At 70.9% G+C, this 55,189-nt stretch carries 55 protein-coding genes (1 of these 55 cut by a window edge); 25 read left to right on the top strand and 30 right to left on the bottom strand.

Annotated elements, in window-relative coordinates; all coding sequences use genetic code 11:
- Together V3T34_RS26255 and V3T34_RS26260 are read left to right on the top strand one after the other, a co-directional pair.
- Positions 1-362: transglutaminase-like cysteine peptidase (locus V3T34_RS26255; RefSeq protein ID WP_305078530.1), on the top strand; the 362-nt coding region annotated here is incomplete at its 5' end.
- Between the two features lie 147 nt (positions 363-509).
- Entirely contained in the window at positions 510-1,214 is a 705-nt protein-coding gene (locus V3T34_RS26260) for a transglutaminase-like cysteine peptidase (RefSeq protein WP_060850050.1), read from the top strand.
- A gap of 19 nt (positions 1,215-1,233) precedes the next feature.
- Here the strand turns inward: V3T34_RS26260 and V3T34_RS26265 are convergent, their stop codons facing one another.
- Both V3T34_RS26265 and V3T34_RS26270 read right to left on the bottom strand, forming a co-directional pair.
- Complete coding sequence (locus V3T34_RS26265) at positions 1,234-1,974, bottom strand: tetratricopeptide repeat protein (RefSeq protein WP_305078531.1); 741 nt, start codon at positions 1,972-1,974, stop codon at positions 1,234-1,236.
- Between the two features lie 80 nt (positions 1,975-2,054).
- Complete coding sequence (locus V3T34_RS26270) at positions 2,055-2,384, bottom strand: DUF6949 family protein (RefSeq protein ID WP_060850048.1); 330 nt, start codon at positions 2,382-2,384, stop codon at positions 2,055-2,057.
- A gap of 414 nt (positions 2,385-2,798) precedes the next feature.
- Between V3T34_RS26270 and V3T34_RS26275 the strand changes: the two genes are divergently transcribed.
- On the top strand, positions 2,799-3,383 hold the full coding sequence (locus V3T34_RS26275) for a hypothetical protein (RefSeq protein ID WP_305078532.1): 585 nt from the start codon (positions 2,799-2,801) through the stop codon (positions 3,381-3,383).
- A 29-nt stretch (positions 3,384-3,412) separates the two neighbouring features.
- Here the strand turns inward: V3T34_RS26275 and V3T34_RS26280 are convergent, their stop codons facing one another.
- From V3T34_RS26280 to V3T34_RS26320, 9 genes are all read right to left on the bottom strand, one after another.
- Positions 3,413-3,610, bottom strand: coding sequence for a DUF3126 family protein (locus V3T34_RS26280; protein WP_210344710.1), 198 nt, complete (start codon positions 3,608-3,610; stop codon positions 3,413-3,415).
- A 231-nt stretch (positions 3,611-3,841) separates the two neighbouring features.
- Positions 3,842-4,675 carry a serine O-acetyltransferase gene (gene cysE, locus V3T34_RS26285; protein WP_060850046.1) on the bottom strand — a complete coding sequence of 278 codons (834 nt, stop codon included), beginning with the start codon at positions 4,673-4,675 and terminating at the stop codon, positions 3,842-3,844.
- A 162-nt stretch (positions 4,676-4,837) separates the two neighbouring features.
- Positions 4,838-5,080, bottom strand: a complete 243-nt coding sequence (locus V3T34_RS26290) for a hypothetical protein (RefSeq protein WP_305078533.1) — start codon at positions 5,078-5,080, stop codon at positions 4,838-4,840.
- Between the two features lie 159 nt (positions 5,081-5,239).
- Positions 5,240-5,530 (bottom strand): formate dehydrogenase subunit delta, encoded by a 291-nt coding sequence (locus V3T34_RS26295; RefSeq protein ID WP_060850044.1) that lies wholly within the window; start codon positions 5,528-5,530, stop codon positions 5,240-5,242.
- A 10-nt stretch (positions 5,531-5,540) separates the two neighbouring features.
- Positions 5,541-6,362: a formate dehydrogenase accessory sulfurtransferase FdhD gene (gene fdhD, locus V3T34_RS26300; RefSeq protein WP_305078534.1), complete on the bottom strand. Its 822-nt coding sequence runs from the start codon at positions 6,360-6,362 to the stop codon at positions 5,541-5,543.
- Complete coding sequence (gene fdhF, locus V3T34_RS26305) at positions 6,349-9,210, bottom strand: formate dehydrogenase subunit alpha (RefSeq protein ID WP_305078535.1); 2,862 nt, start codon at positions 9,208-9,210, stop codon at positions 6,349-6,351. Before fdhF ends, fdhD begins: the two co-directional genes overlap by 14 nt.
- 11 nt (positions 9,211-9,221) lie before the next feature.
- Complete coding sequence (locus V3T34_RS26310) at positions 9,222-10,784, bottom strand: formate dehydrogenase beta subunit (RefSeq protein ID WP_091887708.1); 1,563 nt, start codon at positions 10,782-10,784, stop codon at positions 9,222-9,224.
- Positions 10,781-11,254: a formate dehydrogenase subunit gamma gene (locus V3T34_RS26315; protein WP_305078536.1), complete on the bottom strand. Its 474-nt coding sequence runs from the start codon at positions 11,252-11,254 to the stop codon at positions 10,781-10,783. Before V3T34_RS26315 ends, V3T34_RS26310 begins: the two co-directional genes overlap by 4 nt.
- 247 nt (positions 11,255-11,501) lie before the next feature.
- Entirely contained in the window at positions 11,502-12,410 is a 909-nt protein-coding gene (locus V3T34_RS26320; protein ID WP_060850039.1) for a LysR family transcriptional regulator, read from the bottom strand.
- 328 nt (positions 12,411-12,738) lie between these two features.
- Between V3T34_RS26320 and coxB the strand changes: the two genes are divergently transcribed.
- The 10 genes from coxB to V3T34_RS26370 all read left to right on the top strand — a co-directional run bounded on the left by coxB (position 12,739) and on the right by V3T34_RS26370 (position 23,691).
- Positions 12,739-13,611, top strand: coding sequence for a cytochrome c oxidase subunit II (gene coxB / locus V3T34_RS26325; RefSeq protein WP_236013047.1), 873 nt, complete (start codon positions 12,739-12,741; stop codon positions 13,609-13,611).
- A gap of 112 nt (positions 13,612-13,723) precedes the next feature.
- A complete protein-coding gene (gene ctaD, locus V3T34_RS26330; protein ID WP_305078537.1) occupies positions 13,724-15,358 on the top strand; it encodes a cytochrome c oxidase subunit I in 1,635 nt (544 codons plus the stop codon).
- Between the two features lie 121 nt (positions 15,359-15,479).
- A complete protein-coding gene (locus V3T34_RS26335; protein WP_305078538.1) occupies positions 15,480-16,430 on the top strand; it encodes a heme o synthase in 951 nt (316 codons plus the stop codon).
- A 28-nt stretch (positions 16,431-16,458) separates the two neighbouring features.
- The gene (locus V3T34_RS26340) at positions 16,459-16,614 is read left to right on the top strand and encodes a hypothetical protein (protein ID WP_048428088.1); all 156 of its coding nucleotides are present in this window, start codon (positions 16,459-16,461) and stop codon (positions 16,612-16,614) included.
- Positions 16,615-16,633: 19 nt separating this feature from the next.
- Positions 16,634-17,224, top strand: coding sequence for a cytochrome c oxidase assembly protein (locus V3T34_RS26345; RefSeq protein WP_091887714.1), 591 nt, complete (start codon positions 16,634-16,636; stop codon positions 17,222-17,224).
- A gap of 152 nt (positions 17,225-17,376) precedes the next feature.
- Positions 17,377-18,237 carry a cytochrome c oxidase subunit 3 gene (locus V3T34_RS26350; RefSeq protein WP_060850034.1) on the top strand — a complete coding sequence of 287 codons (861 nt, stop codon included), beginning with the start codon at positions 17,377-17,379 and terminating at the stop codon, positions 18,235-18,237.
- 114 nt (positions 18,238-18,351) lie between these two features.
- Positions 18,352-18,720, top strand: a complete 369-nt coding sequence (locus V3T34_RS26355; RefSeq protein WP_305078539.1) for a DUF983 domain-containing protein — start codon at positions 18,352-18,354, stop codon at positions 18,718-18,720.
- Positions 18,717-19,556 carry an SURF1 family protein gene (locus V3T34_RS26360; RefSeq protein WP_305078540.1) on the top strand — a complete coding sequence of 280 codons (840 nt, stop codon included), beginning with the start codon at positions 18,717-18,719 and terminating at the stop codon, positions 19,554-19,556. Before V3T34_RS26355 ends, V3T34_RS26360 begins: the two co-directional genes overlap by 4 nt.
- A gap of 93 nt (positions 19,557-19,649) precedes the next feature.
- Complete coding sequence (locus tag V3T34_RS26365) at positions 19,650-22,634, top strand: penicillin-binding protein 1A (protein ID WP_305078541.1); 2,985 nt, start codon at positions 19,650-19,652, stop codon at positions 22,632-22,634.
- 22 nt (positions 22,635-22,656) lie between these two features.
- A complete protein-coding gene (locus V3T34_RS26370) occupies positions 22,657-23,691 on the top strand; it encodes a hypothetical protein (protein ID WP_091749421.1) in 1,035 nt (344 codons plus the stop codon).
- 204 nt (positions 23,692-23,895) lie between these two features.
- Here V3T34_RS26370 and V3T34_RS26375 read toward each other — a convergent pair whose 3' ends face one another.
- The 5 genes from V3T34_RS26375 to V3T34_RS26395 all read right to left on the bottom strand — a co-directional run bounded on the left by V3T34_RS26375 (position 23,896) and on the right by V3T34_RS26395 (position 30,127).
- Positions 23,896-24,480 (bottom strand): L,D-transpeptidase, encoded by a 585-nt coding sequence (locus tag V3T34_RS26375; RefSeq protein WP_305078542.1) that lies wholly within the window; start codon positions 24,478-24,480, stop codon positions 23,896-23,898.
- A gap of 293 nt (positions 24,481-24,773) precedes the next feature.
- Positions 24,774-25,673 carry a metallophosphoesterase family protein gene (locus V3T34_RS26380; protein WP_305078543.1) on the bottom strand — a complete coding sequence of 300 codons (900 nt, stop codon included), beginning with the start codon at positions 25,671-25,673 and terminating at the stop codon, positions 24,774-24,776.
- Between the two features lie 158 nt (positions 25,674-25,831).
- Complete coding sequence (gene glcE, locus V3T34_RS26385; protein ID WP_331369320.1) at positions 25,832-27,010, bottom strand: glycolate oxidase subunit GlcE; 1,179 nt, start codon at positions 27,008-27,010, stop codon at positions 25,832-25,834.
- Between the two features lie 116 nt (positions 27,011-27,126).
- Positions 27,127-28,557, bottom strand: a complete 1,431-nt coding sequence (locus V3T34_RS26390) for a lipopolysaccharide biosynthesis protein (protein WP_305078545.1) — start codon at positions 28,555-28,557, stop codon at positions 27,127-27,129.
- A 325-nt stretch (positions 28,558-28,882) separates the two neighbouring features.
- Positions 28,883-30,127: a glycosyltransferase family 4 protein gene (locus V3T34_RS26395; protein WP_305078546.1), complete on the bottom strand. Its 1,245-nt coding sequence runs from the start codon at positions 30,125-30,127 to the stop codon at positions 28,883-28,885.
- A gap of 169 nt (positions 30,128-30,296) precedes the next feature.
- Between V3T34_RS26395 and V3T34_RS26400 the strand changes: the two genes are divergently transcribed.
- The gene (locus tag V3T34_RS26400; RefSeq protein WP_305078547.1) at positions 30,297-31,166 is read left to right on the top strand and encodes a DMT family transporter; all 870 of its coding nucleotides are present in this window, start codon (positions 30,297-30,299) and stop codon (positions 31,164-31,166) included.
- Between the two features lie 7 nt (positions 31,167-31,173).
- Here V3T34_RS26400 and V3T34_RS26405 read toward each other — a convergent pair whose 3' ends face one another.
- Complete coding sequence (locus tag V3T34_RS26405; RefSeq protein WP_305078548.1) at positions 31,174-32,172, bottom strand: magnesium transporter CorA family protein; 999 nt, start codon at positions 32,170-32,172, stop codon at positions 31,174-31,176.
- A 215-nt stretch (positions 32,173-32,387) separates the two neighbouring features.
- Here V3T34_RS26405 and groES point away from each other — a divergent pair, with 215 nt between their 5' ends.
- Together groES and groL are read left to right on the top strand one after the other, a co-directional pair.
- Positions 32,388-32,675: a co-chaperone GroES gene (gene groES, locus V3T34_RS26410; RefSeq protein WP_060850025.1), complete on the top strand. Its 288-nt coding sequence runs from the start codon at positions 32,388-32,390 to the stop codon at positions 32,673-32,675.
- 104 nt (positions 32,676-32,779) lie between these two features.
- Entirely contained in the window at positions 32,780-34,420 is a 1,641-nt protein-coding gene (gene groL / locus V3T34_RS26415; protein WP_305078549.1) for a chaperonin GroEL, read from the top strand.
- Positions 34,421-34,967: 547 nt separating this feature from the next.
- On the opposite strand, the gene V3T34_RS26420 is transcribed toward groL, so the two are convergent.
- The 3 genes from V3T34_RS26420 to hemH form a co-directional block, all read right to left on the bottom strand.
- The gene (locus V3T34_RS26420; RefSeq protein WP_305078550.1) at positions 34,968-35,747 is read right to left on the bottom strand and encodes an SDR family oxidoreductase; all 780 of its coding nucleotides are present in this window, start codon (positions 35,745-35,747) and stop codon (positions 34,968-34,970) included.
- Positions 35,748-36,036: 289 nt separating this feature from the next.
- Positions 36,037-36,582 carry a methylated-DNA--[protein]-cysteine S-methyltransferase gene (locus tag V3T34_RS26425; RefSeq protein WP_305078551.1) on the bottom strand — a complete coding sequence of 182 codons (546 nt, stop codon included), beginning with the start codon at positions 36,580-36,582 and terminating at the stop codon, positions 36,037-36,039.
- Positions 36,583-36,640: 58 nt separating this feature from the next.
- On the bottom strand, positions 36,641-37,741 hold the full coding sequence (gene hemH, locus V3T34_RS26430) for a ferrochelatase (protein ID WP_060850021.1): 1,101 nt from the start codon (positions 37,739-37,741) through the stop codon (positions 36,641-36,643).
- Positions 37,742-37,964: 223 nt separating this feature from the next.
- On the opposite strand from hemH, the gene V3T34_RS26435 reads away from it, so the two are divergent.
- The 4 genes from V3T34_RS26435 (at position 37,965) to V3T34_RS26450 (ending at position 41,351) form a co-directional block, all read left to right on the top strand.
- Positions 37,965-39,473 carry a bifunctional metallophosphatase/5'-nucleotidase gene (locus V3T34_RS26435; protein ID WP_305078552.1) on the top strand — a complete coding sequence of 503 codons (1,509 nt, stop codon included), beginning with the start codon at positions 37,965-37,967 and terminating at the stop codon, positions 39,471-39,473.
- Positions 39,474-39,486: 13 nt separating this feature from the next.
- Positions 39,487-40,191, top strand: coding sequence for a uracil-DNA glycosylase (gene ung / locus V3T34_RS26440; RefSeq protein ID WP_305078553.1), 705 nt, complete (start codon positions 39,487-39,489; stop codon positions 40,189-40,191).
- A gap of 223 nt (positions 40,192-40,414) precedes the next feature.
- Positions 40,415-40,873, top strand: coding sequence for a MaoC family dehydratase (locus tag V3T34_RS26445; RefSeq protein WP_305078554.1), 459 nt, complete (start codon positions 40,415-40,417; stop codon positions 40,871-40,873).
- Between the two features lie 52 nt (positions 40,874-40,925).
- Entirely contained in the window at positions 40,926-41,351 is a 426-nt protein-coding gene (locus V3T34_RS26450) for a DUF4345 domain-containing protein (RefSeq protein ID WP_305078555.1), read from the top strand.
- 16 nt (positions 41,352-41,367) lie between these two features.
- Here V3T34_RS26450 and cobT read toward each other — a convergent pair whose 3' ends face one another.
- Positions 41,368-42,399 (bottom strand): nicotinate-nucleotide--dimethylbenzimidazole phosphoribosyltransferase, encoded by a 1,032-nt coding sequence (cobT, locus tag V3T34_RS26455; protein WP_060850016.1) that lies wholly within the window; start codon positions 42,397-42,399, stop codon positions 41,368-41,370.
- A gap of 148 nt (positions 42,400-42,547) precedes the next feature.
- On the opposite strand from cobT, the gene V3T34_RS26460 reads away from it, so the two are divergent.
- Genes V3T34_RS26460 through V3T34_RS26470 form a run of 3 tightly spaced genes read left to right on the top strand, consistent with a single transcriptional unit; the run spans position 42,548 to position 44,337 of the window.
- Entirely contained in the window at positions 42,548-43,408 is an 861-nt protein-coding gene (locus V3T34_RS26460; protein WP_305078556.1) for an adenosylcobinamide-GDP ribazoletransferase, read from the top strand.
- Entirely contained in the window at positions 43,408-43,620 is a 213-nt protein-coding gene (locus V3T34_RS26465; RefSeq protein ID WP_305078557.1) for a DUF1289 domain-containing protein, read from the top strand. Before V3T34_RS26460 ends, V3T34_RS26465 begins: the two co-directional genes overlap by 1 nt.
- Positions 43,621-43,623: 3 nt before the next feature.
- Entirely contained in the window at positions 43,624-44,337 is a 714-nt protein-coding gene (locus V3T34_RS26470) for a retropepsin-like aspartic protease family protein (protein WP_305078558.1), read from the top strand.
- Positions 44,338-44,576: 239 nt separating this feature from the next.
- On the opposite strand, the gene V3T34_RS26475 is transcribed toward V3T34_RS26470, so the two are convergent.
- On the bottom strand, positions 44,577-45,179 hold the full coding sequence (locus V3T34_RS26475; protein WP_060850013.1) for a TetR/AcrR family transcriptional regulator: 603 nt from the start codon (positions 45,177-45,179) through the stop codon (positions 44,577-44,579).
- A gap of 88 nt (positions 45,180-45,267) precedes the next feature.
- On the opposite strand from V3T34_RS26475, the gene V3T34_RS26480 reads away from it, so the two are divergent.
- On the top strand, positions 45,268-46,518 hold the full coding sequence (locus V3T34_RS26480) for an efflux RND transporter periplasmic adaptor subunit (protein ID WP_305078565.1): 1,251 nt from the start codon (positions 45,268-45,270) through the stop codon (positions 46,516-46,518).
- Between the two features lie 170 nt (positions 46,519-46,688).
- A complete protein-coding gene (locus tag V3T34_RS26485; protein WP_060850012.1) occupies positions 46,689-49,883 on the top strand; it encodes an efflux RND transporter permease subunit in 3,195 nt (1,064 codons plus the stop codon).
- Positions 49,884-50,089: 206 nt separating this feature from the next.
- Here the strand turns inward: V3T34_RS26485 and V3T34_RS26490 are convergent, their stop codons facing one another.
- From V3T34_RS26490 to bchZ, 8 genes are all read right to left on the bottom strand, one after another.
- Positions 50,090-50,266, bottom strand: a complete 177-nt coding sequence (locus V3T34_RS26490; RefSeq protein ID WP_177202189.1) for a hypothetical protein — start codon at positions 50,264-50,266, stop codon at positions 50,090-50,092.
- A gap of 280 nt (positions 50,267-50,546) precedes the next feature.
- Positions 50,547-51,593 (bottom strand): photosynthetic reaction center cytochrome PufC, encoded by a 1,047-nt coding sequence (gene pufC / locus V3T34_RS26495; protein WP_060850011.1) that lies wholly within the window; start codon positions 51,591-51,593, stop codon positions 50,547-50,549.
- Positions 51,590-52,570: a photosynthetic reaction center subunit M gene (gene pufM, locus V3T34_RS26500; protein WP_060850010.1), complete on the bottom strand. Its 981-nt coding sequence runs from the start codon at positions 52,568-52,570 to the stop codon at positions 51,590-51,592. Before pufM ends, pufC begins: the two co-directional genes overlap by 4 nt.
- Positions 52,571-52,628: 58 nt before the next feature.
- Positions 52,629-53,453, bottom strand: coding sequence for a photosynthetic reaction center subunit L (gene pufL / locus V3T34_RS26505; protein ID WP_060850009.1), 825 nt, complete (start codon positions 53,451-53,453; stop codon positions 52,629-52,631).
- A gap of 106 nt (positions 53,454-53,559) precedes the next feature.
- Complete coding sequence (pufA, locus tag V3T34_RS26510; RefSeq protein WP_060850850.1) at positions 53,560-53,739, bottom strand: light-harvesting antenna LH1, alpha subunit; 180 nt, start codon at positions 53,737-53,739, stop codon at positions 53,560-53,562.
- A gap of 16 nt (positions 53,740-53,755) precedes the next feature.
- Positions 53,756-53,986: a light-harvesting antenna LH1, beta subunit gene (gene pufB, locus V3T34_RS26515; protein WP_060850008.1), complete on the bottom strand. Its 231-nt coding sequence runs from the start codon at positions 53,984-53,986 to the stop codon at positions 53,756-53,758.
- A gap of 165 nt (positions 53,987-54,151) precedes the next feature.
- Complete coding sequence (locus V3T34_RS26520; RefSeq protein WP_091887757.1) at positions 54,152-54,361, bottom strand: hypothetical protein; 210 nt, start codon at positions 54,359-54,361, stop codon at positions 54,152-54,154.
- A 103-nt stretch (positions 54,362-54,464) separates the two neighbouring features.
- A protein-coding gene (bchZ, locus tag V3T34_RS26525) for a chlorophyllide a reductase subunit Z (protein ID WP_305078559.1) crosses the window boundary here: on the bottom strand, positions 54,465-55,189 show its end. The gene runs 736 nt beyond the window's last position; only the last 725 of its 1,461 coding nucleotides appear in the window; its start codon lies off the right edge, out of view — the gene reads right to left on this strand; it ends in the stop codon at positions 54,465-54,467.

The following is a 55,189-nucleotide window of genomic DNA, read 5'->3' on the forward strand; positions in this document are numbered from 1 at the left end:
ACACCAGCTTGCGCGCCGTCACCGACCAGGAGCACTGGGGCGTGCCGGACCGCTGGGACCTCGCCGAGGACGGCTCGGGCGATTGCGAGGACTTCCAGCTCCTCAAGCGCAAGCTGCTGGCCCAGGCCGGCCTGCCCCGCCGGGCGATGCGGATGACCGTCGTCATCGACGAGAAGGGCGAGGGCCACGCCGTACTGATGCTGCGCACCGACCGCGGCGACTTCGTCCTCGACAACAAGACCAGTGCCGTGCTCCCCTGGCACAGGACCGGCTACACCTACATCAAGCGCGAATCCCAGGACGCCACCGCCTGGGTGTCCCTCGGCGGCGCCACCGCCCCGACCGTCACCGCGAACCGCTGAGCCGGCGAATCACCGAAAAATCTGCGTCTCGAATTGGAACCAAAGTGCGGCGAGACCGTTTACCAGGGTTTAAATTTTTCGGTTGAGCCCCGCCCGGCCCCGTGGCAGCTTGGATGCAAGAACCAAGCTCAACGAAGCGATGGGGCAATGCGGGCAGTGATGGACGGCCTGGGCCGGGCGAGCCACGTCGATTTTCGGATCGACCGCCAGGGCCTCCTGATGCGCGGCGCCCGTGCGGCGCAGCTGGGACTTCTCGGCGCTCTGCTGCTGGTCGGCGGTGCAACCACCCAGGGGCAGACGCAGACCCTCGCGGCCCTGCCGGATGCCAGCGCGGCGATCGAGCGCGGCGGTTCGGCCAAGCCCGTCAGTGCCTGGAACGACTTCTGCGCCCGCTATCCGGCGGAATGCGCCGTCGACCTCAAGGAGCCGACGACGCTGACGATGACACCGGCCCTGTGGCGCACGCTCACGGCCGTCAACCGCCGCGTCAACGGCCGCATCCGCCCGGTGATCGACCAGGACCATTGGGGCGTGGTCGACCGCTGGGACTTCCCCGACGACGGCATGGGCGATTGCGAGGATTATCAGCTTCTCAAGCGCCGCATGCTGGTCGAGCGCGGCCTCGCCCGCCGGGCCCTGCGCATGACCGTGGTCATCGACGAGATCGGCGAGGGCCACGCCGTCCTGATGGTCCGCACCGACCGGGGCGACTACATCCTCGACAACAAGACCAACGCGATCCTGCCCTGGCAGCGCACCGGCTACACCTACGTGAAGCGAGAGGGCCAGGACGGCCTCGCCTGGGTGGCGCTGAACGGGATCGCCTCTCCGATCACCACCGCGAACCGATAAGGCGTCCTGCTCCGCGCCGTCAGCTCCGACGCAGCACATCCTCGGCGACCCGGCCCCAGCCCGCCTGGATCTTGCGGATATGGGCGGGCGCGCGACGCAGGCGATCCAGGATCTCCTGCGCGGTGCGACGGCCTTCCTCGATGCGTCCCGTATCGGCCATCAGCGCCGCGAGCCGGGCCCGGGCCTCGTAGCTGTGACGGTGTTGCGAGATCGCCTCGAAGGCATCGAGCGCCTCGTCGGTCCGGCCGAGCGCCGCGAGCGCCCGGGCGTAGGCCATGTGCCCACGGGCGCTCGCGAGATCGGGCTCCCGCGCCTTCAGCGCCTCGAGCCCCGCCAGCGCCGCGTCGGGCCGACCGAGCTCCAGGTCGGCCTCGACGAGGCCGAGATGAAAGACAGGCTCGTCGCCGTTCGGGCGCCGGACGATCTCGTCGTACTGCTCCCAGGCCTCCTGCCACTTGCCGAGGACGGCGCATTCCTCGGCCAGGCGCGCCCGGTTAACGACGGTGTCGGCATCGATGAGCCGGTCACGCAGGACCCGGTAGGTCTTCTCCGGGTTCACGCGCTGCGCGATGGCGCGCTGCGTCCTCTGCCCGCGCGGTGAGCCGAGGAGTTCCGGCAGCACCTCGACGAGGAGATAGGCGACGCCGCCCAGAGGCGGCAGCATGATGATGATCCAGCCCCAGGGCGAGAACCGCCCGGTCTTGGCGGCGTGCACCGCAAGACCGACGGTGAAGCACAGGGCGAGGACGGCGATCGGCATCGTGCGCATCCCTGACGAGGTCTGCGGACGAATAAAGAGCGACCTTCCCTAGGGTCAATAGGTCGATCCCCGGCCGATCGTCAGGCGCCCGCGAACAAGTGGGCGAGGTCGAGCACGACCCGGCCCGAGACCAGGCTCCAGCCGCAGGCCAGCATCGTCGCCAGCATCACGAACGGGATCGGGCGCCCCTCGATCCGCCGGCCGCGCACGGTGTTGCGCAGGATGATGAACGGTGCCCCGAAGGCGATGAGCGGCAGCGAGGCCAACGCCACGAGCCCGCCCTTCGCCAGGAGCCCGAAGCTCGCCCGGCGCGCCGTCGCCCATTCGAAGGCGCTCGCCAGCAGGCCCGCGAAAGCGAGGCCGAGCACCAGCGTCTGGAGGTTCTCGAGGGCAGAGGGCGAAAGGTTCATTGATCGTTAAATCCCCGGCGGCGCATTCGTCCCACCCTGCGCCAGTCGCGATTTTTGGTTATGGTTAATATTCAGTTATCCACAGATCTCTTCGCCATGTGCCGCTGCGGGACTTGCTCCGACATCGCGCTCGTGATGCGCAAAAATCGGGGCTAGCCGGCCCCGGCGGTAAGGGGCCGTTAAGGACGCAAGCCGAACGTTCGCGGATGCCCCCTCTCGGGGGCAGGGACTCGAACGAATGCGGAGGCGGGCGCCATGCGGTCGGCACTGAGCGCCCCGGCGGGACTGGACCGGGCGGGACTTGATCGGACAAGACTTGACCAGGATATCGTGCGCCCGGGACGCTTGCGGGTATCCGGGCGCGGATCGCCTCGGGCCGCCCCGCCGCTCCTCGTCCCGCTCGACCGGCGGTTTATGCTGGGAGGCGCCCTCGGTCTCCTCGGCGCCCTCGCCCTTACGGGACTCGCGGCGACCTGGCTCGCCCGGCCGCCGAAGCCCGCCGGCCCGGTGGTCGTCGGCACGCTCGCGCCGCGGCCGGTCGTGCTGCCGGCGGCGTGGTTCGTGCGGCCCGCCGCCGGGACTGACGGCGGCCGCATCGACCTGGCGATTCCGTGGAGCGAGCTGACCGGCAGCGCCCTGCCCGGCCTGATGCGGGTCACGGCGACACGCGCGCCCGAGACCGAGTCCCCGCTGAGCCCGGCCCGGCGCTACGCCCGCTTTCTCACCGCCGAGGCGCAGCCCCTGCCCGAGGGCCTGATGCGCCGGCGCTTCCGCGCCGGAACGCCGTTCGAGGGCGAAGACCTATACCTCGCCGAGGGCGAGGGCGGCCGGTTCGCGGCCCGCTGCACCACCGGCCCGAGTCCCGAGCCGGAGGCTGCCTGCCTCAGCGAGGTGCGGATCGGCGCGCTGAGCCTGCGCCTGCGCTTCTCGCCCGAACGGCTGCCGGCCTGGAGCGCCGGCCTCGCCGGGCTTGAGCGGTTGTTCGGCTCCGAGCCCTGAGCAGCCGTCGGGGATTGCTCGTAGGACGACTACTCGTCGAGGTCGGTGTCGAGGATCGCCATCGAGAAGTTAAACGAGCGGTCCCCGTCCTCATCGTCCACCGACAGGACCCCGACGAATTCCTCGCCGATATAGACCTCGGCCGAATCCGTCTTCTTGGGACGGGCGACGAGACGGATGTTGTGGTTCGCAAAGGTCCGGCGAAGGTAGCCTTCGACCTTCGTCATCTCGGTCTTGTTCACGCTGGCCTCTTCAGCTGCTTGCAGTCGGCGTCCGCGCCCGGAGCGATCCGGCGCGGCTGCGTTCCGTCTCGATCGAGGATCCCGAGCCGCGGGCCGGGCTCGGGACACGACAACGCCCCCTCCCCGCCGGGCGTGCCGCGGGGCGGTCCGGGGGCGGTTGAGCCCCGCCTTGCCACGCCGGGGCCGGGCGGGCAAGGCGGCGCGGCGATGCCCCGGTCAGATCCCGTCCATCAGGTGGATGAACTGGTCCATCGCTCGGGCCGGATCGGAGCAGCCGGCCGAGCCGACGACGCGGGCGGGCACGCCCACCACGGTGGTGCAGGGCGGCACCGCCTGGAGCACCACCGATCCGGCGGCGACCCGGGCCCTGGCGCCGACCTCGATGTTGCCGAGGATCTTGGCGCCGGCGCCAATCATCACGCCCTGGCGGATCTTCGGGTGCCGGTCGCCGCCCTGCTTGCCGGTGCCGCCGAGCGTCACGTCGTGCAGCATCGAGACCTCGTCCTCGATCACCGCCGTCGAGCCGACGACGAGGCCGGTGGCGTGGTCGAGGAAGATGCCGCGGCCGATCCGCGCCGCCGGGTGGATGTCGGTCTGGAAGACCTCGGAGGACCGGCTCTGGAGGTAGAGCGCGAGGTCGCGCCGGCCGCGGGTCCAGAGCCAGTGGCTCAGGCGGTGGGCCTGGATGGCGTGGAAGCCCTTGAAGTACAGGACCGGCTCGATCGCCCGGCCGGCGGCCGGGTCGCGGTCGATCACCGCGCCGATATCGGCCCGGAACGCCTGGCCGATCGTCGGATCGTCCGCCACCGCCTCGCCGAAGCTCTGGGCGATCAGGTCGGCGGTGAGCGCAGGGTGGCCGAGCCGCGAGGCGACCCGGTGGGCCACCGCCGATTCGAGGGTGGCGTGATTGAGCACGCTGGCGAACAGGAACGAGGCGAGGCGCGGCTCGTCGCGCATCACCGTCTCGGCCTCCTGGCGCAGCCGCCGCCAGACCGGGTCGACGGTACCGGCGATCGGATCTGCGGCGGGGACGGCGGGGCTGGACGACAACGGACTTCTCCACGGCTGCCGGAGGGGGCGACGGTTTCCCGCGCGCGCCGCTCCGATGCGCGACGATCTTCTCCAAAGATAGCCTGGAGCGGCCGGATCGGTCCATCAACCCCCTGCGACGCAAGGCGCGCCCCGCGTCGCGCGACAGTCGGCCCTTGCGGATCAGTGCGTGGAATCGCCGTCGAGGAGGGCGGCGAGCCGTTCCGCGATCCGCGCCCGGGCGGCGGCCGGGACGGCACCAGGGGCCTCCGACTCGATCAGGGCCGCGATCGCGTCGCGGCTCGGACTGCTGCCGCGCGAGGCCTGCAGCAGGGCGTCGAGCGTCGCGAGGTCGCCCCGCCAGGGCGCATCGTCGGCGAGGGGAACGGCGCGCGCGCCGGCCCGGTCCGGGACCACATGGAGCATCGTCGGTCTCCCTCGTCGGCGGGCGGGACGCGTGTCGATGCGCCTGGCTGCCCGGATAGCCGCTCCGACGAAACTTCAGGATCCCGCCGCTTCGCGATGTGCTCCGGCGCACGGGGCGACCGCCGCGGCGTCCTCGTCCACGGGCGGTCGCGCCCCGCCTCAGCCCGCGTCGCTCGCCCCCAGGCCCTGCTCGTGCGGATCCGTCACCGCGTCCGGGATCGGGCTGCGAGCCTTCGGGGTGACCTCCAGGGCGGTCAGCGCCAGCGGATCGAGGCCGTGGTCGCCGTCCGCGCAATAGGTGACGAGCTGCTCGCGCATGCGCGGGGTCCAGAACGCCACGATGTGCTTGTGGATTCCCGCCACCGCCTCGTCCTCCGGGTAGGATCGGAAGAAGGCGGCGATCTGGTTCGCCATGCGGACGAGCTTTTCTGCGGGATCGGCGGCACTCATCGATGAACACTCACGCTTTCGTCAGGCGCTCGGGAGCGGTGAACAGGGTGACGGTGTCGTGGCGGGCGATCGCCGCCAGGGTGAGGCCGTGGAGCGCGGCGCGCTCGACGGCGAGCGAGGTCGGGGCCGAGATCGCCACCAGGATCGCGGCGCCGAAGCTCGCCGCCTTCTCGACCATCTCGAACGAGCAGCGGCTGGTGATGACGAGGAAGCCCACGGCCGGATCGGTGCCCGCCCGCAGGAGCGCCCCGATCAGCTTGTCGAGGGCGTTGTGCCGCCCGACATCCTCGCGCACCGCGAGGACGGCGCCGTCGCGGTCGGCCCATGCGGCGGCGTGGACCGCCCGGGTCTCGCGGCCGAGCACCTGGAGGTCGTCGAGGGCCTGGAGCGCCCGCTCGACCGCCGACAGAGAGACCGTGACGCCGTTCGCCGCGCGTCGCTCGGAGCGGGGAATGTCCTTGAGGTCGTCGATGCCGCAGACGCCGCAGCCGGTGCGGCCCGACAGCGCCCGCTTGCGGGCGAGATGCTCGCGCAGCCGCCCGGGGGCGAGGTCGACGACGAGGCGCAGGCCCCCCTCGCCTTCCTCGACCGCGGCGCCGCGGATCTCGTCGGCCTGCGCCACGATGCCCTCGGTGAGGCTGAAACCGTAGGCGAAGTCCTCGAGATCGGCCGGCGTCGTCATCATGACGGCGTAGGGCACATCGCCGTAGATCACGTTCACCGGCATCTCGACGGCGAGCGGGCGCTCCCCGTCCCGCTCCTCGCCGCGCCCGTAGGCGACGACGCGGGTCGGGACGGGTGCGCTCGTCGCGACGCCGCTACTCGGCGGCATCGAGGGTTTGGGCGATGCGGGTGAGGGAGATGTCTTCCTCATAGAACCGGGCCTGCCAATCGGAGGGCCGGTTCGTACGCCGCACCTGCACCGCCGTCACCTTGTATTCCGGGCAATTGGTGGCCCAGTCCGAATAATCGGTGGTGATGACGTTGGCGCCGGTCTTGGCATGGTGGAACGTGGTGTAGACCACGCCGGGCTGCATCCGCTCCGTGACCCGGGCCTTCAGCGCGATGTCGCCCGATCGGCTCTCGAGGCTGATGAGGTCGCCGTCGACGATGCCGCGGCTCTCCGCGTCGAAGGGGTGGATCTCCAGCACGTCCTCGGGGTGCCACAGCGAGTTCGCGGTGCGCCGGGTCTGCGCCCCGACATTGTACTGCGACAGGATGCGGCCGGTGGTGAGGATGAGCGGGAACTTGCGCGTCGTGCGCTCGTCGGAGGCCACGAACTCGGTGAGCATGAACCGGCCGAGGCCCCGCACGAAGCGGTCCACGTGCATCATCGGCGTGCCCTGCGGCGCCTTGTCGTTGCAGGGCCACTGGATCGAGCCGAGCTCTTCCAGCTTGGCGTAGGACACGCCGGCGAAGCTCGGGGTGAGCGACGCGATCTCGTCCATGATCTGCGAGGGATGCGTGTAGTCCATCCGGTAGCCGAGCGCGTTGGCGAGGAGCACCGTGCCCTCCCAGTCGCCGTAGCCGCCCATCGGCGCCATCACCTGGCGCACCCGGCTGATCCGCCGCTCCGCGTTGGTGAAGGTGCCGTCCTTCTCCAGGAACGAGGCGCCCGGCAGGAAGACGTGGGCGTATTTCGCCGTCTCGTTCAGGAACAGGTCCTGGACGACGATGCATTCCATCGCCCTGAGGCCGGCGGTGACGTGGTGCGTGTCGGGGTCGGACTGGGCGATGTCCTCGCCCTGGATGTAGAGGCCCTTGAACGTGCCGGCGACGGCCTCGTCCAGCATGTTGGTGATGCGCAGGCCCGGATTCGGCGACAGCTCGGCGCCCCACAGGGCCTCGAAGGTCTCGCGGGTGGCGTCGTCCGAGACGTGGCGGTAGCCGGTGAGCTCGTGGGGGAACGAGCCCATGTCGCAGGAGCCCTGGACGTTGTTCTGGCCCCGCAGCGGGTTCACGCCGGCGCCCGGCTTGCCGATGTTGCCGGTGGCCATGGCGAGGTTCGCCATGCCCATCACCATGGTCGAGCCCTGGCTGTGCTCGGTGACGCCGAGCCCGTAATAGATCGCCGCCGCGCCGCCCTTGGCGTAGAGCCGGGCGGCCGCCCGCACCTCGGCCGGGTCGCAGCCGGTCAGCTCCTGCACCGCTTCCGGCGCGTGGCGCTCGTCGGCGATGAAGCGAGCCCAGATCTCGAAGTCCTTGAGGTCGCAGCGCTCGCGGACATAGGCCTCGTCGATCAGCCCCTCGGTGACGACGACGTGGGCCAGCGCGTTGACGAGAGCGACGTTGGAGCCCGGCTTCACCGGCAGGTGATGGGTCGCCTTGATGTGGGGCGACTTGACGAGGTCGATCCGGCGCGGATCGGCGACGATGAGCTTGGCGCCCTGGCGCAGGCGCTTCTTCATCCGCGAGCCGAAGACCGGGTGGCCGTCGGTCGGGTTGGCGCCGATCACCAGGATCACGTCGGCATCCTCGACCGACTTGAAGTCCTGGGTGCCGGCCGAGGTGCCGAGCGTCGACATCAGGCCGTAGCCGGTCGGCGAGTGGCAGACCCGGGCACAGGTATCGACATTGTTGTTGCCGAACGCCGCACGCACCAGCTTCTGGACGAGGTAGGCCTCCTCGTTGGTGCAGCGCGACGAGGTGATGCCGCCGACCGAATCACGCCCGTACTGGGCCTGGATGCGCTTGAACGCGGAGGCCGCGTGCTGGATCGCTTCTTCCCAGGACACCTCGCGCCAGGGATCGGTGATACGCTCGCGCACCATCGGCTTGGTGATGCGGTCCTTGTGCGTGGCGTAGCCGTAGGCGAAGCGGCCCTTGACGCAGGAATGGCCCTCGTTGGCCTTGCCGTCCTTGTAGGGCACCATGCGCACGATACGGTCGCCCTGCATCTCGGCCTTGAACGAGCAGCCGACGCCGCAATAGGCGCAGGTCGTGACCTTCGCGTGCTCGGGCTGGCCCATCGCGATGACGGACTTCTCCTGCAGCGTCGCCGTCGGGCAGGCCTGCACGCAGGCGCCGCAGGACACGCATTCGGAGTTGAAGAAGTCGGTCGGCCCGGCCGCCACCCGCGAATCGAAGCCGCGCCCGGCGATGGTGAGCGCGAAGGTGCCCTGCACCTCCTCGCAGGCCCGGACGCAGCGGTTGCAGACGATGCACTTCGACGGATCGTAGGCGAAGTACGGGTTCGACTCGTCCTTCGGGAGATACAGCTCGGAATTCTTCGAGACGTGGTTGGCGCCGTCGTAGCCGTAGCGCACCTCGCGCAGGCCCACCGTGCCGGCCTGGGTCTGGAGCTCGCAATCGCCGTTGGCCGAGCAGGTCAGGCAGTCGAGCGGGTGGTCGGAGATGTAGAGCTCCATCACCCCCTTGCGCAGCCGCGCGAGCTTGTCGCTCTGGGTGTGCACCACCATGCCGCTCTCGGCGGGCGTCGTGCAGGAGGCCGGGGTGCCGCGCCGCCCGTCGATCTCGACGAGACAGAGGCGGCAGGAGCCGAAGGGCTCGAGCGAGTCGGTGGCGCAGAGCTTCGGGATCTGCGTCCCGGCATGCATCGCCGCCGCCATCACCGAGGTGCCGGCAGGCACCGTCACGCTCTGGCCGTCGATCGTCAGCGTCACCGACTGGTCGGAGACGCGGATCGGGGTGCCGTAGTCGATTTCCTTGATGAGGGCCATCGGACGCGTCCTCACTCGGCAGCCAGCGGCAGCTTGGCGCCGCGGCCGGAAAAATCTTCCGGGAAATGGGTGAGTGCGCTCATCACCGGGACGGGCGTGAGCCCGCCCATGGCGCAGAGCGAACCGTCGGTCATGACCTCGCAGAGGTCGGTGACGAGGGCGAGGTTTTCGCGGGGCGACTCGCCGGCGATCACCTTGTCGATCGTCTCCAGCCCACGCACCGCGCCGATCCGGCAGGGCGTGCACTTGCCGCACGACTCGGCGGCGCAGAACTCGAAGGCGAAGCGGGCCTGGCGCGCGAGGTCCACGGTGTCGTCGAACACCACGATGCCGCCATGGCCGAGAAGGCCCTTCTTCGCCGCGAAGGCCTCGTAGTCGAGCGGCGTGTCGAGGAGGCTTTCCGGGAAATAGGCCCCGAGCGGCCCGCCGACCTGCACGGCGCGCAGCGGCCGGCCGGACGCGGTCCCGCCGCCGAACTCCTCGATCACCTCGCGGAGCGTCAGCCCGAAGGCGGTCTCGATCAATCCGCCGCGCTTCACGTTGCCGGCGAGCTGGATCGGCAGGGTACCGAGCGAGCGGCCCATGCCGTAGGCGGCATAAGCGGGACCGCCATGCTCCAGGATCCACGGGACGGCGGCGAAGGACAGCACGTTGTTGACGAGCGTCGGCTGGCCGAACAGGCCCTTGAGCGCGGGGATCGGGGGCTTGGCCCGCACGAGCCCGCGCTTGCCCTCCAGGCTCTCGAGCAGCGAGGTCTCCTCGCCGCAGATATAGGCGCCGGCCCCGAGCCGCGCTTCGAGGTGGAAGGCGTGACCCGAGCCCATCACGTCGGCGCCGAGATAGCCGGCGCGCTCGGCCGCCGCGATGGCGGTCTCCAGCGCCGCGAAGGCGTGGGGATATTCCGATCGGCAGTAGATGTAGCCGCGGGTGGCGCCGACCGCGACGGCCGCGATCGTCATGCCCTCGATCAGCGTGAGCGGATCGCCCTCCATCAGCATCCGGTCGGCGAAGGTGCCGGAATCGCCCTCGTCGGCGTTGCAGACCACGTATTTCTGCGGCGCTTGCGCCAGCATCACCGTGTTCCACTTGATGCCGGTCGGGAAGCCGGCGCCGCCGCGGCCGCGCAGGCCCGAGGCCTTCACCGCCTCGACGGTGCCGGCCGGACCGGCCTTCAGTGCGGCTTCCAGGCCGCGATAGCCGCCATGGGCCCGGTAGGCCTCGACCGAGGCCGGATCGATCACGCCGCAGCGGCCGAAGGTCAGGCGCTGCTGGCGGGCGAAATAGGGCTGGTCCTCCGGCCGGCCGATGCGCAGGCGATGGGCCCCGCCCTGCACCAGGCCGGCATCGAGCAGGGATTCGACGTCGCCGGGCCGCACCGGGCCGTAGGCGATGCGCCCCTCCGGCGTCTCGACCTCGAGCATCGGCTCGAGCCACAGCATGCCGCGCGAGCCGGTGCGGACCAGCGTCACGTCGAGGCCGCGGGCCTGCGCCGAGCGCTGGAGCGCCCCGGCGACGCGGTCGGCGCCGAGCGCGAGGCTGGCGGCGTCCTTGGGCAGATAGAGGGTGATGCTCATGCCGCCCGCTCCGTCAGGACGCCCGCCAGGGCGTCGAGGTCGAGCCGGCCGACCGGCTCGCCGTCGACCAGCGCCGCCGGTCCGCAGGCGCAGAGCCCGAGGCAGAAGACCGGCTCGACCGTCACCTGCCCGTCCCGGGTAGTGCCGTGCCACGCGACGTCGTAGCGGCGCAGGATGTCGTCATGCAGGGCGTCGGCCCCCATCGCCTGGCAGGCCTCGGCCCGGCACAGCTTGACGGTGTGGCGGCCGGCCGGCGCGCTGCGGAAGTCGTGGTAGAAGGTGATGCAGCCGTGGACCTCGGCCCGCGACAGGTTCAGCGCCTCGGCGATCAGCGGGACCGCCGCGCCGTCGACGTAGCCGAACGTCTCCTGGAGCGCGTGCAGGATCGGCAGGGTCGCGCCCTCGCGGTGGGCGTGTTCGGCGATGATCCCGGTCGCCCGGTCGGCGTCCCAGGGTTCGTATCCCGGCATGGTTTCCAGCCCAGATCGTTGTCGTTCTAATCTCCAACCTGACCACCGGTGGTGGCGGAATCAATCGCGCGGTTCGGTGATGCGACAACGAATTTTTGTCGAAACCGCGCGCGGCGACGCATTTTCATTGAGCGAACGCGCGGCCAGGGGGCGCAGCCAAGGATCGGTGCCGCGACACTCAAGCCACTGACAGACAGGGCCTTTTTTCGGGAGTTGGCGACATCGTATGGGACGCCCGCCGAAGACCTTACAGGGCGGCCACCTCGGCGGCCAGCTCCGGGGCGATCGCCCGCGCCTCGGCGAGGAACGCGGCGATCAGCGGGGTCATCGGATCGCGCTCGGGCACGACGAGGCCGATCGTGTGGCTCACGTCGGGATCGGTGATCGGCACGGCGCGGACCCGCTCGGTGAGCCGGAAGGTCTCGGCCAGCGCCGCCGGCATGATGCTCGCCCACTTGGCGGTGCGCACGTGGGTGACGAGCACGATCATCGAGTTCGACTCGAGCAGCGGCGCGGGCTCGGCGCCGGCGGCGCGCAGGTGGCGGTCGATGATGCGGCGGTTCTGCATCGCCGGGGTGAGCAGGCAGAGCGGGATGCGCCCGACCTCGGCCCAGGTCACGCTGGCGCGCCCGCCATAGATCCCGTCGGCCGCGGTGAGCAGCCGGTAATGCTCGCGGTAGAGCGGCAGCGCCGTCACCCGCCCCAGCGGCTCGTCCTCGATGTAGGTGAGGCCGGCATCGAGCTCTAGGTTGGCGATCTGCCGGACGATCTCGTGCGAGGTCGAGGACTGCACCGAGAAGCGCACCGCCGGGTGGCGGGCGCGGAACGGGGTGGTCAGGGCCGCGACCATCGGGGTCGCGGTCGGCACGGCCGCCATCCTGAGCGTGCCCGAGAGGCCGCGGCGGAGCGCGGCCACCTCCTGGCGCATGGCGCGGGCATCGCCGACGATGCGCCGCGCCCAGTCGAGCACCCGCTCGCCCTCCGGCGTGAAGCCCTGGAACCGCGAGCCGCGTTGCACGAGAAGCACACCCAGGCGCTCCTCGAGCTGCTTGACCCCCGCCGACAGGGTCTGCTGCGACACCCCGCAGGCCTGGGCGGCGCGGCCGAAATGCTGCTCGCGCGCGAGCGCCAGGATGAACTCGAGACGATCGATCATCGAAGAATCGCAATTCGGTCGGGCGTGCCGGCAGGGTACGGGAGCGGGTCCGGACGGGCGCGGCGGGATCGCGCACGCTTTTGCGGAATCATTCGAGCATCACGACGAATGTCCAGTGCCGACACGCGAATTCCCGGCGCCGATGCGACGCCAACGCCGTTGCGCTTGCGGCGGCATTGTGGTGAGAGACGGCAACCGGGTCTCGGCCGGTTTCCGGCCGCAGGGCAGCGGGCCGGCATCGCGCGGCCGAAGCGAGGACGGCGCTCCGCCCCGCGGGCAGCCGTTGCCGGCAGACAGCCTGTTGGGGAGCATCGAGGGCACCATGGGGATGGCGAGGGCGCAGATACGGCCGGCGACGGTCCGGAGCTTCGGGGGACGCGCCGCGGCGCTGGCGGCGACCGGGCTCCTCGGGTCCGCGGCGGCCGCCGAGGCGGCCGGGACCGGCCAGCCGGTGCCGTGGCAGATGGACCTGCAGCGGCCGGTGACCGAGGTGGCGACGGAAATCTACAATTTCCACCACCTCCTGAACTGGATCATGCTCGCCGTCGTCCTGTTCGTGCTCGCGCTGCTGATCGCGGTGGTGGTCAAGTTCAACGAGAAGAAGAACCCGACCCCGTCGCGCACCACCCACAACACGATGCTCGAGGTCGCCTGGACGATCGTCCCGGTGCTGATCCTGGTGGCGATCGCGATCCCGTCGTTCCGGGTGCTGCGCACGCAGCTCTCCGACCCGAAGGCCGACCTGATGGTCAAGGTCATCGGCCACGCCTGGTACTGGTCCTACGAGTACCCGGAGGATGTCGGCGGCTTCAAGTTCGACGCCAACCTGCTGGAGGGCGACGACCAGGTGAAGTCCGGCCAGCCCAAGCTGCTCGCGACCGACAACGAGATGGTCGTGCCGGTGAACAAGATCGTGAAGATCCAGGTCACCGCCGCCGACGTGATGCATTCCTGGGCGATGCCGTCCTTCGGCTTCAAGATCGACGCCGTCCCGGGCCGCCTCAACCAGTTCTGGTTCAAGGCCGACCGCGAGGGCACCTATCACGGCCAGTGCTCCGAGCTGTGCGGCCAGCGCCACGCCTACATGCCGATCACCGTGAAGGTGGTGAGCGACCAGGCCTTCCAGGCCTGGACCGCCGAGGCCAAGACCAAGTTCGCCCGCACCGACGGCGGCGCCAAGTTCGCGGACGCCAACCGCTAGGCGCCGCGGGCGCGCGGCCGACGCGCGCCGACCTCATGACGCGGGGCGCCGCCGGCGGCGCGCCCCGCACCTTCCGACAGACCGACCGAGACATACCTCGAAGAGGCTGACCATGGCTCAAGCCGTCACGGCAGGGCACGACCACGCCCACGACCACGACCATACCCCACCGTTCTTCCAGCGCTGGTTCAACTCGACCAACCACAAGGACATCGGCACGCTCTACCTGCTGTTCGCCTTCTCGGCGGGCATCGTCGGCGCGTTCCTGTCCTTCGGCATCCGGATGGAGATGGAGGCCCCCGGGCTCCAGTACTTCTCCAACCCGCAGACCTACAACGTGTTCGTGACCGGACACGGCCTCATCATGGTGTTCTTCATGGTGATGCCGGCGCTGATCGGCGGCTTCGGCAACTGGTTCGTGCCGCTGATGATCGGGGCGCCCGACATGGCGTTCCCGCGCATGAACAACATCTCGTTCTGGCTGACGGTCGCGGGCTTCATGAGCCTCGTCTGCTCGCTGTTCGTCGAGGGCGCGCCCGGCGCCGTCGGCGCCGGCACCGGCTGGACCGTCTACCCGCCGCTGTCCTCCGCCGGCCATCCCGGCCCGGCCGTCGACTTCGCGATCTTCGCCCTGCACCTGTCGGGTGCCGGCTCGATCCTCGGCGCCATCAACTTCATCACCACCATCCTGAACATGCGCGCGCCGGGCATGACCCTGCACAAGATGCCGCTGTTCGCCTGGTCGATGCTGGTGACCGCGTTCCTGCTGCTGCTGTCGCTCCCGGTTCTCGCCGGCGCGATCACCATGCTGCTGACCGACCGCAACTTCGGCACGACCTTCTTCGACCCGGCCGGCGGCGGCGACCCGATCCTGTACCAGCACCTGTTCTGGTTCTTCGGTCACCCCGAAGTCTACATCATGATCCTGCCGGCCTTCGGCATCGTCTCGCACATCATCTCGACCTTCTCCCGCAAGCCGGTCTTCGGCTACCTGGCGATGGCCTACGCGATGGTGGCGATCGGCGTCGTCGGCTTCGTGGTGTGGGCCCACCACATGTACACCGTGGGCCTCACCCTCCAGACCCAGTCCTACTTCGTGTTCGCCACCATGGTGATCGCGGTCCCCACCGGCGTGAAGATCTTCTCCTGGATCGCCACGATGTGGGGTGGCTCGATCCGCTTCACCGCCGCCATGCACTGGGCCGTCGGCTTCGTGTTCCTGTTCACCGTCGGCGGCGTCACCGGCGTGATCCTGGCCAACGCCGCCGTCGACCGCTACCTGCACGACACCTACTACGTCGTCGCGCACTTCCACTACGTGCTGTCGCTCGGCGCGGTGTTCATCATCTTCGCCGGCGTCTACTACTGGTTCCCGAAGATGACCGGCCGCATCATCCCCGAGTGGGCCGGCAAGCTGCACTTCTGGCTCGCCTTCATCGGCGCCAACGTGCTGTTCTTCCCGATGCACTTCCTCGGCCTCGCTGGCATGCCGCGTCGCTATGCCGACTACCCGGAGGCCTTCGCGGGCTGGCATTGGGTGGCGACCATGGGCGGCCACATCTTCGCGCTCGGCATGGTGGTGTTCGTCATCGGTGTGGTGCTCGCCTTCCGCTCCAAGGAGCGGGCTGCGGACAACCCGTGGGGCGAGGGTGCCACCACCCTCGAGTGGACCCTGACCTCGCCCCCGCCCTTCCACCAGTACGAGACCCTGCCGGTGATCGTGGACGAGCCGTCCCACGCCCACTGACGATCGAGAGGGGGCCGCCCGCGCGCGGCCCCCGCTCCTTCCCCGAGCGCCCCCTCGGGCGCTCCGGCGAGGAGCGCGACACCTTCAGCAACCCCTTCACACGATGGCCGCGACACCCAGCATGACCACCCTGTCGAACAGCGCGATCTCCGACCGTCCCTTCGTCGAGGCGAACAGCTCCGGCGGCGAGGTCGCGGACTACTTCGCGCTCCTGAAGCCCCGGGTGATGGCGCTGGTGATCTTCACCGCCCTCGTCGGCATGACGGTGTCGCCCTCGCACGTGAACCCGGTGATCGGGGCGATCTCGCTCCTGATGATCGCTGTCGGGGCCGGCGCCTCGGGCTGTCTCAACATGTGGTGGGACGCCGACATCGACGCGGTGATGACCCGCACCCGCACCCGCCCGATCCCGGCCGGCCGGATCCAGCCCGGCGAGGCCCTGTCCTTCGGGCTGACCCTGTCGGTCGGCTCGGTGCTGGTGCTGGGGCTCGCGGCCAACTGGCTGTCGGCGGGGCTGCTTGCCTTCACCATCGTGTTCTACGCCGTCATCTACTCGATGTGGCTGAAGCGCTCGACCGCGCAGAACATCGTGATCGGGGGCGCGGCCGGTGCCCTGCCGCCGATGATCGGCCAGGCCGTCGTCACCGGCTCGATCGGGATCGAGGGCACAGTCCTGTTCCTGATCATCTTCATCTGGACCCCGCCGCATTTCTGGGCGCTGGCGCTGGTCAAGGCCGGCGAGTACGCCCGCGCCGGCATCCCGATGATGCCGAACACCGCCGGCCCCGATTCGACCCGCCGCCAGATCCTCGCCTACTCGGTGCTGCTGGCGCCGCTCGGGCTCGCCCCGGTCTTCCTCGGCTTCGGCGGCCTGCTCTACGGTCTCGTCGGCCTCGTCGGCGGGCTGGCCATGATCGGCCTCAGCGTGCAGGTGCTGCACCGGCGCGAGGGCGAGGCGGCCAACAAGGCGGCGATGAGCCTGTTCGGCTTCTCGATCCTCTACCTGTTCCTGCTCTTCTCCGCCCTCCTGGCGGAGCAGGGCCTCGGGCTGTTCCGGCCGGTCCTCGGCTGAAGCGCCCTCCCCTCAGGTCGACCCGGTGATGAGCACGGTGCCCCAGCAACTGACCCCCGAAGAGATCCAGCGCCGGCGCAAGCGCTCCGTCGCCATCGCGATGGTGCTCGCCGCCCTGGTGCTGATCTTCTACGTGCTGACGATCGCCAAGCTCGGCCCCCAGGTCCTCAACCGGCCGCTGTGACGCGAGGAGGCGACCCGTCATGACCGATCCGCGCACCCGCCAGCGGCAGTCCCGCGCCACGGCCCTCGCCTGCCTGGGCATCGTGGCCGGCATGACGGCGCTCGCCTTCGCGTTCGTGCCGCTCTACGACCTGTTCTGCAAGGCGACCGGCTTCGACGGCACGCCCCGCACCGGCGCCTCGCGCACCGGGCCGGTGAGCGAGGACCGGATGGTGGTCCACTTCGACACCAACGTCGCGCCCGGCCTGTCCTGGCGCTTCCAGTCCGAGACCCCGCGGGTCGAGGCCCAGCTCGGCGCCACCCAGACGGTGTTCTTCCGCGTCACCAACACCGGCACCGTGCCGAGCACCGGCATCGCGACCTTCAACCTGCAGCCGGCGCTGACCGGCAGCTACTTCGTCAAGGTGCAGTGCTTCTGCTTCAACGAGCAGACGCTGAAGCCCGGCGAGACCATGGACTTCCCGGTGGTGTTCTACGTCGAGCCCGGCATCAAGGCCGATTCGAACACCCGCGACCTCACCGAGATGACCCTGTCCTACACCTACTTCGCGTCGAAGAACGGGCAGCCGCAGGCCGCGCTCGCGACGCCGGCGGGGATCAAGGCCAATTGACGAGGTGACAACCGCGCCGGGGCGGCTTTAAAGCGTGACCATGCGAGGCCGGCGGCGGAACGCCGGCAGCCGGTCCGCCCCGCGCGAGAACGAGATCCACGGCCGGCGCGGGGCGCGACCGGTCCGAGACGATAGGCAGGAGACCCGACACGATGGCCGAGGCGCACGGGAAGCACCACGACTACCACCTCGTCAATCCGAGCCCGTGGCCGCTCGTCGGCTCGATGAGCGGCTTCGTGATGACGTCGGGCGCCGTCTTGTGGATGAAGAGCCTGACCATCGCGAACCTCGCGGTCGGGCCCTACGTCTTCTTCGCCGGCCTGATCGGCATCCTCTACACCATGCTCAGCTGGTGGCGGGACGTCGCCCACGAGGCCAATACCGGCGATCACACCCGCGTGGTGCAGCTCTCGCACCGCTACGGCATGATCATGTTCATCGCCTCCGAGGTGATGTTCTTCGTCGCCTGGTTCTGGGCCTATTTCGAGGCCGCGCTCTACACTTCCGACCCGATCCAGGCCTCGCGCGTCGAGTTCACCGGGGGCCTGTGGCCGCCGAAGGGCGTCGAGGCGTTCGATCCCTGGCACCTGCCGCTGCTCAACACCCTGATCCTGCTCACCTCGGGCACCACGATCACCTGGGCGCACCATGCCCTGCTGAACAACGACCGCAAGGGCATGAAGTACGGCCTCTGGCTGACCATCGCGCTCGGCGTGCTGTTCTCCTTCGTCCAGGCCTACGAGTACGGCCACGCCCATTTCGGCTTCTCGGGCAGCATCTACTCGGCCACCTTCTTCATGGCGACCGGCTTCCACGGCGCCCACGTCATCATCGGCACGATCTTCCTCGCGGTCTGCCTGTATCGCCTCTACCTCGGCCAGTTCACCGCCAAGCAGCACCTCGGCTTCGAGTTCGCCGCCTGGTACTGGCACTTCGTCGACGTGGTGTGGCTGTTCCTGTTCGCCGCCATCTACGTCTGGGGCTCGGGCGTCGGTCACGCCGCCGCGCATTGATCTGGGACGCATCCGCGTCGGGAACATGAGAGGGCGGCGCAAGCCGCCCTTTTTCTTATGGCGGGCAGGGCCCAGATCGGGTCCGACGCGCCGACCGCCTCGAGGAGCAGGGCCATGGAATCCAACCGCACCGTCGATTCACCGGCGACCGTGGGCCTGCGCGGCCGCTGCCCGCGCTGCGGCGAGGGGCACCTGTTCAAGGGCTACCTGAGCTTCCGCCCGTCCTGCGAGGTCTGCGGCCTCGATTACCGCTTCATCGATTCCGCCGACGGGCCGGCCTTCTTCGTCATGTCGATCGTCGGCATCGTGGTGGTGGCGCTCGCCATGTGGGTCGAGTTCGCCTACGAGCCGCCGATGTGGGTCCACGCCGCGCTCTGGGCGCCGCTCTCGATCATCCTCAGCCTGGTCCTGGTCCGCCCGCTCAAGGGCATGATGGCGGCGCTGCAATACTCCAACAAGGCCGCGGAGGGGCGCTTCCGGTGACGGCACCCGCCCCCGGGCCCGGCGCGGCGGAGCGGCGCACGGCCCTGCGCGACCTCGTGGCGCCGGCGCTCGCGAGCCTCGTCTGCCTCGGCATCCTGGTCGGGCTCGGGGTGTGGCAGCTCGAGCGCAAGGCCTGGAAGGAGGCCCTGATCGACCGGATCGTCGCCCGCTCGCGGATCGACCCGCCCGCCCCCCTGCCGGCCTTCGACGCCTTCGATCCGGCCCGGGACGAGTTCGAGCGGGTGCGCGCCGCCGGCCGCTTCCTCCACGACAAGGAGACGCTGGTCCACGGCCTGGCCCCCGGCGACACGCCGGGACGCGCGCTCCAGGGCTACTACGTGATCACGCCCCTGCGCCTCGACGACGGCCGCACGGTGCTCATCAACCGCGGCTTCGTCCCGACCGAGCTCAAGGAGGTCGCGCGCCGCGCCGCCGGGCAGGTCGGGGGCGAGACCACCGTCACCGGCATGCTGCGCCAGAGCGAGGCGCGGGCGATGTTCGTGCCCGCCCCCAACCCGCAGACCGGCGAGTGGTTCAACCGCGACGTGCCGGGCATCGCCGCCGCCAAGGGGCTCGCCACGACGGGCCCGTCGGGCGTCGCCCCCTACCTGATCGAGGCCGACCAGACGCCCAATCCCGGCGGCTGGCCGAAAGGCGGGCAGCTGCGGGTCGACCTGCCGAACAACCATCTGCAATACGCCTTCACCTGGTTCGGCCTCGCGCTCTGCCTCGTCGGCGTCTTCACCGCCTTCGCCCTGCGGCGGCTGCGCGGCGAGGCGAGCGAGGAGACCGGGGAGAACCCCGCTTCCGCGGCCGCGACCCCGCCCCGTCCTTAAAACAGCCGCGTTGTCGATGTCCGGCTGGGTCAAGTCCGGTTCAGGCCGCCGGGCGCTTCCTGCCCCCGGCCCTCCCCGGCTCTCTGGTCATCGATGAACGCGATCCTCATCAAGCTGTTCGCCACGGCCCTGACGCTGAGCCAGGTCACCACCCGGCCGGACGCGATCCGCACGCAGTTCGATCCGGCCAAGGACGGGCCGGAGGTGGTGCGGTTCCTGCGCGATGGCTGCGCCCACATGCGCAAGGCCTTCGACATCGAGGACATCAACCTCGACGACCTGATCTCGACCGCGATGGAGGACCCGAAGGCGGTCGCCGGCGAGTCGAAGCTCCTGCACGGCCTCGACATCGGCGAGCTCAACACGAGCTACAAGCAGTTCTGCAAGGGCGAGAATCCGGCGAACTCGCCCTTCGTGGCGCGGGACGTGATCGAGTTCTACAACAAGGCGGTCACCGACCTGCCGGACGCCAATTCCCTCAAGACCCTCCGGCTGCCCGGCGCCACCACGATCCTCGACGAGCGCGGCAAGCGCTTCTCCGAGACGTTCGAGCCGAACGGCCGGCGCATCGCGGTGCCGATCGGCGAGGTCCCGCCGCTGGTCCAGAAGGCGTTCATCGCGGCCGAGGACAAGCGCTTCCTCACCCATCACGGTATCGACGAGCGCGGGGTGATCCGCGCCTTCATCGGCAACCTCGCCTCGCCGGGCCGGCCCCAGGGCGGCTCGACCATCACCCAGCAAGTGGTGAAGAACCTCTCGGTCGGCGACGACGTCACCTACGAGCGCAAGATCCGCGAGATGATCGTCGCGGCCCGGGCCGAGCGGGTGATGACGAAGCCCGAGATCCTCGGCCTCTACCTCAATGGGATCTATCTCGGCCGCGGCGCCTACGGCGTCGAGATGGCTTCCCGCAGCTATTTCGGCAAGTCGGTCAAGGATTTGAACGTCGCCGAGGCGGCGCTCCTCGGCGGCATGCCGAAGGGTCCGAACTTCTACAACCCGGACCGCTACCCCGAGCGGGCCCGCGAGCGCCGCGCCTACGTCCTCACCCGGATGAAGGAGGAGGGCGCGATCACGGAAGCGGAGATGAACGCGGCTCTCGCCGCACCCCTCGGCCTCGCGCCCTTGGAGCGCCTGCGCCAGGATGCCGGCTTCCACTTCGTCGACCATCTGACCCGCGAGGCGCGCACGCTGGCCGGCCTCGATTCGCTGACCGCCGGTGCCTACACGGTGCGGTCCACCCTCAATGCCGGCCTCCAGGAGGCGACCGAGGGCATCCTGCAGGAGAGCCTGTCGCGCTACGAGGCCTCCACGGGCCGCGCCCGCTACGAGGGGCCGGAGGCCAACCTCGCCGACGCGGTGCGCCGCATCGAGGCCGCCGCGCCCGCCCCCGAGCCGGCCCCCGCCCCCGCGCCCGAGCCGGCGCCGAAGGGCAAGAAGCAGGCGAAGGCGGCAAAGCCCGCCGGCCCGAAGCCGGCCTGGCAGCGGGCGCTCGAGACCGCGCGCCTGCCGCTCTACGACGTGCACTGGCCGGCGGCCGTGGTGCTCTCCACCGGCGGCCAGGGCGGCGTCCGCGTCGGCCTCGCCGACGGGCGCGTCGCGAGCCTGAACCCGGGTGCCGCCCGCGGCCGGCTCTCTCCCTACGACGTGGTGCGGGTCAAGCTCTCCGAGGGCAAGGGCGCTCCCCGCGCCGACCTGCGCATCCGCCCGCAGGTCCAGGGCGCGGTGCTGGTCATGGAGAACCGCACCGGGCGCATCCTCGCCATGGCGGGCGGCTTTTCCTACCCGTTGAGCCAGCTCAACCGGGTGACCCAGAGCGTGCGCCAGCCCGGCTCGACGCTGAAGCCCGTCACCTACCTCGCCGCGCTGAACGCCGGCCTGCAGCCCAACACCCTGGTGATGGATGCCCGCGTGACCCTGCCGCCGATCGGCGGGGTCGGCGATTCGTGGTCGCCGAAGAACTACGAAGGCGGCGGCTCCGGCCCCACCACCCTGCGGCGCGGCCTCGAACACTCGAAGAACCTCGTCACCGCCCAGCTCCTCAAGGGCGGCATCGCCGAGAAGGCGCCGGCGAGCCTGCAGAAGGTCTGCGACATCGCGCTCGACGCCCAGCTCTACGCCGAGTGCGAGCGCTACTACCCGTTCGTGCTCGGCGCCCAGCCGGTGCGGATGATCGATCTGGCGGCCTTCTACGCGGCGATCGCCAACGAGGGCCAGCGCCCCTCGCCCTACGGGCTCGAGAGCGTGACGCAGGGCGAGAAGGTGCTCTACCAGCACGCCGACCGGCCGCTCGCCCGCATCGGCGCGGCCGACCGGGTGGCGTTCTACCAGCTGAAGAGCCTGCTCCAGGGCGTGACCCAGCGCGGCACCGCGGCGGCGCTCGCCCGGTTCTCGCCCTTCGTCGCCGGCAAGACCGGCACCTCGGAGGACGAGAACGACGCCTGGTTCTCCGGCTTCACCAACGAGATCACCATCGTGGCCTGGGTCGGCTACGACAACGCCGACGGCAGGCGCCGCACGCTCGGCCGCGGCCAGACCGGCGGCCATCTCGGGGTACCGATCTTCGCCCAGGTGCTCCAGGCCGCCTGGGCCAACGGGGTCGCCAAGACCCCGCTCTCGGGCCCGAGCCCGGAGGCCAAGCCCCTGATCGCCGATGCGGCGATCGACCTGCGCTCGGGCAACCGGGTGTCGGGGGGCGGCTTCATCGAGCATTTCCGCCTCTCGGTCGACGGGCGCCTCGCCGATACCCGCTTCCGTCTGGTGCCGCAGGAGCAGATCTACGCGATGCGGCCGGACAGCGACCAGGACGGCGACGCGTTGGAGGGCGGGCCGCCGGGCGAGAACCCGGGCCGCGCCCCCGACGAGGCGCCGGATTCCGACCGGTTCGACCCGTTCGGCAGCCTGTTCGGCCGGCCCGAGCCGCGCCCCTATGCCCGCCGGGCCCAGCCGATCCAGCCGCCCGACCCGGTCTGGCCCGGCGCCCGCAGCCGCTCGCCCTTTGGCGACGACGACGAGTACGTCCGCCGGCCGCGCCGGCGCGATCCCGACTACCCGTTCGGCGACGACCCGACCTACTGACCCTCAGGACAGGACTTTTCCCGTGCGTGACAGCCTCACGGCGCGCCTGCGCCCCGTTCCGCTCGTGCTCGCCGCCGCGCTCGCGGCCTCCCCGGCCCTCGCCGAGTACCGCACCAAGGACGTGCCGGCGGTGACGGGCCTCGATCCGGCGACGATCGCCCCGAACACGATCGCGTTCACCGATCACCGCGACAACCCGGCGAGCCCGGAGAGCGGCCTCGTGCCGTTCACCGAGTGGGGCAAGCGCAGCCCGGCCCAGAAGGCCCTGCTCTCCCCCCACCCGGCCTACGCCGAGCCGGATTACGTCCAGACCGTGAACGGGGTGGCCAAGCCCCGCCACGAGGCGCTGAAGGTCTACGTGGCGGAGGCCCGGTTCGTCGTGCCGCGCCCGGCCGACCGGATCGACCTCAAGCGCTTCGCCACGATCCCGTTCGTGTCGCGGATGGACCCGGCGATCAAGCACAAGCCCCTCAGCCCCGCGGACGCCACCCCGACCAAGGACCCGGCCGCCGCCTTCGCCCGCCGGCCGGACCGGCCGTGGTGCGAGGCGCCCGACACGACCTGCATCGAGTCCCGCTACGACCTCGAGGGCAAGCTGCCGCTCGGCGTGAAGCTCGCCAACAAGCTCGAGGACGGGGGCAAGAAGATCGCCGAGTTCGTCTCGTTCCAGAGCGAGCTGCGGGTGCTGCCGCCCGACGAGGCGGCCAAGCTCGTCCAGCTCACCAGGATCGAGGCGCCGGTGGCCGGCGCGATGGAGCAGAACATCTTCTGGGTCAACCAGATCCTGCGCTTCGGCAAGTTCCTGGCGGTGATGCAGCCGGTGGCGGGTGATCCGAACAAGACGGCGGTGACCGCCTACATGACGCTCGGCATCAAGGCCGACGTGCTCGACCGCAAGAAGGAGTACGAGCGCGTGCCGGTGCTGCGCAACCTGCTGCCCGCCCAGGTGCTGATGGGCAATTCTTCGTTCAACACCGGCACCTCGATCAGCGCCGGCCTGCCGACCTACGCCCGCAACCGGATCGCGGCCTTCGCCGACGCGCTGGCGAAGGAGTGATCGGGCCCGTCGATCCGTGCTGCGTAGCGGTCCGGATCGACGGCGGGTGACGGCGCCTGTCGGATCGGCGCTACCGTCGACGTCCGGACCTTGGAGGTCGACGGGCTGCCCGCTACCGGCGGCGGGAGCAGTGCCGCGAAGCGGCTCGAATGGCCGGCACGAACGTCGGCAAAGCCGCCTCGCTTTCACGAGATCCGGAGAGCCCTACGGCAGCACCACCACCTTCGTCCCCACCTTCACGCGATCGTACAGGTCGATCACGTCCCGGTTGGTCATCCGGATGCAGCCCGAGGACACCGCCGCCCCGATCGTCTCCGGCTCGTTCGAGCCGTGGATGCGGTAGAGCGAGGAGCCGAGATACAGCGCCCGGGCCCCGAGCGGGTTGTTGTTGCCGCCGGCCATGTAGCGCGGTAGGTCGGGCCGGCGCTTGATCATCTGCTCGGGCGGGCGCCAGGCCGGCCATTCCTTCTTCATCGTCACAGTCTTGGTGCCGGACCAGGAAAACCCCTCGCGGCCGACGCCGACCCCGTACTGCACCGCCTCCTGGTTCGGCAGGATGTAGTAGAGCCGGCGCTGGCTGGTCGAGATCACCACCGTGCCGGGCTTGTAGGGGCTGTTCCAGCCGATGGTCTGGCGCGGTACGCCCTGCTGGCGAAAGACCGTCAGGAAGTCGGCGATCGGCCCGCGGTCGAGCAGGCTGATGGCGTGGGCCGGTGCGGCCAGGGTCAGAAGCGTGGCCGCCGTCAGGAGCGGTGTCAGCAGGCGCCGCGGCGCGGTCAGACGGGTCATCGTCCCCTCCCGTTCGGTTAACGTCGAACGGGTTGGCCGCCGGGCTGTGGCGAAAACAGGGCGGAAACAATCACCCCCAATCCATGGTGCATTCGCGCCACAGGCCGGATTGCGCGGCTCCGCCCCGTCCGCAGCCTGCCGAACGGGCACGAAACCGATCGGCTGGCGCCGGGGTCCCTCCTGATTGAGGGTCCGTTGCAGGGTCTCGCGGAGTGCCGCGTCGAGATGGCCTTTGAGGCTTCGGCTGCGGTCCCGCGAGTTCTCACCCCGCGAGGGTCATCCCGCCGGGAGGGTCACCCCTTGAGGGTCAGGGTGCCGAGATCGCCCAGCCCTCCCTCCGGCAGGAGGCCGCGCAGGGTCGCGGTGAGGGAGAAGCCGGTGGCGGTGCGCTCGATCTCGTAGAGGTGGTAGCCGGCGCAGTGCTTGAGCGCGCCGCCCCGGGCCGAGGCCGAGGGCGCGCCGATCACCGGCACGCGCCGCCCCCCCGGGGACATGACGAAGGCGACCGAACCGACATGGTTGTGGCCGTGCAGCACGAGGTCGGCGCCGACCCGGCCGATCATCGCCTCGAAGGCGTGGGCGTCGGTGAGGTTGCGCCCCGCCTTGGCGCCGCCGACATGCGGCGGATGGTGGATCATCACCACCCGGCACGGCCGCTCGGGCTCGGCGGCGAGTTCCCGGAGAATCGTTTCGGCGGCCCGGATCTGCTCGGAACCGAGGCGCCCGCTCGCGACGAAGGGCGCGGTCGGGATCGCCGAGGAGAGCCCGACGAGGGCCAGCGGCCCACGCCGGCGCAGGTAGGGAAACACCTTCTCGCCGCCGGCATCGTCCCGGGTCCAGGGGCCGACCGCGTCGAGGAGGCCCTTGAGCGAGCCGCGCACATAGGCGTCGTGGTTGCCGGGCACGAAGCTCACGAAACCGGGCTCGCCGAGCGCCTCCATGAAGGTGCGGGCGGTCTCCCATTCGCTCGGCAGGCCGATGTTGCACAGGTCGCCGGTGCAGGCGATGTGGTCGGGCGCGCTCGCGCGCAGATCGGCCACCAGGGCGGCCAGGATCTCCATGTCGTGGGTTAGCTTGCGGCCGCGGCTCCAGTTCACCCAGCCGGTGGCGCGCTTGCTCATCAGCTGGCGCAGCCGCGGGCGCGGCAGCGGGCCGACATGGGGGTCGGTGAGGTGGGCGAGGCGAAAGGTCATCGAAGGCAGCAACGCATGAGCGAGGATCAGGTCCGCTTCACGGATGTCGCGGCGGCTTTCCCGTAGCAGCGGACCGGGCCGTCACACACCCCCTTCGGTCTCATGGCCCGGCCGGATGGGACGCTCCAGGCGACCGAACCTCCTCGCGAGCGCGGTGATCAGATCCCGGCGTACATCCGTCCCGGGTTGAACAGGCCGGCGGGATCGTGGGCGGCCTTGAGGCCGGCGGTGATCCGCATCAGGGGTTCGGAGAGGGGCTCGAAGACCGGCACCGCGGCGCGCACCGCATCGGGCGCCCGCACCAGCGTGGCGTGGCCACCTTCGGCGAGGGCCGCCCGGACGACCTCCGCCCCGGCATCGCCGGTCGCCGGGGTGGCGAGCCAGATCAGGCCGCCGCCCCAATCGTAGAACCAGCGCGACGGGCGCGCCGCGGCGATGGCCGCCGCGACGGCGGGGCCGCGCCCCGGTGCGGTCGAGAGGCGCCACACCGCCTCGTCGCCGCCGGCGAAAGGCAGGACGTCGCGCACCGCGCGCCACTGCGCGGCGGCCTCCTCCCCCTCCCGCGTCGCCGGGGGGGTAAAGCCGCGCATCAGGCGGGTGAGCTGGCCGAGGCGGTAATCGACGGAGGCGGAGAAGCCCTCGATGCGCAGGAGCGTGCGGGCCGCGCCGTCGATCCCCTCCGGCAGGTGCGCCGCGCCGGTGATCTCGAACGGCGAGCCGAGCGCCACGCTCATCGCCTCGACGGCGCGGGCATCGTCGAGGCCGGCAAGCACCAGGGTCGCGGTGCGCTCGGGCACGGGCAGCACCTTGAAGGTGACCTCGGTGAGGAAGCCGAGCGTCCCCCAGGAGCCGGCCATCAGCTTCACGAGATCGAGGCCGGTGACGTTCTTCATCACCCGGCCGCCGGACTTGACCGCCTCGCCGCGCCCGTTGACGAAGCGCACGCCGATCAGGCTGTCGCGGGCCGCCCCCCCGGCGATGCGTCGCGGGCCCGAGACGTTGCCGGCGGCGACCGCGCCGATCGTCGGCTCGCCGGTCGAACCGAGCAGCGGGCGGTGGTCCATCGGCTCGAAGGGCAGCATCTGGCCGCCCTCGGCGAGCCGCGCCTCGACCTCGGCGAGCGGCGTGCCGGCCCGGGCCGCGATCACGAGCTCGGCCGGCTCGTACAGGGTGATGCCGGTCAGCCCCGCCGCCGAAAGCGTCGCCTCGTCCTGCGCAGGCCGGCCGATCCCCGCCCGGGTGCCGCCGCCGACGAGCCGCAGCCGCTCGCGCCGCGTCGCCGCCTCGCCGATCAGGGTCGCGGCCTCGGCCTCGCTGCGGGGCTGGTAGGTGCTCATCGCGGGGCTCGCTCGGGCTGGCCAGGGTCGCGCCGGAGCGCGAGGATCGGGGCGCGGATCATTGCGGGCAACCGGAGCCGGTTGCAAGCGGGGGTGGGGGCGATGAGTTGGCCCCCTTACGCCGCCGGCACCCCTCGCCCGATACGGGCGAGCACCGCGCTGCGCAGGCCCGCGATGTCGAAGCGCCAGACCAGGGCGCCGTAGACGAGGCCGCCGACGCCGAGGCAGGCCGGCAGGGCGAGCCAGGGCGCGAGGCCGCGCAGGGGCAGGAGCGCGGCCGTCATCGCCGCGGTGGCGAGGACGACGGCAAGCGGATCGCGCCAGGGCATCCGCAGGCGGCCGGGGCCGGTCAGCGCGCGCAAGCCGAGGAACAGCAGGGCGGCGACGAAGCCGAGGGATTGCGCGGCCGCGATGCCGTCCGGGCCGAAGGGACCGGCGAGCGCCAGGGCCGCGACGAGATTCACCAGCGCCCCGAGGCCGCCGGCGGCGACCAGCGGCAGGGTCCGGCGGCGGATCTGGAAGATCGGGTTGAGGGCGAAGTTCATCAGCGCCAGGGCGACGAGGCCAGGCAGCAGGAGGAGCGTGTAGCCCACGAAATGGCCGCGATACGCCTCCGGCACGGCGATCGCCTCGAGCGCCGGGGCCACGGCCCAGAAGCCCGCAGCGCTCGGCAGGATCAGCGCCAGCACGACGGCGCCGTTGCGGGCGACCTGCTCCTCGCCGGCCTCGTGGCCGCGGGTCTCGGCGGCGAGAACCGCGATCTGGAACAGCAGGAGATCGAGGGCGGCCCCGAGCGTGCTGAAGATCCGCCCGCCGATATCGGCCGCGAGCGAGAAGTAGCCGGCCTCGGCGAATCCCGCCGCGGCGGCGACCGCCGAGCGGTTGGCGAAGGGCATCAGCTGGTAGACGACGTTGGCGGCGACCACCGGCAGGCCGTAGGCCATGAACAGGCGAAGGGATTCGCGGCGGCGGGCGGCCTCGTGCGCGGTCGGCGGGTCGCCGAGCGCCCGGTGGACGGCGAGGGCGGCGAGGAACTGGCTCAGGCCCCCGGCGAGCATCACCGCGGCGGCGTCCCGCGTCGCCCAGGCGGTACCGACCATCATCACGAGGGCGAGGCCGTTCTTGACCAGGACGAGACGCAGGTAGAGGCCGCCGACGAAGCGGGCGCGGGCCAGCGCCGCCTGGTAGTCGAACAGCCCGATGCCGATCGCGGCCCCGGCCGCGGCCGCCGCCAGCAGGGCGGGCTCGCCGAAGGCCGGCCGGCCGGCCAACGCCAGGAGCGCCGCGCCCGCGAGCCCGATCGCGGTGGCCGCGTAGGCCCGGTCGAGCATGGCGCGGATCCACGGCTCGGCCGCCCGCACCCGCTCCGAGTAGAACCGGGTCGCCGAGAGGCGCAGCCACTCGAACAGCAGGATGTTGAGCACCACCGCGCCCGCCGTGCCGAGGGCGAAGCGGCCGAAATCCGCCGGCCCCAGGATCTGCGCGATGAGCAGGCCGAGGGCCAGGTTCAGGACCGCATTGACCACGAAGGCCGCGATGACCGCCATTGCAGTGAGTGCTCGTTCGAGAGGTCGGATTGCGGCGTGGATCCGCTGAATTCGACGAGAAAACGGTCCCAGTGTGGAGCGCGGGTTTTCTCCTCTCCCCGCGGGCGGGGAGAGGGCCGCGTCACCGTTCAGGTGACGCGGCGAGCCCGTAGGGCGAGGGTGAGGGGGTGTTTCCGGACGGGCCTCACTCGTCGAGCCCCCCTCACCCTCGCTCCGGCCTTCGCCTTCGCTTGCCGTGCCTCTTGAACAGAGACACGGCCCTCTCCCCGCCCGCGGGGAGAGGAGACATCCCGCGCCCTTCATCGATTGTCATGCCGCGGAAGCCCTACCCCACCGCCCGCGTCCTCGGCCGCTCCCGAGCCTCGTCTCCCGTCACGTCGCGGTAGACCCGCTCCAGCCCGTCGAGGTGGCGCTCCAGCGTCAGCGGATCGGCCCAGAACAGGTCGTAGGCGGCGCGCCCCATCCGGAGCGCGGTGGCGTCGTTGGCGAGGTGGCCCATGGCCTCGGCGAGCGAGCGGGGATCGTTGGAGCGGAACCACAGCCCGCTCTCGCCGTGGCGCACCGCCTCGCGGCCGGCGCAGACGTCGCTGACGATCACCGGGGTGCCGAGGGCGAGGGATTCGAGCACCGTGAGGGGCTGGCCCTCGTACCAGACCGACGGGAAGACGAGGGCGCGGGCGCCGCGCAGCACCGCCTTCACCTGGTCGGGGCTCTGCCAGCCGAGGAAGGACGCCTCGGGGTAGCGCGCCTCGAGCTCGGCCCGGGCCGGGCCGTCGCCGGCAAAGACCGCCCGCGCCCCGGCGAGCCGCGCCGCCTCGGCGAAGATCCCCGGCCCCTTCTCGGGCGAGAGGCGGCCGACGAACACGAAGTCGCCGGGCGGGCCGGCGCGGTGCCCGAGGGGCGCGACGTCGACCGGGTTCGGCACGTCGAAGTAGCGCGTCGTCGCGGGCAGATAGGGCGCCAGCACCTCGCGCTGCAGCCGGCTGATGGTGACCATGGCGTCGATGCCCTCGACGAGGCCGGTGCGGCGCATCAGGGCGTGGCGGGCGACGCGCAGGAGCTTGCGCGGATAGGTGCGCGAATCGCAGTTGTGGGTGAGGCAGGCCGGCCCATTCGGCACCCGGTGGCAGGTCGCGGCGACCGGATAGTCGTAGAAGCCGCCGTTCGGGCAGGCGAGGTAGTATTCGTGCGCGGTGTAGACCACAGGCGCGGCGCTCGCCCGCAGCACCGGCCCGATCGAGGGCGAGAGGGCCTTGGCCCAGGCATGGACGTGCACCACCGTGTCGCACGGGTCGGATTCGGCGACGAGGTCGCGCAGCTGTGCCGCGGCAGGGGCATTCCACAGCCACTGCACCCCGAAGGCGGCGAGAGAGCGGGCCTTGGTCACGTCGGTCTGGCCGAGCAGCACCGTCCGCACCCCGGCCTCGGCGAGGCGCGGATCGGCCGGGCCGACGGCGGCGAACAGCACGACCTCGTGGCCGCGGCGGGCGAGCCCGATCGCGCTCTCCAGCGAGACCTTGGCCTGGCCGCCATTGATGTAGGCGTGGTCGGCGACGAGGACGATTCTCACCGCCGCCCCCGCTCGGTCTGGCCGGGACCCTCATGCAGCATCGGTCGGGCTTCCTTGGAGGCGACGCGGATCGGAATCGAGGATGGGTCGGACCCCTTAGGAAACGCCTAAGCGCCCGGCGGCCGCGGGCCTTGCGCTGCGGGTCCCATCGGGCCATCCGGCTTAGACCATGCGTCCCAGCTCCTCCCCCGCCTCCGCGATCCTGCTCGCCGCCCTCGGCATCGGGCTCCTCTCCCTGATGGACGCCACCATCAAGGGCCTGTCCGACCGCTACGGCGTCACCGAGATCGCGTTCGCCCGCTACCTCGTCGGCACCGTCGTGATGGCGGGCGTGCTCGGTGCCCTGCGTCCCGGCTGGCCCTCGGCCGAGACCTGGCGCACCAACGGGCTGCGAGCCGTGCTGGTGGTCGCGACGGCGCTCTGCTTCTTCCACGGCCTCTCGGTGCTGCCGCTGGCCGAGGCGCTGGCGCTCTCGTTCCTGAGCCCGATCTTCATCGCGCTGTTCGCCGCGCTCCTCCTGCGCGAGCGGGTGCGGCCGCCGGTCTGGGCCGGGCTCGTCGTCGGCTTCCTCGGGGTCGGGATCGTGGTGGCGGGGCAGGTCGGGGCGGAAGGCGCGCAACGCGGCGCCGGCTCGGCCTGGGGCATCGCCGCGATCCTCGCCTCGGCGCTGACCTACGCGCTCTCGATGGTGCTGCTGCGCGCCCGCGCCCGGCACGACCCGGTGGTGACCATCGTGGCGATCCAGAATGCCGGGCCCGCCGCGATGCTGGCCGCGCCCGCCGCCTGGACTTGGACGCCGGTCGCCGCCCCGGACTGGGCGCTTCTCGTCCTCGTCGGCCTGCTCGGCGTCGCCGGCCACCTGGTGCTCAGCCGCGCCTACGCGCAGGCCGAGGCCTCGCGGCTCGCCGCGATGGAATACACCGCGCTACTGTGGGCGATCGGCCTCGGCTACTTCGCCTTCGGGGAGGTGCCGGGCGTGGCGACGCTCGCCGGCGCCGGGCTGATCCTCGCGGGCTCGGCGCTCGCGGCCAAGCGGTGAGCGGGCGTCAGAACCAGCCCTTCAGCTTGAAGTAGACCGCGGGCACCAAGGCGCTCGCGACGATCACCGCGAGCCCGAACGGGTAGCCGAAGGTCCAGTCGAGCTCCGGCATGTGCTTGAAGTTCATGCCGTACACGGACGCCATCAGGGTCGGCGGGATGCCGATCACCGAGACCACGGTAAGCACCCGGAAGGTGTTATTCTGCTCCATGTTGATGAGGCCGAGGGTGGCGTCGAGCAGGAACTGCACCGTCTCGGAGAGACGCGTCTCGAACTCGTCCAGCGAGGCGACGTCGAGGCGCAGGCTCTCGAACCGGGCCTTCTCCTCGGCCTTGAGCCAGGTCTCGGCCTCGCCGGCGATGTAGGGCAGGATGCGGCCGAGCCCGAGCAGCGAGGCGCGCAGCTTCGCGAGCGCCTTGCCGCGCCGGCCGATGGCGCGCAGCAGGCGCCGCAGGGCGAGGTCGCGTCGCTTCGGGGCCGCTCCCTCGCGCCGGCCATGGCCGTTGGCGCTGGTGTCGAAGGTGAAGATCCGGGTCGAGAGCGAATCGAGCTCGTCGCTCATCGTCTCGAGGCTGTCGGCCATCCGGTCGATCAGCTCCTCGACGAGCGCCAGGAACGTCTCGACGCTGGAGGCCGGCCCGTCGCGCTCGGCCTGGCGCGCCTTCACGGTATCGAAGGCGGCGAGCGGCTGGAACCGCACGGTGAGCAGCCGCTCGGGCGTCAGCACGAAGCCGAGGGGGCGCAGGCTCAGGTCGTCGTCCCGGAACGACACCATCGGGGTGCTGAGATAGAAGGCGTCCCGGCGCCGGTTGAGGCGGCGAGAGTTCTGCACCTCGCTGAGTGCGGAGCGGGACGGGACCGTGAGCCCGGTCACCGTCTCGGCCAGGGCGGTCTCGGCCTCGCTCGGATCCTCGAGGTCGAGCCAGGTGCCGTGGGGCGGCAGGGGCCGCGCCGCGCAGGCCTGGCCCTCGGCGACGACGCCCTCCGGGCCGTGCAGCGTGATCATGACCGGATGGGCTCCTGATGGGCGGATTCGGCTGTCCCGAGCCGCCCGATTGTGCCGTGCGTGCCACAGGCCAGCGCCTTGACTCGTCCGCGCGGCCCGATTATCTCCACGCCAGCCTTAGCACTCACCTGATGGGAGTGCTAATGCCCCGGTTGGGAGGCGGCTTCGGCGCCAGCACCAACCGCAATGCGTTCTGCGAAGCAAGAGGGCAGCACATGCAATTCCGTCCGCTGCACGACCGTGTCGTCGTCCGTCGCATCGAGAGCGAGGAGAAGACCAAGGGCGGCATCATCATCCCGGACTCCGCCAAGGAGAAGCCGCAAGAGGGCGAGATCGTCGCCGTCGGCCCCGGCGCCCGCGACGAGTCCGGCAAGCTGAACCCGCTCGACGTCAAGGCCGGCGACCGCGTCCTGTTCGGCAAGTGGTCGGGCACCGAGGTCAAGATCGACGGCAAGGACCTCCTCATCATGAAGGAGTCCGACATCATGGGCGTGCTGGCGTAAGCCCACTCCCCTGAGATGCCCTGAAGCCTGACGGCGGCGCCCCGCACGGGAAGCCGACGCCGGAGGGTTTTTCCCGAAACACCGATCGACAGTGAGGAATCACCATGGCAGCGAAAGACGTTCGTTTCGCCTCCGACGCCCGCGAGAAGATGCTGCGCGGCGTCGACATCCTGGCGGATGCCGTGAAGGTCACGCTCGGCCCCAAGGGCCGCAACGTCGTGATCGAGAAGAGCTTCGGCGCTCCCCGGATCACCAAGGACGGCGTGACCGTCGCCAAGGAGATCGAGCTCGCCGACAAGTTCGAGAACATGGGCGCCCAGATGGTGCGCGAAGTGGCCTCGAAGACCAACGACATCGCGGGTGACGGCACCACCACCGCGACCGTGCTGGCCCAGGCGATCGTCCGCGAGGGCGCCAAGTACGTCGCCGCCGGCATGAACCCGATGGACCTGAAGCGCGGCATCGACCTCGCCACCCAGGCCGCCGTGAAGGACATCCAGAGCCGCGCCAAGAAGGTGTCGGCCTCGGAGGAGATCGCCCAGGTCGGCACGATCTCGGCCAACGGCGACAAGGACATCGGCGAGATGATCGCCCATGCCATGCAGAAGGTCGGCAACGAGGGCGTCATCACGGTCGAGGAGGCGAAGACCGCCGAGACCGAGCTCGACGTCGTCGAGGGCATGCAGTTCGACCGCGGCTACCTCTCCCCGTACTTCATCACGAATGCGGAGAAGATGATCGCCGAGCTCGAGGATCCCTACATCCTCATCCACGAGAAGAAGCTGTCGTCGCTCCAGGCGATGCTGCCGGTGCTCGAGGCCGTCGTCCAGACCGGCAAGCCGCTGCTGATCGTCGCCGAGGACATCGAGGGCGAGGCGCTCGCCACCCTCGTCGTCAACAAGCTGCGCGGCGGCCTGAAGGTCGCGGCCGTGAAGGCGCCGGGCTTCGGTGACCGTCGCAAGGCCATGCTCGAGGACATCGCGATCCTGACCCAGGGTCAGATGATCGCCGAGGACCTCGGCATCAAGCTCGAGAACGTGACCCTCCCGATGCTCGGCCGCGCCAAGCGCGTCCGCATCGAGAAGGAGAACACCACGATCATCGACGGCGCCGGCGAGAAGTCGGACATCGAGGCCCGCGTCCAGCAGATCAAGGCGCAGATCGAGGAGACCACCTCGGACTACGACCGCGAGAAGCTCCAGGAGCGTCTGGCCAAGCTCGCGGGCGGCGTCGCGGTGATCCGTGTCGGCGGCGCGACCGAGGTCGAGGTCAAGGAGAAGAAGGACCGCGTCGACGACGCCCTCCACGCCACCCGCGCGGCGGTCGAGGAAGGCATCGTTCCCGGCGGCGGCACCGCGCTCCTGCGCGCCAAGAAGGCCGTGGCCGCTCTGACGAGCGACAACGCCGACGTCCAGGCCGGCATCAAGATCGTGCTGAAGGCCCTTGAGGCCCCGATCCGCCAGATCGCCGGCAACGCCGGTGTCGAGGGCTCGATCGTGGTCGGAAAGATCACCGACAAGGCCGACTCTGAGACCTACGGCTTCAACGCCCAGACCGAAGAGTACGTCGACATGATCCAGGCCGGCATCGTCGACCCGGCCAAGGTCGTGCGCACCGCCCTGCAGGACGCCGCTTCGGTGGCCGGCCTGCTGGTGACGACCGAGGCGATGGTCGCCGACGCCCCCAAGAAGGAGAGCGCTGCTCCGGCGATGCCGGGCGGCGGCATGGGCGGCATGGACTTCTAAGTCCAAGCCGACCAGTCTTCGAAAGACGGGAGGGGGTCGCCGCAAGGCGGCCCCTTTTCCGTTGGGGCGGCCTCCGTCGCGTCCGGACTTGCGTGCTCGGTGCCTCAGCACCGGAATCGCGGCTGTCAGAGGGGCGATGAGCGAGTGGCGACTGTGGGCCCTCTGCTCGCCACCCTCTGCAGGCTTGCAGATTCACACTTCTCCTCTGAATGCCAACTCATTGGCAGTTAGCGCGCCTCCCCTCCCCCTTGTGGGGAGGGGCCAGGGGTGGGGGCGGTGCAGGAGGCACCGCCGAGATCTCTCCGGCACCACCCCCACCTCCGGCTCCCCCCACAAGCTTGAGCGATCTCGGGCAAGCCTGAGATCGCCCGGGGAGGAGAGGCGCGCTACCTTTGAGGGGAAAGCGCTCAAACCGAGATGTATGAACTTGCTAGCCCACGAGGCGGAGGGGAGGTGCGCGCCCTGCAACGAGTGCGGTCAGCCAGATCGAGATGTGGAGATGCAATGGCCTCTCTGCCGAGGAGGACGGCGAGCGGAGCGGATGAGATCACCCCGGGCTCGCCGCCGATCCCGCCAGCAACCCGCCGTCCAGGTTGATCTCCGCCCCCGTCATGTAAGCGGCTTCGTCCGAGGCCAGCATCGCCGCCACCGCCGCGACCTCCTCCGGGGTGCCGAAGCGCTTGAGCGGGGTGTCGGCGACGAGGGCGGCCATCCGCGCCTCGCGGTCGGGGCCCTCTCCCAGCATCGGCTCCCAGATCGGGGTCAGGATCGCGGCCGGGTGGAGGGAGTTGCAGCGGATCGCCCAGCCCTGCTGGGCGCAGTAGAGCGCCACCGTCTTGGTGTGGTTGCGGATCGCGGCCTTGGACGAGGCGTAGGCGGCCGCCGCCGGGATGCCGACGAGGCCTGAGCGCGACGAGACGTTGATGATCGAGCCTCGCCCCCGCGCCTTCATCGCCCGGATCGCGTAGCGGCAGCCGAGGAAGGTGCCGTCGAGGTTGACGGGATGGACCGCCTGCCAGTCGTCCAGGCTCGCATGCTCGGGATCGTGGGCCACCGGGCTGGTCTCGAAGCCGGTGATGCCGGCATTGTTGACGACCACGTCGGCGACCGGGATGGCCTCGGCCAGGTGCAGCCAATCCTCCTCCCGGGCGACGTCCAGGCGGATGAACCGTGCGCCGATCTCGGCGGCGGTCGCGGTACCGCTCGCCTCCTCGATGTCGGTGACGACGACCTCGCCGCCCTCCTGCCGGAAGCGGGCCGCGATGGCGCGCCCGATGCCGCGGGCGCCGCCGGTCACGAGGCAGATCTTTCCGGTCAGTCGCTGCATGGTAACCTCGAGGGGCCGCTTGTGACCAATCTGCTGATCCAAAACCCTTCCCATTCTCGACCTCATCCTGAGGTGTCAGTCCATCGATGATGGACTGACCTCGAAGGAGGGCTCCAGATATCGCCGCGATCCCTGGAGCCCTCCTTCGAGGCTGCTGCAAGCAGCAGCACCTCAGGATGAGGTCGTGGGTGGGACGTATAGGATGCACACAATTCGCATCCTGTCCGAGTTGATCGCAGTTCAGGGAGACCGTAAACTTATCGTACGGCAAGTCGAGAACGAAACCACCTCACCCCAGATCCAGCCTCCCCTGCCGCCCGCCGAGCGTCACGCCCTCGTGGGCGAGCAGCCACTGCTTGCGGTGCAGCCCGCCGCCATAGCCCGTGAGCGTCGCGTTCGCGCCGATCACCCGGTGGCACGGTACCACGAGACCGACCGGGTTGGCGCCGTTGGCGAGCCCGACCGCCCGCACCGCCTTGTCGCGGCCGAGCTGCTGCGCGAGGGCGCCGTAGCTCATCGTGGTGCCGACCGGGATCGTTCGAAGCGCGGCCCAGACCTCGCGCTGGAAGGCGGTGCCGTTGTGGTGGACCGTCATCCCGTCGATGGCGCCGAGATCGCCGGCGAAATAGGCTGCGAGCGGATCGTGGATGGCCGGCGGCAAGGCGGCGTCCCGCAGGGCGAAGGTGGTGCCGTAATTCAGCCGCAGCAGGCGGCGCATCCGCGCCTCGTGGTCCGACCAGTCGAGGGCGCGCAGATGCGAGGCCTCGTCGAAGACCAGCAGCATCGTGCCGATCGGGGTCGGCAGGGTGCCGAGGAGGAAGGGGGCGACGGACATGCCCGAGCTTAGCCCCGGTGCGGAGCCGCCGCGACGGACGCGGCGGCTCGTCCACCGCTCAGTCGAGCCAGCCCTTCAGCTCGCGGGCGACGACGTGCTCGATCACCCGCATGCCCTCCGCTCCGTCGTTGAGGCAGGGCAGGTAGGCGAAGTGGGTACCGCCGCCATCCTCGAAATAGTGCCGGTTCTCGCCGTCGAGCTCTTCGAGCGTCTCGAGGCAGTCGGCGGTGAAGCCGGGCGCCACGATGGCGAGGCGCTTCACGCCCTGCGCCGCCAGCTCCTTCACGGTCTCGTCGGTGTAGGGCTTCAGCCATTCCTCGTTGCCGAAGCGCGACTGGAAAGTCGTCCGCATCCGCTCCGGCGAGTAGCCGAGCGCCTCGCGGATCAGCCGGCCGGTCTTCACGCACTGGCAATGATAGGGATCGCCCTTCATCAGGTACGATTTCGGCACGCCGTGGAACGAGGTCAGGATGACCTCGGGCTCGAAGTCGAGGGCGGCGAGGTCGCGGCGGATCGCGCTCGCCACGGCGTCGATGTAGACCGGGTCGTCGTGGTAGGGCGGCGAGACCCGCACGGTCGGCTGCCAGCGCATCTTCATCAGCGCGCGAAAGGCCTGGTCGCAGGCCGTGGCCGAGGTCGCGGCGGCGTATTGCGGGTAGAGCGGCACCAGGAGGATGCGGTCGCAGCCCTGGTCGAGGAGTGCCTGGATGCGCTGGTCGACCTCGGGCTTGCCGTAGCGCATCGCCCAGTCGACCACGACCTTATCGCCCATCGCCGCCTGCAGCTTCTCGGCCTGGCCGCGGGTGATGGTCTTGAGCGGGCCCTCGTCGCGCTCGTTGTTCCAGACCGAGGCGTAGTCGCGCCCCTTCGGGCCCGGGCGCTTGGTCAGGATGACGAGGTTGAGGAGCGGCCACCAGACCGCGCGCGGCACCTCGATGACGCGGCGGTCGGACAGGAACTCCTTGAGGTAGCGGCGCATCGGCCAGTAGCTGGTGCCCTCGGGCGTGCCGAGATTCATCAGGAGCACGCCGATCCGGCCCCAGCGCACCGCCGGATGGCCGGCGGGCAGCGCTCCGGCCTGGCCGGCGGAACCCGCACCGGCCGGGCCGACGGGAGTGGCGCCGCGGGCGAGCGTGGCGTTCGGGGTCACCTCGTTCATGATCGTCCGGTCTGTGCTGCGGCCCGGCAGGATGGCGCGTCCGGGCTCGTCTGTCTGCGCGTCGGGTGGCGATTACATAGCGCAAAGGCCGCGCGAACCAACGTCTCGCGACGCTGCACCGGGCCGGATCGGCGCGGGAAAACCCGGCGTTGCGCCGCTGCGGGACATCCAACCGTCGGAATGCCCGTGCGACACTGCCGGTCCCCCGCTGCCGGAGCCCCGCATGACCTCGCCCAGCCGCCGCCAGACCCTCGCCCTCGGACTCGGGGCCGGCCTCGCCGGGCTGGCCGGCGCGACCCCGGCCGCCGCGCGGGCCCCCGACACCGACTTCACCCTGGTCCTCGTCAACGACATCTACCGGATGGGAGCGGTGGACGGACGCGGCGGCTTTCCGAAGCTCGCCGCGGTGGTGAAGGCCGAGCGCGCGCGGGGCCGGCCGGTCCTGGTCTGCCATGCCGGCGACACGCTCTCGCCCTCGCTCCTGTCGGGCATCGACCAGGGGCGGCACATCATCACGCTCACCAACCTGATCCGGCCGGACGTGTTCGTGCCGGGCAACCACGAGTTCGATTTCGGGCAGGCGGTCTACCTGGAGCGGATGCGGGAGGCGGCCTTTCCGGTCTTTGCCGCCAACCTGCGCCGGGCCGACGGCACGCCGGTGCCGGGCACGAGCGAATCGACCATCCTGACCCTCGGCGGCATCAAGCTCGGGGTGGTCGGCATCGCCCTTCCGGAAACCGAGGCGAAGTCGCAATCCGGCGACTGGACCTTCGGTCCCGCCGTCGCGACGCTCGCCCGCGAGGCCACGGCGCTCCGGTCGGCCGGGGCCGAGATGGTGCTGGCGGTCTGCCACACCGACCGGGCGACCGACGAGGCCCTGGTGGCGAGCCGCCACGCCGACATCGTGCTGTCGGGCCACGACCACGACCTGGCGCTGCGCTACGACGACCGCACCGCCTTCGCCGAATCCGGGCACGACGCCGAGTACGTCACCGCCATCGACGTCAAGGCGGAGGGAAGCGGCAAGGCGCTGACCTGGAGCGCCGCCTTCCGCATCCACGACACCGCCGAGATCGAGCCCGATCCCGAGGTCCAGGCGGTGGTGGCACGCCTCGAAGGCGAGCTGTCGCGCGAGCTCGACCAGCCGCTCGGCCGGGTGACCGATGCCCTCGACACCCGCACCGGCGCGGTGCGCCAGGGCGAGAGCGCCTTCGGCGACCTCGTGGCCGACGCCCTGCGCCACGCCGCGGGCGCCGAGATCGGCCTGATGAATGGCGGCGGCATCCGCGGCAACCGACTCTACCCGGCCGGCACCGAGCTGACGCGCCGCGACGTCCGGACCGAGCTGCCCTTCGGCAACACGTCGGTGCTGGTGCGGATCAGCGGGGACATCCTGCGCGCCGCCCTCGAGAACGGCTTTTCCGAGATCGGACGCCCCTCCGGGCGGTTTCCGCAGGTCTCGGGGATCGCCGTCACGGTCGATCCGATGCGCCCGGTGGGCCAGCGCGTTGTCGCGGTCACGGTCGGCGAGGCGCCGCTCGACCCCGCCCGGACCTACCTGGTGGCGGCCAACAACTTCATGCTCGGCGGCGGCAACGATTACGGCATGCTGGCCCAGGGCGAGACCCTGGTCGGCACCAACGACGGCACGCTCGTCGCCAACGTGGTGATGTCCTACATCCAGGCCAACGCGCCCCTGACCATCCGTACCGGGCGCCTGACGATCCGCTGATCCTCGAGGTCCGATGCCGACAGACGATTCCGTCGCGGGCGCGCTCGCCCGCTTCCGCGCTTCCGGCTCGCCCTGGCTCGCCCTGCCGTTCTTCGAGGACGGCAGCGCCGAGCGGGTGGCGGAGGCGGTCGATGCCCGGCGCGAAGCCGGTGCCCGGGTGCTGCCGGCGCCGGAGAATATCTTCAACGCGCTCGCGCTGACGCCGCTCGACGACGTGCGGGCGGTGATCCTCGGCCAGGACCCCTACCCGACCCCGGGCGACGCCCACGGACTCGCCTTCTCGTATGTCGGCGGGCGCCGGCTGCCGGCCTCGCTCAAGGTGATCCTCGCCGAGATGGCGGAGGAGACCGGCGCCCCGGTCCCGGCCTCCGGCGACCTCTCGGGCTGGGCGCGCCAGGGCGTGCTCTTGCTCAACGCCGCGCTGACCGTCGAGGCGGGCAAGTCCGGCGCGCACATGAAGCTCGGCTGGTCGGCCCTCACCGACCAGGCGGTCGAGGCGGTCTCGAGGACGCGCCCGGCGGTCGCCTTCCTGCTGTGGGGCGCGCCGGCCCGCCAGCGCGCCGCCCTGATCGACGGCAAGAAGCACCTGGTGCTGGAGGCCGGCCACCCGTCCCCCCTCAACCGCAAGGCGGATTTCCGCGGCAGCCGGCCGTTCGGACAGGCCAATGCCTGGCTGCAGGAGAAGGGGCTGGAGCCGATCGACTGGCGGCTCGGGTGAGCGACCGGCGTCGCTCGGACACCCGGCATCCGCCGGTTTCCTGTATCGCCACCGGTCACGATATCGGCGTTCCCGCGATAAGCGCCTGAATGCCCCCCGGGGCTCGGTCCCCGCGTTGCAGCACCCTTCCCCAGCCCCAGAACCTGCGCGAGCAGGGCGATCCCCGATCGAGCGTGGCCGCGACCCACCGCGCGGCCTAGGATGGCCGAAACGGGAGGGACGCATGAACATCTTCGACGGGCCGGAGGCCCTGAAGGCGGCGATCGGGCAGGAGATCGGGATCGGCGAGTGGATCACCGTCGACCAGGCGACGATCGACCGCTTCGCCGAGGCGACGGGCGACCACCAGTGGATCCACGTCGACCCGGAGCGGGCGGCGCGGGAATCGCCCTACGGCGCCACGGTGGCGCACGGCTACCTGACCCTGTCGCTGGTGCCGCGCTTCATCGCCGGGGTGCGCCGCCTCGACGGGTTGCGGCTCAGCCTGAATTACGGCCTCGACCGGGTTCGCTTCCCCGCTCCCGTGGTGGTGGGCTCGCGCCTGCGCGGCCGGGTGCGGGTGGCCGCCGCCCTCGACGTGCCGCCGCGCGGCCTGCGCACCACCTACGGCGTGACCGTGGAGATCGAGGGCGGCGACAAACCGGCCTGCCTCGCCGACGCCGTGGTGCTGCACCACTGGTGAACCGCACGTCGTTCGGCGGATTGTCCACCGGGCAGAGAGCGGGGCTGTACGGATGACCTTCGAGGCGGAGAAGCGCGCGCTCCAGCGCGTGGTGGCGGTGGCCGGGCTCGTGCCGGTGCTGGGCGGGCTTTACGGGGTGCTGTTCGGCCAGGCCGGCCTCGGCGGTGGCAGCGTCGACATCTCGACCGACAGCCACCTGCGCTACCTGTCGGGCCTGCTCCTCGGGATCGGCCTGTTGTTCTGGTCGACGATTCCGGCGATCGAGAGCCGGACCTCGCTGTTCCGCTTCCTGACCATGGTGGTGGCGCTCGGCGGCCTCGCCCGGCTGCTCGGGCTGTGGCTCACCGGGGTGCCGTCGCTCACCATGCTGGCCGCGCTCGGCATGGAGCTCGTGGTCACGCCGCTCCTGTGCCTGTGGCAGATCCGGGTGGCGAACCGGGCCGGGGAGCACGCTCCTCCGGCCAGGTCGGGCCCGTGACCGGTCTTCCCGGCTCCTAGGCCACCGGGCCCGACACGCCGGCCTGCTCGAAGGTCGCCATCTCGCGGTGGCAGGCCACCGCCGCCTTGACGAGCCCGAGCGCCAGGGCGGCGCCGCTGCCCTCGCCGAGGCGAAGGCCGAGGTCGAGGAGCGGGCGCAGGCCGAGGCGTTCCAGCACCGCGGCGTGGTTGCCCTCAGCCGAGACGTGGCCGGCCAGGCAGTGGTCGAGGGCGCGGGGATCGACCGCATGGAGGAGCGCCGCCGCCGCGGTCGAGACGTAGCCGTCGATCACCACCGGCACCCGCTGGAGCCGCGCGGCCAGGATCGCGCCCGCCATGGCGGCGATCTCGCGCCCGCCGAGGCGGGCCATCACGGCGAGCGGATCGTCGAGATGGCCCTGATGGCAGGCGAGCGCCGCCTCGACCGCCGCGACCTTGCGGGCGTGCCCCGCCTGGTCCACGCCGGTGCCGCGGCCGACCCAGGAGGCCGGCTCGCCGCCGAACAGCGCGGCATAGATCGCGGCCGCGACCGTGGTGTTGCCGATGCCCATCTCGCCGACGCCGAGCCCGTCGGTGCCCGCCGCCACCGCCTCCATGCCGAACGCCATCGTGGCGACGCAGGCCTTCTCGGTCATCGCCGGCTCGGTGGTGATGTCGCCGGTCGGCATGTCGATGGCGAGGTCGAACACCTTGAAGCCGAGGCCGTAGGCGCCGCAGATCTGGTTGATCGCCGCGCCGCCGGCCGCGAAGTTGTCGAGCATCTGGCGGTTGACCGCGGACGGGTAGGCCGAGACGCCGCGGGCCGCCACGCCGTGGCTGCCGGCGAAGACGCAGACCAGCGGCCGGTCGAGGGTCGGGGGCGCCTTGCCCTGCCAGGCCGCCATCCAGGCGGCCAGGAACTCGAGCCGGCCGAGGCTGCCCGGGGGCTTGGTCAGAACGGAATCGCGGGCCGAGACCTCGGCGGCGGCGGATTCGTCCGGTCCCGGCATGGTGGCGATCAGGCGGCGGATGTCGTCGAACGGGGCGGCGTCGGTCGTGTCGGCAGTCATGGACTCTCTCGCTCCGCGGGGGTTTCCCCCGCCGGGGCGGGGCTTCCCCGCCCGGTGGGCTTTCGTGGGCCGAGCAGATACAGCAAAATGCCGCGTGGGCGCGAATCCGGCATACGGATCGCCCTCGGGCGTCGGGATGCGTGGTGCGATGGCGACGGGCGTGAGAGCGGGGCCGGGCGAGGCCGACGACGAGTTCGAGCCGCCGCCGCCGCATTCCGGCCCGTGGCCGCCGCTGCGCGACCTCGCCGCCTGCCTGCGCTTCTACAGCCGCCTGCCGGTCCCGGCACTGCCGGGCGAGACCGACCGGCACGCCGCCCCCGACTTCCGCATCGTGCCGCGGATGCTGCCGCTCGCCGGCCTGGTGATCGGCCTGCCGGGGGCGGTCGCGCTCGCCGCCGGGCTCGCCCTCGGCCTCGGGCCGTTCCTCGCCGCGACCCTGGCGCTGACCGTCTCCACCCTGGTCACCGGGGCCCTGCACGAGGACGGGCTCGCCGACGTGGCCGACGGGTTCGGGGGCGGGCTGACGGTGGCGCGGCGCCTCGAGATCATGCGCGACAGCCGCATCGGCGCCTACGGGGCCGCAGCCCTGGTCCTGTCCTGTGCCCTGCGCATCGGCGCGCTGGCGACGCTCGCCGACCGGATCGGCTGGCGCGTCGCGGTCGCCCTGCTGGCGGTCGCGGCGCTCTCGCGCACCGCCGCCCTGTGGCCGCTCTGCCGCCTGCCGCCGGCCCGGCCGGACGGCGCCGCCCACGCGGTCGGCCGGCCGAGCGGCGCCACCCATGCCACCGCCTGGGCGCTCTGCCTCGCGGTGCTGATCGCGGCCGGCCTCCTCGGCCTGCCCTGGCTCGGCCTCGCGCTCGCCGGTCTCCTGGCCTTCGTTGCCGCCTGGACCCTGTCGCGGATGGCCGCGCGCCTCGTCGGCGGCCAGACCGGCGACGTCATCGGGGCGTGCCAGCAGACCGCCGAGATCGCCGCCCTCCTCGCCCTCGTGATCGCGGTTCCCGCCTGATGCCCGCCTCCTCCCCCTGCATCCGCCTCTGCGTCCTCGATCCCGTCACCGGCCTGTGCGAGGGCTGCGGCCGCACCGGCGACGAGATCGCCGCCTGGGGCGCTCTCGCCGAGCCGGAGCGGCTGCGCATCATGGCGGGACTGCCGGCCCGGCTCGCCGCGGCCTATCCCGACCTCGAGCCGGCGCCCTCCCCGGCCCCCGTGGTCGCCTGACCGGTGCCGGGCGCGGTCGGCATCGGGCTCCTGCTGCTCGCCTGCGCCTACGCGCTCAACGCCGTCGGCGGCCGCGCGATCGCGGGCCTGCGCCCGGACGAGGCGGCCGGGCTCGCGGGCGGCTTCGCCGCCGCGCTGCTCATCCTCAACGGCGTCGGGAACCGGTTCCGGACCGGCTTCGGCGAGGGCGTCCTCGCCCTCCTGGTCTGGGGCGTCGTCGGCACCGGGCTCGCCTCCCTCTACGTCTACCGCGACCAGGCCCGCGACCTCGCCTTCCGTACCCTCGGCGAGATGGACCCGGGCCAGCCGGTGCCCGGCGCCGGCCGCGAGGTGACGATCGCCCGCCGGGTCGACGGCGGCTTCACCGTCCAGGCGGCGGTGAACGGGCGGCGTCATGCCTTCGTGTTCGATACCGGCGCCAGCGCCGTCGTGCTCACCGCCGAGACCGCCGCGGCGCTCGGCCTCCACCCGGCCCCCTCCGCCTTCCGGGTCCAGGTCCAGACCGCCAACGGTCGCACCGCCGCCGCCCCGGTGATGCTCGACACGGTGGCGGTCGGCCCGATCGGCGAGACCCGCGTCTCCGCCCTGGTCACCCGCCCGGGGGCCCTGAGCGTCAACCTGCTCGGAATGAGCTTCTTGGAGCGCCTCGCCTCCTACGAGGTCCGGGGCAGCCGGCTGATCCTGCGCGGGGCGGGAGGTGAAACAAGCGCTCGGTGACGGTGCCGCGGGTCGGGCAGGCCTCGGCCGGCCGCCCTGAGACAATCCGCCTCCGAGACAACCGACGCGGTTCGGAGGCGCCCGGAGCGAGTTTACATGAATACGCCGGGCCCGCGCGGGAGAGGGAAACCCGCGCCGTTCCTCTCAGCACGATCAGCCCACGCCGCGATCGGCGGGAACCCGGGCAATCGCCGTCTCGGCAGCGCAGTCGATGACGGCCGGCCCGACGGGGGGCAGGACTAGCGTGCCGCGTCCGGCCCCGGAAAGGCGCCGAGCGACACCCGCGCGACATCCCGCAGGGCCTCCCGGTCGGCGCCCGAGGATGCGAGCACGCCCATGCCCGAGGCGACCGTCGAGAGAAAGCGCGCCAACGCCGCCGGGTCGGCGGACGCACCGAGGTCGCCGTCGCGCTGAGCCGCGGCGAAGCGCTCGCGCAGCTCGGTCTCGGACTGGGCACGCCGGGAGGCGAGCTCGAACGGAATGTTCTCCGAGCCCTCGCCGCAGGCGAGCCCGCCCTGGACCAGCAGGCAGCCGGGGGGGTTGGCCGGATCGGTGTGGCTCTCGGCGATGCTGGTCAGGAACCGCTCGGCCACCTCGCGGGCGGTGGCGCCGGCCAGCACGTAGCGCATGTGCGTGGAGCGCCGCTCGGCGTAGCGGTCGAGCGCCGCCTTGAGCAGCCCCTCCTTGCTGCCGAAGGCCGCGTAGAGGCTCGGCGGCTTGATGCCCATCGCCTTCGTCAGCATGGCGAGGCTGGCGCCGTCGTAGCCGTGGCGCCAGAACACCTCCATCGCCTCGTCGAGGGCCTTGTCCGTGTCGAACGACCGGGGCCGTCCCATCGCCATCGCCTGCCGACTCCCATTTTTGTATCGAGTGGTAGATAAGTATCTTGACGGGCCGCGTCGACACCGACATGCGTATCGTACGATACAGATATCGGAGCCGGTCGTGAACCCATCTCGCGCCCCATCCCTAGGCCAATTCCTCGTCCGGCGCAGCGCCGGGATCGGCCTCGTCCTCGCCCTGCTGGCCGGGGCCTCCTATCCCTTCCTCGCGCCGTCCTTCACCCGGGGGAACGCTGCCATCGCGGCGACGCCGCCGACCGAGGCCGCGGTGCCCGCCCCGGTCGCCGCGATCACCCCGCGCGACGTGGTGCTGTGGGACGATTTCTCCGGTCGCCTCGAGGCGGTCGAGCGCGTCGACGTCCGGGCCCGCGTCGGCGGGGCGGTCCAGGCGACGCACTTCGCCGAAGGGGAACTCGTCGAGGCCGGCGACCTCCTGGTGACCATCGACCCGGCGCCCTATGCGGCGGAGGTCCAGCGCCTGGAGGCCCAGGTGGCGGGGGCCGAGGCCCGGGTCGCCCTGACGGTGAGCGACCTCGAACGCGGGCGCCGGCTCTCCGACCAGCAGATCGTCACCGCCCGCGACCTCGACGTGCGCGCCAACGCCGCCAAGGAGGCGAAGGCGAGCCTGGACGCCGCCAAGGCGGCGCTGGCGTCGGCCAGGCTGAACCTCGGCTACACCGAGATCCGGGCGGCGGTGGCCGGGCGCGTCGGGCGCCGCGAGGTCACGCCCGGCAACCTCGTCACCGCTGGCGCGGGGGCGGCGGTGCTCACCACCCTGGTCTCGGTCGATCCGATCCATGCGAGCTTCGACGCCGACGAGACGGTGGTGCTCCAGGCGCTCGCCTCGATCGCCGGCCCGGCGGGCGGGCGCGGCCGGCTCGACGCCATCCCGGTCGAGATGACCACCGCCGAGGGAGCGCCCGCCCGCGGGCACCTGCAATTCATCGACAACAAGGTCGATGCGCGCAGCGGGACGGTCCGGGTGCGCGCCAGCTTCGCCAACGGCGACGGCCGGCTCATCCCGGGGCAGTTCGCGCGGATGCGGCTCGGCCGACCCGCGCCCGAGCGGCTGCTCCTCGTCGACGAGCGGGCGGTCGGCACCGACCAGGACAAGAAGTTCGTGCTCGTCGTCGGGGCGGACGACCGCGCCGCGTTCCGGGCGATCACCCTCGGCCGCGCGGTCGACGGCCTGCGGGTCGTGACGTCGGGCCTGTCGGGCGGCGAGCGCATCGTCGTCAACGGCCTGCAGCGGATCCGCCCCGGCACGCTGCTCAGCCCCGAGCCGGTGACGATGGGCGCGCGCGGCGCCCCCGAGACGCGCCGCCTCGCCGAGCGCTGACGACCCCGGCACCCCCGACCCGATCCACCGTCCGGCGCGGACACCCGGCGGCGGCTCCCGAGCGGCCGCGCGGATCCCCCGTGCCTTCCCGCTCCCCGGCCGTCTGCCCGTTTCCGTCTGCTGCCCTGCCGTCTTCTCCCTGGCCCGCTGCCCCGCCCCCGGAGGGCGCCATGACCCTGTCCAAGTTCTTCATCGACCGGCCGATCTTCGCGGGCGTGCTCTCGGTGCTCATCTTCATCGGCGGCCTGCTGGCGCTCCTGGCGATGCCGATCTCCGAGTATCCCGACGTGGTGCCGCCCTCCGTGGTGGTGCGCGCGACCTTCCCGGGGGCCAACCCGAAGGTGATCGCCGAGACGGTGGCGACGCCGATCGAGGAGCAAATCAACGGCGTCGAGGGCATGCTCTACATGTCGAGCCAGGCGACGACGGACGGCATCATGACGCTGACCGTCACCTTCCGGCTCGGCACCGACCCCGACAAGGCCCAGCAGCTCGTCCAGAACCGGGTCTCGCAGGCCGAGCCGCGCCTGCCGGCGATCGTGCGCCAGCTCGGCATCGTCACGGTGAAGTCCTCGCCCGACCTGACGATGGTGGTCCACCTTGTCTCGCCGAACGGGCGCTACGACATGACGTACCTGCGCAACTACGCGGTGCTCAACATCAAGGATCGGCTGGCCCGCCTCGACGGCGTCGGCCAAGTCCAGCTGTTCGGGTCCGGCGACTACGCGATGCGGATCTGGCTCGACCCGCAGAAGACCGCCGAGCACGGCCTGTCGGCGGGCGACGTGGTGCGGGAGATCCAGGCCCAGAACGTGGAAGCGGCGGCCGGCATCATCGGCGCCTCGCCGGCGGTGCCCGGCCTCGACCTCCAGCTCTCGCTCAACGCCGAGGGGCGCCTCGCGAACGAGGAGCAGTTCGGCGACATCGTGGTCAAGACGGGAGAGAACGGCGAGATCACGCGGCTTCGCGACATCGCCCGCATCGAGCTCGGCGCCTCGGACTACGCGCTGCGCTCGCTCCTCGACAACAAGGCCGCGGTGGCGCTGCCGATCTCGCAATCGCCCGGCTCGAACGCGATCCGGATCTCCGACGAGGTCCGCCGGACCATGGCGGAGATCAAGCGGACGATGCCCGAGGGGGTCGACTACCAGATCGTCTACGACCCGACGCAGTTCGTGCGCGCCTCGATCGAGGCGGTGATCCACACGCTGCTCGAGGCGGTCGCCCTCGTGGTCCTGGTGGTGATCCTCTTCCTGCAGACCTGGCGGGCCTCGATCATCCCGCTCCTCGCCGTGCCGGTCTCGATCGTCGGCACCTTCGCGGTGATGCACGCCTTCGGCTTCTCGATCAACGCGCTCAGCCTGTTCGGCCTCGTGCTCGCCATCGGCATCGTAGTCGACGACGCCATCGTGGTGGTCGAGAACGTCGAACGCAACATCGAGGCCGGGCTGTCGCCGCGGGACGCCAGCTACCAGGCGATGCGCGAGGTCTCGGGTCCGATCATCGCCATCGCGCTGGTGCTGGTGGCCGTCTTCGTGCCGCTCGCCTTCATCAGCGGGCTCACCGGCCAGTTCTACAAGCAGTTCGCCCTCACCATCGCGATCTCGACGGTCATCTCGGCGATCAACTCGCTGACCCTGTCGCCGGCCCTCTCGGCGCTCTTGCTGCGCGACCACCACGCCCCGAAGGACCGGCTGACGCGGGCGCTCGACACCCTGCTCGGCTGGTTCTTTCGCCGGTTCAACCGCGCCTTCGGGCGCGCCTCCGACGGCTACGGCCGCGGCGTCGGCGCCGTCGTCTCGCGCAAGGGCGCGATGATGGTGCTCTACCTCGTCCTCGTCGGGCTCACCGTCGGGCTGTTTCGCCAGATCCCCGGCGGCTTCGTGCCGGGGCAGGACAAGCAGTACCTCGTCGGCTTCGCGCAGCTGCCCGACGGCGCCACCCTCGACCGGACCGAGGAGGTGATCCGGAAGATGAGCGAGATCGCCTTGAAGGAGCCCGGCGTCGAGAGCGCGGTGGCCTTCCCGGGCCTGTCGATCAACGGCTTCACCAACTCGTCGAATTCGGGGATCGTGTTCTCGACCCTCAAGCCGTTCGAGGAGCGCAAGGACCCCTCGCTCAACGGCGCGGCGATCGCGCAGTCGCTCAACCGCAAATACGCGGCGATTCCCGAGGCCTTCATCGCGATGTTCCCGCCCCCGCCGGTCAACGGGCTCGGCACCATCGGGGGGTTCAAGCTCCAGATCGAGGACCGCGCCGGCCTCGGCTACGAGGCGCTGAACGAGGCCACGAAGGCGTTCCTCGCCCGGGCCGCGCAGGCGCCGGAGCTGGCCGGCCTCTTCTCCAGCTTCCAGATGAACGTGCCGCAGCTCTTCGCCGAGATCGACCGGACCAAGGCGCGCCAGCTCCGTGTCCCGGTCACCGACGTGTTCGACACGCTGCAGATCTATCTCGGATCGCTCTACGTCAACGACTTCAACAAGTTCGGCCGCACCTACTCGGTCCGGGTCCAGGCCGACGCCCCCTTCCGCGCCCGCCAGGACGATGTCGGACTCCTGAAGGTCAGGGCGGGATCGGGCGAGATGGTCCCGCTCTCGACCCTGCTGCGGGTGCGCCAGACCGCAGGGCCCGAGCGGGCGATGCGCTACAACGGCTTCCTCACCGCCGACATCAACGCGGGTGCCGCCCCCGGCGTCTCGTCGGGCCAGGCACAGGCCGCCGCCGCCCGCATCGCCGCCGAGACGCTGCCGCGGGGTTTCGCCTTCGAGTGGACCGACCTCACCTATCAGGAGTTCATCGCCGGCAATTCGGGAATCTGGGTCTTTCCGCTCGCGCTGCTCCTCGTCTTCCTGGTTCTGGCCGCGCAGTACGAGAGCCTTGCCCTGCCGCTCGCGATCCTCCTGATCGTGCCGATGGGGCTGCTGGCGGCGATGTTCGGGGTCTGGCTCTCGGCGGGCGACAACAACGTCTTCACCCAGATCGGCCTGATCGTGCTCGTCGGCCTCTCGGCGAAGAACGCCATCCTGATCGTCGAATTCGCCCGCGAGCTGGAATTCGCCGGCCGCACGCCGCTCGCTGCCGCCATCGAGGCGAGCCGCCTGCGGCTGCGCCCGATCCTCATGACCTCGATGGCCTTCATCATGGGCGTCCTGCCCCTCGTCACCGCTACCGGGGCCGGCGCGGAGATGCGCCGCGCCATGGGCGTCGCGGTGTTCTCCGGCATGATCGGCGTCACCGCCTTCGGGCTATTTCTGACACCGGTCTTCTACGTGCTGCTGCGCCGCCTCTCGGGCAACCGTCCGCTGAAGCACCACGGGGATGAGAAGCCCCACGCGGGGCAGGCCGGGATCGGGCAGGCCGCGTAGCCGGCGGGGAAGCTCGCCGAGGCTGCGCGCCGGCCGGCTGCATGACGACGGAGCGCCGACCGCTATCCCGTTCGTGCAGCGCCCGGAATCCTCCGGGCGATGCGGCCCGCGCGCAGCAGGCGACGCGACCATGCCTCGCGATGTCCCCGGACGGTCCTGATGCGGGGGGAAGAATTGATGGGCGTCGCCCCCCCGCGGGGTCGTGCCTATCGCGGGTCCACCCCCTGGTGCGGCCGCGGCGGGCCGCCGTGGTGGTCGGTGAAGCTCGAGCGCTCGCCGGTTTCCTTGGCGCGCTGGACGCGCATGCGCTGCCAGATCAGGAACAGGATCACGAGCGCGAAGGTCGTGAAAGCGAGCATGTAGATCAGGCCGGAATCGCCCATGGCCGTTGCCTCCTTGTCGCGCCCCGGGGGGCATAGAGTGACGGGCGCACGGGCGGCGGATGCCGTCGCACGCTTCAGATGAAACTCTTCGATCCCTGCATTCCGCGGCTGCGGCAAATCGTCGTGAGAAGAAAGAAAGAAATTATCCCGATTTCATCGGGTGGAATACGGTTCGATCGCCGGCAATCGATTGTCCGTCATCGAAGGACCTGGATGCGAGAAGGCCCCGGCTCCTCTCGGAACCGGGGCCTTCCTCGGGCGACGATCGGACGATGCGGCCTCACGGCGCTTTCGGCATCGGCCCACCGGCGAGCTCGGGATAGTCCTTGAGCATCTGGGCGCCGTTGAGGGGCTTCGCCAGGCCCTGGTGGCAGGTGGTGCAGTTGGCCTTGGGCGGGTCGCCCTCGGGCCCGAGGCGGGCCTCGGGCAGCACCGGGGTCAGGGGCTCGATGAAATTGCCGTTGATGTCGCGCACCATCCGGATGCCGTGCCAGGCGGTGACGCGCTTCGGGGTGCTTTCCTCCCAGGAGGAGAAGGCGCGGCTGTTGTGGCAGTAGGTGCAGTTGACCCCTAAGCCCTCCGCCATGTGGATCATCAGGGCGTAGGTCTTCTCCGTGGTCTGGAGCGACTTCGACGGGCTGGTCGGCAGGGCCGTCCTCGCGGCGACCCGCACGGCGTTCTGGTCGATGTCCTTGTTGCCGAGCAGGTCCTTGTAGGGGTCGTAGTTGAGCGAGGTCAGGCCGGCCTCGGGCGCGGGATGGTTCTGGCCGCCGTCGCGCGCCGCGAAGCCGAGGGCGTGGGGCGGTCCGGGATTGTCGTGCCAGACCGCCTTCGGCACCGGGTTGCCGCGGTGGCAGGTGTAGCAGGTCACGCCGGTCTGCCCGACGTGGTTCTGCCAGTCGGCGTTGATGTGCCGGACCATCCGGAGCATCGAGCGCGCCACGGTCTTCGCGTAGACGCTGTCGTCGGCCATGTTCTCGACGTTGTGGCAGTAGGCGCAGCCCTGCTCGGGCGCCACCCACTCGGTGATCGAGGCCATCACGCGGTTGAACTGGTCGGTCGAGAGGTCCGTCAGCACCTTCACGTTCTGGTAGGCCTGGGTCGCGGGCTCGCCGCCGGGCGGGACCGGGTCCTGGGGCGCCGGCGCGGCGTTCTCCTCGAGCTTGACCGCCAGCGTGCGGGGATTCTGCACCTGCACCATGCCGGTGCCGCGGAATCCCGTCTGCTCGGAGCGGACCGGGGGCCGGGTCCAGCCCGCGGTGCCGAACATCGCGCCGGTGAGCAGCACCGCCACCACGACGCCGAGGATTTGGAGCGCGAGCTTCATGGCGTGCCTCCCGGATTCGCGAGCGGATCCACCACCGGGCCGTAGATCTGCGGGTAGTGCGGCGCGACGCCGTGCTTGACCGCCCAGAGGTACCAGTTGTCGACGACCGTGCCGGTGAGCAGGATGCCGATGCCGCCGGTCAGCGTCGTCAGGAAGGCGAACCACCACAGCCAGCGGTGGACCGATTCCATCGTGGCGTTGAAGCCCATGGTCCAGCGCCAGAACAGGGCGGCGCGCTCGGTCGCGGTGCCGCGATCGACGATCTGCTCGATCTCGCGCTCGCCGCCGTAGCGGCTCACCGCCAGGATGGTCGCGCCGTGCATGGCGAACAGCATCGTCGACCCGTACAGGAAGACGATCGAGAGCATGTGGAACGGGTTGTAGAACAGGTTGCCGTAGCGCAGCGAGAACGCGGCGGTCCAGTCGAGATGCGGGAAGATCCCGAACGGCACCGCCTCGCTCCAGCTCCCCATCAGGATCGGCCGGATGAAGCCGAGCACGAGATAGAGCCAGATCGCCGAGGCGAACGCCCAGGGGACGTGGTAGCCCATCCCCAGCGCCCGGGCGCGCCGGAAGAGCCGGACCCACCACAGCAGGATCGAGGCGGTGAGGAAGAAGCCGGCGAGCAGCCACCAGCCGCCTTCGGCCAGCGGCGGCAGGATCTTGAGCCCGTATTCCGGTCGGGGCGGCTCGAGGGCGAGCCAGGGCAGCTGGCGGACGAACTGGACCGGATCCCAGTTCACCGAGGCCCACATGTTGAGCCCGATGATCTCGAAGGCGATGACCCCGCTCGCGATCGACAGCGTGCCGAGGGTGCCGAGGTAGATCGGGCCGATCTGGGCGTTGCCGACGAGGCCGGCGAGGTAGTTGAAGCCGCCCTTGCCGACGCGGTTCTCGATCTCCGGGATCTCGACGCCGGCCTCCGGGTGGAGCGGGTGGACTTGGATCTGGGTGTAGATGTTCTGGTAATACCCCATGACGGCGGATGCCTTCTGACGGTGTTGGGGCGAACGCGGCGGGACACGCGGGCGGGGCTCAGCGCCAGATCGGCAGGCTCAGCCACCAGCCCCACCATTCGGGCCAGCCGCGGGTCCAGAACGGGCCGCTGATGACGATGCAGACCGCGCTCCAGAACCCGGCCGAGAGGGCGAGGAACAGGCCGAGGCGATGGATGCCGATCGTGCCGATCGAGTAGCCGATCGTGTCGCGAAAGAAGGTGTCCTCGTGCTCGGGGGTCTTGACCACCTCGCCCTTCGGCGGATTGGTCGAGGACAGGATCAGCGAGCCGTGCAGCGACAGCGCGAAGGTCGTCGTGAAGAAGAACGTCACGCCGAGCATGTGCGCCGGGTTGTAGTGGAAATGGAGATACTGGTAGCCGACGTTCGACACCCAATCGAGATGGCTGAGGATCCCGTATGGAAAGCCGTGACCCCAGGCGCCCATGAGCAACGGGCGCACCACCACCAGGGTGACGTAGGCGAAGATCGCCACCGAGAAGGCGAAGGGCACGTGGTAGCCCATGCCGAGCTTGCGGCAGATCTCGACCTCGCGCAGGGCCCAGGACCCGAAGGAGCCGATGGCGCAGAAGGTGATGATCTGCCAGAGGCCGCCCTCGCGCAGCGGCGCCAGCGCCAGGCCGTAGGAGAGGTCGGGCGGCGCGATGTTGATCTGCCAGACGTTCCAGGTCGGCCCGAGCGCCGCGCCCCAGAGGATCAGGCCTGTGCCGAGCAGGGTGAAGAACAGGCCCGTCACCCCGAAGAAGCCGACGTAGAACGGCCCGACCCAGAAATCGAACAGGTCGCCGCCGAGCAGCGTGCCGCCGCGGACCCGGTATTTGCGCTCGAAGTTCAGCATGGCCATGGCGCGGCCCTCCCCGTCCGCGAAAGCGTGGTGGCCGCGGGCGGGGCCGTGACGGCCCGTCCGCGGTGCGGAGGCACTCCGGGGAGCACCCGGGTCCGCCGGCCGGTCAGGTCGGCAGGATGTGGATCTGGGCGATCTCCGCCTTCTTCACCGCCGGGCCCTCCAGCCAGTTGAACCGGTTGGTGCTGAGCAGGATGAAGTGGATCAGGATCGCCAGCACGAACAGGAAGGTGGCCAGGGCCACCAGCGTGCGCCGCGGGTCGAACAGAAGCCAGACCTTGTGCATGTTGTTCATTCCTTCCTCACGAGATGAAGGGCATGATGCTGGTGGCGGCGACCTTCACGCTGCTCTCCAGCGCGGAATAGCCGTTCGGTCCGGGCAGCCACGGCCGCCAGAGCCAGACGAGGAAGTGCGCGACGACCGCGATCGCCGTGAAGATGATGAAGCTGGTAACGAAGATCCCGTGGAACTCCTTCGCCTCCTCTTCGGTGAGTCCTGACAGTACGCTGGGTTTGTCCATGCCGTTGGCCATTGCCGAACCTCCGGATGCGGATCCGCGCGGGGGCTCCCGCGCGGCTTTGCCCGGCCGTGACGGACGGGCGGTCTCTCCGCCGCCCATGCCGGCAGCGGAAACTCGGCCCCGGGAGGCGCGGGCCCGAAGGCTCCGGGCCTTCGGGGGGCCTGAACTCGGGAGGCCTCACCCCATGAAGGCGAAGGGGATCGCCGAGAGCGCCATCGCCCGCGCCTCGCCGAAGACGGAGCGGCGGGGCCCGTCGGCCGGCCCGCCGGGGCGCAGGCGCTGCAGCAGGGCGGCGACCAGGAAGATCGGGTAGGTCACCGTCAGGAAGGCCCGGAACTGGACCGCTTCCGAACGGGACCGCGACACCGTGACGAACGAACGGGACATGGTTCCGGCTCTCATGATCTCGGATCTCCTCCCTGGCCCGCGGGATTCGCGAGGCGTCTCGATGGCCGACGCGGCGGGGGCCGCGCCGGAAAGGGCACGGCCGTCAGGCCGCCGCGAGGGCGATGCGGGCGCGCTCGACGAAAGCGCCGGTCACGCTGTCGGAGCCGGCTCGCGTCGCCTCGCGCTCGGCGGCGTCGCGAAGGCGCTTGGCGAAGGAGATCCGCACCAGGACCGGGCTCTCGGCCACCGAGGCGTCGAGGTGCCGGCGGGCCTCGTCGTCCCAGGGAAGGGCCCGGAGGGCGCGGGCGGGCGTGGCCTCGACGGCGTCCATGTCCCGCGACAGCGGCAGGATGTGGAAGAGCGCGTCGAAGAGCGCGTTGCAGACCTCCTGCACCAGGTAGGTCGCGCCCGAGTAGCCCATGAACGGCGTGCCGGTGTGGCGCCTGACCACGGCGCCGGGGAACGAGGCCGGGATGAACATCGCCCTGCCCCCGCTCTCGGCGAGGTAGAGGCGCTCGTTGTAGGAGCCGAACAGCACCAGCGGCGGCGTCTCGCGGATGGCCTTTCGGACCGCCGCGTTGTCGGGCTTGGCGCCGGCCTTTCGCGAAAAGCTGAACCGGCACGGCAATCCCATCTCGTCCTCGAGGAAGTGGCGCAGGCCGCGGGCATAGGTGTCGGTCGCCACCACGCCGAAGCTCGCCGAGGCGAAGAAGTCCTGCGTCACCGAGCGCCACAGGTCCCACAGGGGCTTCAAGGTCGTGTGCTTCTCGCGCTCGATGAACGGCTCGGGATCGACATCCAGGATCTCGCCGAGCGCGCGCAGGAACT

Source organism: Methylobacterium ajmalii (assembly GCF_036448855.1).
Classification (GTDB): Bacteria; Pseudomonadota; Alphaproteobacteria; order Rhizobiales; family Beijerinckiaceae; genus Methylobacterium; species Methylobacterium ajmalii.

Bases quoted from the DNA above. Each gene is read 5' to 3' on its own strand.
- V3T34_RS26310 (WP_091887708.1), bottom strand. From the start codon at position 10,784: ATGAGCATCACCCTCTATCTGCCCAAGGACGCCGCCAGCCTCGCGCTC.
- V3T34_RS26340 (WP_048428088.1), top strand. From the start codon at position 16,459: ATGAGCACGGTGCCCCAGCAACTGACCCCCGAAGAGATCCAGCGCCGG.
- V3T34_RS26445 (WP_305078554.1), top strand. From the start codon at position 40,415: ATGAACATCTTCGACGGGCCGGAGGCCCTGAAGGCGGCGATCGGGCAG.
- V3T34_RS26485 (WP_060850012.1), top strand. From the start codon at position 46,689: ATGACCCTGTCCAAGTTCTTCATCGACCGGCCGATCTTCGCGGGCGTG.
- pufC (WP_060850011.1), bottom strand. From the start codon at position 51,593: ATGAAGCTCGCGCTCCAAATCCTCGGCGTCGTGGTGGCGGTGCTGCTC.
- V3T34_RS26435 (WP_305078552.1), top strand. From the start codon at position 37,965: ATGACCTCGCCCAGCCGCCGCCAGACCCTCGCCCTCGGACTCGGGGCC.
- V3T34_RS26380 (WP_305078543.1), bottom strand. From the start codon at position 25,673: ATGACCTTTCGCCTCGCCCACCTCACCGACCCCCATGTCGGCCCGCTG.
- V3T34_RS26355 (WP_305078539.1), top strand. From the start codon at position 18,352: ATGGAATCCAACCGCACCGTCGATTCACCGGCGACCGTGGGCCTGCGC.
- V3T34_RS26275 (WP_305078532.1), top strand. From the start codon at position 2,799: ATGCTGGGAGGCGCCCTCGGTCTCCTCGGCGCCCTCGCCCTTACGGGA.
- V3T34_RS26460 (WP_305078556.1), top strand. From the start codon at position 42,548: ATGGCGACGGGCGTGAGAGCGGGGCCGGGCGAGGCCGACGACGAGTTC.
- ctaD (WP_305078537.1), top strand. From the start codon at position 13,724: ATGGCTCAAGCCGTCACGGCAGGGCACGACCACGCCCACGACCACGAC.
- V3T34_RS26425 (WP_305078551.1), bottom strand. From the start codon at position 36,582: ATGTCCGTCGCCCCCTTCCTCCTCGGCACCCTGCCGACCCCGATCGGC.
- V3T34_RS26270 (WP_060850048.1), bottom strand. From the start codon at position 2,384: ATGAACCTTTCGCCCTCTGCCCTCGAGAACCTCCAGACGCTGGTGCTC.
- V3T34_RS26295 (WP_060850044.1), bottom strand. From the start codon at position 5,530: ATGAGTGCCGCCGATCCCGCAGAAAAGCTCGTCCGCATGGCGAACCAG.
- pufL (WP_060850009.1), bottom strand. From the start codon at position 53,453: ATGGCCATGCTGAACTTCGAGCGCAAATACCGGGTCCGCGGCGGCACG.
- hemH (WP_060850021.1), bottom strand. From the start codon at position 37,741: ATGAACGAGGTGACCCCGAACGCCACGCTCGCCCGCGGCGCCACTCCC.
- V3T34_RS26260 (WP_060850050.1), top strand. From the start codon at position 510: ATGCGGGCAGTGATGGACGGCCTGGGCCGGGCGAGCCACGTCGATTTT.
- V3T34_RS26405 (WP_305078548.1), bottom strand. From the start codon at position 32,172: ATGATCACGCTGCACGGCCCGGAGGGCGTCGTCGCCGAGGGCCAGGCC.
- V3T34_RS26320 (WP_060850039.1), bottom strand. From the start codon at position 12,410: ATGATCGATCGTCTCGAGTTCATCCTGGCGCTCGCGCGCGAGCAGCAT.
- pufA (WP_060850850.1), bottom strand. From the start codon at position 53,739: ATGCACAAGGTCTGGCTTCTGTTCGACCCGCGGCGCACGCTGGTGGCC.
- V3T34_RS26335 (WP_305078538.1), top strand. From the start codon at position 15,480: ATGACCACCCTGTCGAACAGCGCGATCTCCGACCGTCCCTTCGTCGAG.
- V3T34_RS26490 (WP_177202189.1), bottom strand. From the start codon at position 50,266: ATGGGCGATTCCGGCCTGATCTACATGCTCGCTTTCACGACCTTCGCG.
- coxB (WP_236013047.1), top strand. From the start codon at position 12,739: ATGGCGAGGGCGCAGATACGGCCGGCGACGGTCCGGAGCTTCGGGGGA.
- fdhD (WP_305078534.1), bottom strand. From the start codon at position 6,362: ATGCCGCCGAGTAGCGGCGTCGCGACGAGCGCACCCGTCCCGACCCGC.
- V3T34_RS26290 (WP_305078533.1), bottom strand. From the start codon at position 5,080: ATGCTCCATGTGGTCCCGGACCGGGCCGGCGCGCGCGCCGTTCCCCTC.
- V3T34_RS26420 (WP_305078550.1), bottom strand. From the start codon at position 35,747: ATGCAGCGACTGACCGGAAAGATCTGCCTCGTGACCGGCGGCGCCCGC.
- V3T34_RS26390 (WP_305078545.1), bottom strand. From the start codon at position 28,557: ATGGCGGTCATCGCGGCCTTCGTGGTCAATGCGGTCCTGAACCTGGCC.
- V3T34_RS26350 (WP_060850034.1), top strand. From the start codon at position 17,377: ATGGCCGAGGCGCACGGGAAGCACCACGACTACCACCTCGTCAATCCG.
- V3T34_RS26400 (WP_305078547.1), top strand. From the start codon at position 30,297: ATGCGTCCCAGCTCCTCCCCCGCCTCCGCGATCCTGCTCGCCGCCCTC.
- V3T34_RS26315 (WP_305078536.1), bottom strand. From the start codon at position 11,254: ATGCCGGGATACGAACCCTGGGACGCCGACCGGGCGACCGGGATCATC.
- V3T34_RS26475 (WP_060850013.1), bottom strand. From the start codon at position 45,179: ATGGCGATGGGACGGCCCCGGTCGTTCGACACGGACAAGGCCCTCGAC.
- V3T34_RS26345 (WP_091887714.1), top strand. From the start codon at position 16,634: ATGACCGATCCGCGCACCCGCCAGCGGCAGTCCCGCGCCACGGCCCTC.
- fdhF (WP_305078535.1), bottom strand. From the start codon at position 9,210: ATGGCCCTCATCAAGGAAATCGACTACGGCACCCCGATCCGCGTCTCC.
- V3T34_RS26365 (WP_305078541.1), top strand. From the start codon at position 19,650: ATGAACGCGATCCTCATCAAGCTGTTCGCCACGGCCCTGACGCTGAGC.
- ung (WP_305078553.1), top strand. From the start codon at position 39,487: ATGCCGACAGACGATTCCGTCGCGGGCGCGCTCGCCCGCTTCCGCGCT.
- V3T34_RS26450 (WP_305078555.1), top strand. From the start codon at position 40,926: ATGACCTTCGAGGCGGAGAAGCGCGCGCTCCAGCGCGTGGTGGCGGTG.
- V3T34_RS26465 (WP_305078557.1), top strand. From the start codon at position 43,408: ATGCCCGCCTCCTCCCCCTGCATCCGCCTCTGCGTCCTCGATCCCGTC.
- V3T34_RS26280 (WP_210344710.1), bottom strand. From the start codon at position 3,610: ATGACGAAGGTCGAAGGCTACCTTCGCCGGACCTTTGCGAACCACAAC.
- V3T34_RS26265 (WP_305078531.1), bottom strand. From the start codon at position 1,974: ATGCCGATCGCCGTCCTCGCCCTGTGCTTCACCGTCGGTCTTGCGGTG.
- V3T34_RS26520 (WP_091887757.1), bottom strand. From the start codon at position 54,361: ATGTCCCGTTCGTTCGTCACGGTGTCGCGGTCCCGTTCGGAAGCGGTC.
- pufB (WP_060850008.1), bottom strand. From the start codon at position 53,986: ATGGCCAACGGCATGGACAAACCCAGCGTACTGTCAGGACTCACCGAA.
- pufM (WP_060850010.1), bottom strand. From the start codon at position 52,570: ATGGGGTATTACCAGAACATCTACACCCAGATCCAAGTCCACCCGCTC.
- cobT (WP_060850016.1), bottom strand. From the start codon at position 42,399: ATGACTGCCGACACGACCGACGCCGCCCCGTTCGACGACATCCGCCGC.
- glcE (WP_331369320.1), bottom strand. From the start codon at position 27,010: ATGAGCACCTACCAGCCCCGCAGCGAGGCCGAGGCCGCGACCCTGATC.
- groES (WP_060850025.1), top strand. From the start codon at position 32,388: ATGCAATTCCGTCCGCTGCACGACCGTGTCGTCGTCCGTCGCATCGAG.
- groL (WP_305078549.1), top strand. From the start codon at position 32,780: ATGGCAGCGAAAGACGTTCGTTTCGCCTCCGACGCCCGCGAGAAGATG.
- V3T34_RS26375 (WP_305078542.1), bottom strand. From the start codon at position 24,480: ATGACCCGTCTGACCGCGCCGCGGCGCCTGCTGACACCGCTCCTGACG.